At 46.3% G+C, this 57671-nt stretch carries 55 protein-coding genes and 1 pseudogene; 17 read left to right on the forward strand and 39 right to left on the reverse strand.

Going from position 1 to position 57671, the window contains the following annotated elements:
* Positions 1-2: 2 nt before the first annotated feature.
* Together J4N43_RS23830 and J4N43_RS23835 are read left to right on the forward strand one after the other, a co-directional pair.
* Positions 3-776: a ParA family protein gene (locus J4N43_RS23830; RefSeq protein ID WP_054579117.1), complete on the forward strand. Its 774-nt coding sequence runs from the start codon at positions 3-5 to the stop codon at positions 774-776.
* Complete coding sequence (locus J4N43_RS23835; RefSeq protein WP_054579118.1) at positions 773-1690, forward strand: ParB/RepB/Spo0J family partition protein; 918 nt, start codon at positions 773-775, stop codon at positions 1688-1690. The genes J4N43_RS23830 and J4N43_RS23835 overlap by 4 nt, the downstream gene beginning before the upstream one ends.
* Before the next feature lie 23 nt (positions 1691-1713).
* On the opposite strand, the gene J4N43_RS23840 is transcribed toward J4N43_RS23835, so the two are convergent.
* The 19 genes from J4N43_RS23840 to J4N43_RS23925 all read right to left on the reverse strand — a co-directional run bounded on the left by J4N43_RS23840 (position 1714) and on the right by J4N43_RS23925 (position 24190).
* Complete coding sequence (locus J4N43_RS23840; RefSeq protein ID WP_079878982.1) at positions 1714-2046, reverse strand: hypothetical protein; 333 nt, start codon at positions 2044-2046, stop codon at positions 1714-1716.
* Positions 2047-2140: 94 nt separating this feature from the next.
* Positions 2141-3550 carry a hypothetical protein gene (locus tag J4N43_RS23845; RefSeq protein ID WP_054579120.1) on the reverse strand — a complete coding sequence of 470 codons (1410 nt, stop codon included), beginning with the start codon at positions 3548-3550 and terminating at the stop codon, positions 2141-2143.
* Between the two features lie 65 nt (positions 3551-3615).
* On the reverse strand, positions 3616-3738 hold the full coding sequence (locus tag J4N43_RS24575; protein WP_258457758.1) for a hypothetical protein: 123 nt from the start codon (positions 3736-3738) through the stop codon (positions 3616-3618).
* An 82-nt stretch (positions 3739-3820) separates the two neighbouring features.
* Positions 3821-4504 (reverse strand): hypothetical protein, encoded by a 684-nt coding sequence (locus J4N43_RS23850; RefSeq protein ID WP_054577307.1) that lies wholly within the window; start codon positions 4502-4504, stop codon positions 3821-3823.
* A 68-nt stretch (positions 4505-4572) separates the two neighbouring features.
* On the reverse strand, positions 4573-9366 hold the full coding sequence (locus tag J4N43_RS23855; RefSeq protein WP_252094221.1) for a defense against restriction DarA-related protein: 4794 nt from the start codon (positions 9364-9366) through the stop codon (positions 4573-4575).
* Complete coding sequence (locus J4N43_RS23860; protein WP_017634054.1) at positions 9363-9989, reverse strand: defense against restriction DarA-related protein; 627 nt, start codon at positions 9987-9989, stop codon at positions 9363-9365. Before J4N43_RS23860 ends, J4N43_RS23855 begins: the two co-directional genes overlap by 4 nt.
* Positions 9982-10395: a hypothetical protein gene (locus tag J4N43_RS23865; RefSeq protein ID WP_136976912.1), complete on the reverse strand. Its 414-nt coding sequence runs from the start codon at positions 10393-10395 to the stop codon at positions 9982-9984. The genes J4N43_RS23860 and J4N43_RS23865 overlap by 8 nt, the downstream gene beginning before the upstream one ends.
* Positions 10392-10715, reverse strand: coding sequence for a hypothetical protein (locus J4N43_RS23870; protein WP_017634052.1), 324 nt, complete (start codon positions 10713-10715; stop codon positions 10392-10394). Before J4N43_RS23870 ends, J4N43_RS23865 begins: the two co-directional genes overlap by 4 nt.
* Before the next feature lie 400 nt (positions 10716-11115).
* Positions 11116-13743: a hypothetical protein gene (locus tag J4N43_RS23875; RefSeq protein ID WP_193837889.1), complete on the reverse strand. Its 2628-nt coding sequence runs from the start codon at positions 13741-13743 to the stop codon at positions 11116-11118.
* A 94-nt stretch (positions 13744-13837) separates the two neighbouring features.
* Complete coding sequence (locus J4N43_RS23880; RefSeq protein WP_054579125.1) at positions 13838-14956, reverse strand: hypothetical protein; 1119 nt, start codon at positions 14954-14956, stop codon at positions 13838-13840.
* Between the two features lie 71 nt (positions 14957-15027).
* Positions 15028-16287 (reverse strand): hypothetical protein, encoded by a 1260-nt coding sequence (locus tag J4N43_RS23885; RefSeq protein WP_017634048.1) that lies wholly within the window; start codon positions 16285-16287, stop codon positions 15028-15030.
* Positions 16287-16748, reverse strand: coding sequence for a hypothetical protein (locus J4N43_RS23890; RefSeq protein ID WP_054579127.1), 462 nt, complete (start codon positions 16746-16748; stop codon positions 16287-16289). Before J4N43_RS23890 ends, J4N43_RS23885 begins: the two co-directional genes overlap by 1 nt.
* A gap of 56 nt (positions 16749-16804) precedes the next feature.
* On the reverse strand, positions 16805-17644 hold the full coding sequence (locus J4N43_RS23895; RefSeq protein WP_170894057.1) for a hypothetical protein: 840 nt from the start codon (positions 17642-17644) through the stop codon (positions 16805-16807).
* A 115-nt stretch (positions 17645-17759) separates the two neighbouring features.
* The gene (locus tag J4N43_RS23900) at positions 17760-19157 is read right to left on the reverse strand and encodes a baseplate J/gp47 family protein (protein ID WP_054579129.1); all 1398 of its coding nucleotides are present in this window, start codon (positions 19155-19157) and stop codon (positions 17760-17762) included.
* Positions 19154-19501, reverse strand: a complete 348-nt coding sequence (locus tag J4N43_RS23905; protein ID WP_033905435.1) for a hypothetical protein — start codon at positions 19499-19501, stop codon at positions 19154-19156. Before J4N43_RS23905 ends, J4N43_RS23900 begins: the two co-directional genes overlap by 4 nt.
* A gap of 3 nt (positions 19502-19504) precedes the next feature.
* Positions 19505-22162 (reverse strand): hypothetical protein, encoded by a 2658-nt coding sequence (locus J4N43_RS23910; protein WP_252094222.1) that lies wholly within the window; start codon positions 22160-22162, stop codon positions 19505-19507.
* Between the two features lie 128 nt (positions 22163-22290).
* Positions 22291-23103: a hypothetical protein gene (locus tag J4N43_RS23915; RefSeq protein ID WP_074190819.1), complete on the reverse strand. Its 813-nt coding sequence runs from the start codon at positions 23101-23103 to the stop codon at positions 22291-22293.
* Entirely contained in the window at positions 23103-23618 is a 516-nt protein-coding gene (locus J4N43_RS23920) for a hypothetical protein (RefSeq protein ID WP_252094223.1), read from the reverse strand. The genes J4N43_RS23915 and J4N43_RS23920 overlap by 1 nt, the downstream gene beginning before the upstream one ends.
* A gap of 11 nt (positions 23619-23629) precedes the next feature.
* Positions 23630-24190: a hypothetical protein gene (locus J4N43_RS23925; protein WP_252094224.1), complete on the reverse strand. Its 561-nt coding sequence runs from the start codon at positions 24188-24190 to the stop codon at positions 23630-23632.
* A gap of 224 nt (positions 24191-24414) precedes the next feature.
* Between J4N43_RS23925 and J4N43_RS23930 the strand changes: the two genes are divergently transcribed.
* The 3 genes from J4N43_RS23930 to J4N43_RS23940 all read left to right on the forward strand — a co-directional run bounded on the left by J4N43_RS23930 (position 24415) and on the right by J4N43_RS23940 (position 26621).
* Entirely contained in the window at positions 24415-24702 is a 288-nt protein-coding gene (locus J4N43_RS23930; protein WP_252094225.1) for a type II toxin-antitoxin system RelE/ParE family toxin, read from the forward strand.
* 98 nt (positions 24703-24800) lie between these two features.
* Positions 24801-25130: a HigA family addiction module antitoxin gene (locus J4N43_RS23935; RefSeq protein ID WP_252094226.1), complete on the forward strand. Its 330-nt coding sequence runs from the start codon at positions 24801-24803 to the stop codon at positions 25128-25130.
* A 153-nt stretch (positions 25131-25283) separates the two neighbouring features.
* Positions 25284-26621 (forward strand): Fic family protein, encoded by a 1338-nt coding sequence (locus J4N43_RS23940; protein ID WP_252094227.1) that lies wholly within the window; start codon positions 25284-25286, stop codon positions 26619-26621.
* A 65-nt stretch (positions 26622-26686) separates the two neighbouring features.
* Here the strand turns inward: J4N43_RS23940 and J4N43_RS23945 are convergent, their stop codons facing one another.
* From J4N43_RS23945 to J4N43_RS24015, 15 genes are all read right to left on the reverse strand, one after another.
* The gene (locus tag J4N43_RS23945) at positions 26687-27184 is read right to left on the reverse strand and encodes a hypothetical protein (RefSeq protein WP_042522736.1); all 498 of its coding nucleotides are present in this window, start codon (positions 27182-27184) and stop codon (positions 26687-26689) included.
* Positions 27185-27197: 13 nt separating this feature from the next.
* Positions 27198-27806 (reverse strand): hypothetical protein, encoded by a 609-nt coding sequence (locus J4N43_RS23950; protein WP_252094228.1) that lies wholly within the window; start codon positions 27804-27806, stop codon positions 27198-27200.
* A 9-nt stretch (positions 27807-27815) separates the two neighbouring features.
* Positions 27816-28484: a hypothetical protein gene (locus tag J4N43_RS23955; protein ID WP_171343314.1), complete on the reverse strand. Its 669-nt coding sequence runs from the start codon at positions 28482-28484 to the stop codon at positions 27816-27818.
* 22 nt (positions 28485-28506) lie between these two features.
* Complete coding sequence (locus J4N43_RS23960; RefSeq protein WP_252094229.1) at positions 28507-30081, reverse strand: hypothetical protein; 1575 nt, start codon at positions 30079-30081, stop codon at positions 28507-28509.
* Positions 30074-30505 carry a DNA-directed RNA polymerase subunit alpha C-terminal domain-containing protein gene (locus J4N43_RS23965; RefSeq protein ID WP_252094230.1) on the reverse strand — a complete coding sequence of 144 codons (432 nt, stop codon included), beginning with the start codon at positions 30503-30505 and terminating at the stop codon, positions 30074-30076. The genes J4N43_RS23960 and J4N43_RS23965 overlap by 8 nt, the downstream gene beginning before the upstream one ends.
* 46 nt (positions 30506-30551) lie before the next feature.
* Complete coding sequence (locus J4N43_RS23970) at positions 30552-32201, reverse strand: DUF8615 domain-containing protein (RefSeq protein ID WP_252094231.1); 1650 nt, start codon at positions 32199-32201, stop codon at positions 30552-30554.
* Positions 32202-32483: 282 nt separating this feature from the next.
* Entirely contained in the window at positions 32484-32834 is a 351-nt protein-coding gene (locus tag J4N43_RS23975; protein ID WP_053307364.1) for a hypothetical protein, read from the reverse strand.
* Positions 32834-33385, reverse strand: a complete 552-nt coding sequence (locus J4N43_RS23980) for an N-acetylmuramoyl-L-alanine amidase (RefSeq protein WP_104968928.1) — start codon at positions 33383-33385, stop codon at positions 32834-32836. The genes J4N43_RS23975 and J4N43_RS23980 overlap by 1 nt, the downstream gene beginning before the upstream one ends.
* A 237-nt stretch (positions 33386-33622) precedes the next feature.
* A complete protein-coding gene (locus J4N43_RS23985; protein WP_155484617.1) occupies positions 33623-33958 on the reverse strand; it encodes a hypothetical protein in 336 nt (111 codons plus the stop codon).
* Positions 33959-34008: 50 nt separating this feature from the next.
* Complete coding sequence (locus tag J4N43_RS23990; RefSeq protein WP_252094232.1) at positions 34009-34764, reverse strand: hypothetical protein; 756 nt, start codon at positions 34762-34764, stop codon at positions 34009-34011.
* Positions 34765-34773: 9 nt separating this feature from the next.
* Entirely contained in the window at positions 34774-35058 is a 285-nt protein-coding gene (locus J4N43_RS23995; RefSeq protein WP_252094233.1) for a PAAR domain-containing protein, read from the reverse strand.
* A 6-nt stretch (positions 35059-35064) separates the two neighbouring features.
* A complete protein-coding gene (locus J4N43_RS24000) occupies positions 35065-35835 on the reverse strand; it encodes a hypothetical protein (protein WP_252094234.1) in 771 nt (256 codons plus the stop codon).
* The gene (locus J4N43_RS24005; RefSeq protein ID WP_054579151.1) at positions 35832-36809 is read right to left on the reverse strand and encodes a hypothetical protein; all 978 of its coding nucleotides are present in this window, start codon (positions 36807-36809) and stop codon (positions 35832-35834) included. The genes J4N43_RS24000 and J4N43_RS24005 overlap by 4 nt, the downstream gene beginning before the upstream one ends.
* On the reverse strand, positions 36802-37563 hold the full coding sequence (locus J4N43_RS24010; RefSeq protein WP_171343305.1) for a hypothetical protein: 762 nt from the start codon (positions 37561-37563) through the stop codon (positions 36802-36804). The genes J4N43_RS24005 and J4N43_RS24010 overlap by 8 nt, the downstream gene beginning before the upstream one ends.
* Before the next feature lie 2 nt (positions 37564-37565).
* Positions 37566-38105, reverse strand: a complete 540-nt coding sequence (locus J4N43_RS24015) for a hypothetical protein (RefSeq protein ID WP_054579153.1) — start codon at positions 38103-38105, stop codon at positions 37566-37568.
* A gap of 483 nt (positions 38106-38588) precedes the next feature.
* Here J4N43_RS24015 and J4N43_RS24020 point away from each other — a divergent pair, with 483 nt between their 5' ends.
* Positions 38589-38852, forward strand: a complete 264-nt coding sequence (locus tag J4N43_RS24020; protein WP_250155004.1) for a cupin domain-containing protein — start codon at positions 38589-38591, stop codon at positions 38850-38852.
* An 80-nt stretch (positions 38853-38932) separates the two neighbouring features.
* Here J4N43_RS24020 and J4N43_RS24025 read toward each other — a convergent pair whose 3' ends face one another.
* On the reverse strand, positions 38933-39637 hold the full coding sequence (locus tag J4N43_RS24025) for a nickel/cobalt transporter (RefSeq protein WP_170897313.1): 705 nt from the start codon (positions 39635-39637) through the stop codon (positions 38933-38935).
* A 259-nt stretch (positions 39638-39896) separates the two neighbouring features.
* On the reverse strand, positions 39897-41990 hold the full coding sequence (locus J4N43_RS24030) for a TonB-dependent receptor (RefSeq protein WP_017634328.1): 2094 nt from the start codon (positions 41988-41990) through the stop codon (positions 39897-39899).
* Between the two features lie 186 nt (positions 41991-42176).
* On the opposite strand from J4N43_RS24030, the gene fes reads away from it, so the two are divergent.
* The 3 genes from fes (at position 42177) to J4N43_RS24045 (ending at position 44884) form a co-directional block, all read left to right on the forward strand.
* Positions 42177-43496, forward strand: a complete 1320-nt coding sequence (fes, locus tag J4N43_RS24035; protein WP_053306971.1) for an enterochelin esterase — start codon at positions 42177-42179, stop codon at positions 43494-43496.
* Positions 43497-43519: 23 nt separating this feature from the next.
* On the forward strand, positions 43520-43714 hold the full coding sequence (locus J4N43_RS24040) for an MbtH family protein (RefSeq protein WP_017634326.1): 195 nt from the start codon (positions 43520-43522) through the stop codon (positions 43712-43714).
* Positions 43715-43849: 135 nt separating this feature from the next.
* The gene (locus J4N43_RS24045) at positions 43850-44884 is read left to right on the forward strand and encodes an IS110 family RNA-guided transposase (RefSeq protein ID WP_140136440.1); all 1035 of its coding nucleotides are present in this window, start codon (positions 43850-43852) and stop codon (positions 44882-44884) included.
* A 557-nt stretch (positions 44885-45441) separates the two neighbouring features.
* On the opposite strand, the gene J4N43_RS24050 is transcribed toward J4N43_RS24045, so the two are convergent.
* A complete protein-coding gene (locus J4N43_RS24050; protein ID WP_064377512.1) occupies positions 45442-46476 on the reverse strand; it encodes an IS110 family RNA-guided transposase in 1035 nt (344 codons plus the stop codon).
* A 112-nt stretch (positions 46477-46588) separates the two neighbouring features.
* On the opposite strand from J4N43_RS24050, the gene J4N43_RS24055 reads away from it, so the two are divergent.
* Complete coding sequence (locus tag J4N43_RS24055) at positions 46589-47509, forward strand: IS5 family transposase (RefSeq protein WP_025594252.1); 921 nt, start codon at positions 46589-46591, stop codon at positions 47507-47509.
* Positions 47510-47809: 300 nt separating this feature from the next.
* Here the strand turns inward: J4N43_RS24055 and J4N43_RS24060 are convergent, their stop codons facing one another.
* Positions 47810-48844, reverse strand: a complete 1035-nt coding sequence (locus J4N43_RS24060) for an IS110 family RNA-guided transposase (protein ID WP_140136440.1) — start codon at positions 48842-48844, stop codon at positions 47810-47812.
* Between the two features lie 637 nt (positions 48845-49481).
* On the opposite strand from J4N43_RS24060, the gene glpA reads away from it, so the two are divergent.
* From glpA to glpC, 3 genes are read left to right on the forward strand one after another with little or no spacing between them, the layout of a single operon-like run.
* Positions 49482-51152, forward strand: coding sequence for an anaerobic glycerol-3-phosphate dehydrogenase subunit A (gene glpA, locus J4N43_RS24065; protein ID WP_025594253.1), 1671 nt, complete (start codon positions 49482-49484; stop codon positions 51150-51152).
* Positions 51149-52474, forward strand: coding sequence for a glycerol-3-phosphate dehydrogenase subunit GlpB (gene glpB / locus J4N43_RS24070; protein ID WP_014257458.1), 1326 nt, complete (start codon positions 51149-51151; stop codon positions 52472-52474). The genes glpA and glpB overlap by 4 nt, the downstream gene beginning before the upstream one ends.
* Entirely contained in the window at positions 52471-53697 is a 1227-nt protein-coding gene (glpC, locus tag J4N43_RS24075) for an anaerobic glycerol-3-phosphate dehydrogenase subunit GlpC (protein WP_004726856.1), read from the forward strand. Before glpB ends, glpC begins: the two co-directional genes overlap by 4 nt.
* A 146-nt stretch (positions 53698-53843) precedes the next feature.
* Here glpC and J4N43_RS24080 read toward each other — a convergent pair whose 3' ends face one another.
* Positions 53844-54317, reverse strand: coding sequence for a DUF4832 domain-containing protein (locus J4N43_RS24080; RefSeq protein ID WP_025594143.1), 474 nt, complete (start codon positions 54315-54317; stop codon positions 53844-53846).
* On the opposite strand from J4N43_RS24080, the gene J4N43_RS24085 reads away from it, so the two are divergent.
* The 4 genes and pseudogenes from J4N43_RS24085 (at position 54294) to cspE (ending at position 57403) form a co-directional block, all read left to right on the forward strand.
* Positions 54294-54707 carry a LysE/ArgO family amino acid transporter gene (locus J4N43_RS24085; protein WP_025589760.1) on the forward strand — a complete coding sequence of 138 codons (414 nt, stop codon included), beginning with the start codon at positions 54294-54296 and terminating at the stop codon, positions 54705-54707. The genes J4N43_RS24080 and J4N43_RS24085 overlap by 24 nt on opposite strands.
* 138 nt (positions 54708-54845) lie before the next feature.
* Positions 54846-55013: pseudogene (locus J4N43_RS24090) on the forward strand (IS481 family transposase); the annotation flags it as partial.
* Between the two features lie 124 nt (positions 55014-55137).
* The gene (locus tag J4N43_RS24095) at positions 55138-55809 is read left to right on the forward strand and encodes a hypothetical protein (RefSeq protein WP_033905380.1); all 672 of its coding nucleotides are present in this window, start codon (positions 55138-55140) and stop codon (positions 55807-55809) included.
* Positions 55810-57190: 1381 nt separating this feature from the next.
* Complete coding sequence (gene cspE, locus J4N43_RS24105; protein ID WP_053307303.1) at positions 57191-57403, forward strand: transcription antiterminator/RNA stability regulator CspE; 213 nt, start codon at positions 57191-57193, stop codon at positions 57401-57403.
* Positions 57404-57671: the final 268 nt, after the last annotated feature.

Genomic DNA, 57671 nt, shown 5'->3' on the forward strand with positions numbered 1-57671 from the left:
TAATGAGCATTATCATGGCGATTGCCAACCAAAAAGGCGGCGTTGGTAAAACAACTTGTACTTACAACTTTGGCATTAGCATCGCTAGCCAAGGCAACAAATGTCTATTCCTGGACTTTGACCCACAAAACAACTTAGGCGGTTCAATCGCACCGGAAATGGTCGAGAATCCAGAGTACACATCTGCGAGCTGCCTACACAACGCTTACAACCTTTTCGAAAATCCAGTAAAGGCTAAACCTTTCGAAGTCAGCGAAAACGTACACGTTATTGGCGGCGATAAGCGCATGGGCAACATTACTCAATCACAAATCTTAAACGTGGCTGAGTCTATCGACCTTATCAAAGACGACTACGACTATATCTTTATCGACTGTCCACCAGCGGCGAACGCGCTACAGCATGCAGCGCTACTTGTGGCCAGCAAGCTACTTATCATTAGCCAAGCACAAAAAATGTCGATCAAAGGCGTTAATGAGCTGGTTAAGACCTCGCGCCAAATCCGTCGAATGAACCCTGACTTGGAAGTGTTAGGCATTGTCCTAAACCTTATTGAAGCCAACATTACAAACGACCAGCGCGAACAGGAAGCGGAACTTCGTAAAGAGTACGGCAACCTAGTTTTTGAAAACAAACTGATTAAAACAACGCGCGTAAGTGAAGCTCTAAACCAAGGCAAAGCACTGATTGAAACCAACCCTAAAGCGGCTGATAAATTCGGCTTTACAGCGGTTTGTGATGAGCTTTGCAAGCGCATGGTAGAGGTGACAGCATGACCAAAAGCTTAAGAGATCGAATCAAGCTTAGCGATCTAGATAATCTCTTGGATGAATCAGCGGTAGAAATCCGCGATGCAGCGAAAGTGCTGGCTATCCCTAAAGACTCTTTGTATTCAGTTGAGCAAGTTCGTGAAGAATTTAACGATGAATCACTACTTGAGTTATGCGAAAGCCTAGAAGAAAACGGCCAAATTCAACCTGTCGTTGTTTACCCGTTCGATGGCAAGGGATACAAAATCCAAGAGGGTGAACGACGTTGGCGCGCCGCTATGTTGAGCGACAAGCTGACTCACGTTGAATGTATTGTCCGTGAAAAGGGCGATATTTTTGGCCAGCTTATTGAAAACATCCAACGTGAAGATTTAACGGCAATCGAGTTGGGTAAGGCGTTTGACCAAGCTAAGAAAAAGCACAATCTTGATAACCGTGGCTTAGCTAAGCGCCTTGGCAAATCAGACGGCTACATTTCGAAATACCTAAATGTGCTTAAAGCCCCTGACTTTGTTTTGGAAGCATTCAAAAAAGGGATTATTGGTGATGTTGAGTCCATCAACGAACTACGCAAAGCCAGCATCGATAACTCTGAGCGCGTTCGTGAAGCACTGGAAAGCGGCGAGAAGCTAACGCGCCAAGATTGTGTAAAACTGCGTACTGGCGAGCTAGATAGCGAGGTGGAAGTTACCCCTAAACCTAGCGAACTCGAGAAAGCAGAAAAGACCGATAAGACACCAGTAAGCAAAAAGCCTACAGCAAACCAAAAGCCTACCAGTATTTGTGTCATGGTTAATGGTCGTCATGGTTTGGTGTTCGCATCTGGTAAGCATAGCGACAAGCTAACGGTACTGTTTGATGATGGCGAACTTGAGCAAGTGCCAGTTGGGGAAGCTCAATTAGTCGGTTATCGCGTGTAAAGTTCTCGCATGCGAAAACTTTTTTAGAGCGGGTGGCTAATTAGCTGCCCGTTTTTCGTTAGAACGTAATACCCGCCGTCACGGTAGACACCAACCACATAGTGATCGAGTGGCACGTCTTGCCAGCCAAATAGCCCTAGTTCGTCATCGCAATAAGCGACGATATTCACCAGCTTTACCTTTTGGACATGCAGCAGATAGATATTATCTAGCGCCCCTTTAAATGGTCTGTAGATATACTCGCCATCTTTCCTTAAAGCGGGGATCTCATTCCCTGCGACTGAATGTCCATCGGCAACGCCGTCTTCGTTTATGTCGATTAGCCCGTAGTGATAACGATGCCTGATAGTAAACATCCCCTACCCCCAAATGCAAAAACGCCAGATTTGACAATTAAATCTGGCGTTTTTGTGTGTCTATAAAGGTTGTATAGGCAGTATATGCCAAGAACTATTTTATAGCATGCCTCGAAGCGTTTGCAAGTTCGTCCAGTTGCACACTGGACTCGAACATAAAGCCTGTTTGTACCCCCTCGTTTTCCAGCTCTTGATTTACACGCCCAAGAATATCAATAAGCGATGCACCACCACCGCCAAACATATCCCCGAGCGCTTGGCCTTGGTGAAGCAATTCACTATTGATTGCCTCGGCCATTGCCTTAAATGCCAGTGTCATGCGTTTTGCGCTTCGGTTGTTAGCAGCAATGAATCTCGCCAGCGCTTCGGCCTCGGGATCGTTGTCGCCAAACAAACCGGACTGAGCCAATAGCTCATCGATGTGCTGACCGGAATCTTTGGCCTGTCTTACTAACTCGGTTGCTTGCACCAGTGAGTCAAGTGCTGACTTAGCGAGGTCAGGTTGTGAGGCGTTAATTTCCACGGCTTCTGCCAGCGTTCCAGACGTGTTTTTATGCACCTCCCCGCTAAGGTATTGCATCTCAACAAACGCGCTTGCTGCGCCGTTTAGCGCGCTCAAAATGTTGCGAATTTCGGGATCGGCTTCCTCGGCTACCAGCTTCACCAACTTCTCGTTTTTGTACGCCTTGGCAAACACGGCATTTTGCATGCGCTCAATCAGTTGCTTGGTTGGTCGGCCATCTTCGGTAAGTAGTCCGGCGGTTGAGTTATCCCCAATTTCAGTTAAGAAACTGTTTATAAATCCTTGGTTAGACTTGGCCAAAAGGTTGCCTGTTTCGCTCGGTTGGAAAAGGGCAATCATGCGGTCATCGATGCGCTCTGCGTCAACCCAAGCCGTCTCGGCGGCGCTCATTTGTTGCAAGTCAGAGAGGTTGGAGTCTCGGGTAAACTTAGCACGGTTAACTTTGGTGACACGTTCTCGAACCAACACTGGCTCGCGCATGCTCTCAACTTTCTCTGGTGATAGGTCGAAGCGCTCCGCATTGTCGATTAGGAACTGGCGGTACTTATCAGCCTTGCCCTCTCGATACGCCTTGATGATAGCGATGGTTCGACCGTTCCCCGACTCCACCACATTGTCCGAGCCAACAATCGGTGCGCCGTGGCTAGATAGTCCAGAATCGGTCAATTGTTGTGGGCGCAAATCGTTGGCTATTTTTGAGATCTGCAATTTTGAGGACACGCGAGTACGGTCGCGCGGTTGCAGCTCTTGTGGGAAATTCGGATTGATTCTACCGTCCAAATCGTTCGATGGAATAAGGTCGCTGGCTTCCACGACTTTAAAGCCTGTTTCTACTTCGTCGCCTTTTGCTGTCACAACGTAGCTGGTTCGACCTAGCTTGGGTTTTGGATTGTCTGTTGCGTACAGTTGAACAATCTCGGCTAGGTCATTGATGTTTTTCGCCTCTTTGATTTCGACGTTAATTGATGTGAGTTGATTCAATTTGACCGCTCCGGTTGGGAGTGGCGAGTTCTCGCATGCGAAAACTTTTGGGACAGGGAAAAGGATTAATGGCTCTTAAGCAATGCGAAAAGCGCCTTGGAGTAGTTATGACGCTCACTGGCTGCCAGTGCAAGGTTTAGAGATTGCTTGTAGTAATAGTCTGCTCGGATTTTAGTGAAAACATTCATTTTTTTCTCAAGTTCTCTGAAAAGTTTTCGCATGCGAAAAGTATATAGAATGTCATGTTTTAAAGTTCTCGCATGCGAAAACTTAAGCGGCCAGTTTGTCAGGATTGTGCTCGAACCATTCAATCGCTTTTTGCTTGATGCTATCTAGCTCCAAGCCCTCTGAGTGAACGTCTCGCATTACATCAACAAACAACGATGGCTTGGCTGTATTAAACTCTCCTGCAAGGAATCTCGCAACCAGTTCGCTTTGTTCAACTGGACGTTCGCCATTGTCGCGCTCATTCTGCTCAATGTGCTTAGTGATGGTCTTGATAGCCTTGCTACGGTCAGCGCGCGACCAGCTACCAAAACCACCATTTTTCTTGGCTGAACCCGCATCGTTTTTCCAGTAGTCCAAACCTCGCGCAATATGCCCTTTGTAGCCAAACTGGAAGTTTTCGCCATCCTTGTACACAACGTAGTTATCGCCCTTTTCAACCATTTGGTAGTTAGGGAAAAACGCCATTTCGTATTCGTACCAGTTAGGCAGAAGTAGCACTTCATTGAGCTTTTCAATCTTATCGGAGCGGCCTAACTTGGAAAATTCTTCTACCGATATTGGCTCATCCGAACTTGATACCGGCTCCTGCTCAACCTTTTGGTTAGCGCCAGTCAGTTTATTAAGAATTTCCACCAGCTCACGGTTCTTTTTGATGCGTTCACCAATCGATAGCTGGCCACTCTTAAGCTCTTTCAACAAACCCGCAGCATCGCGGTTGAGCGTCATTTTTTCTCTTAAGCTTAACACTTGATTGTCTCCGGTTTAGGCCGCCGAAGTGGCGGCCTTGGTTGTGATTAAATTTGCGCTTGGATCATGCTTGTGATGTTGCTTAGAGCGGCATCCATCAACGCTTCGTTCTCTGCTATTTGGTCGTTAGCTTCGAAGTGGGCGTAAGCCTGTTCTAGTGCGGTTTGGAACTCATCAACCAATTCCGGCGTAGGTTCACCAGTGAAATCTCGGATTTCCTTTAGTTTCTCTACATGTTCCATTTCTTCGTTATTGCCCTCTGTTTCAGATTGAGGCGCTTCACTACTTAGATTGAACGCTTTCACTAATAGCGCTTCCATTTCCGCTGTATCGTCAAATTCACCGATCAAGTCGTTGCCTTGGTATAGCGCGAACTTGTACTCGCCATCTTTAGCGATCGGATAAATGTCAGCGTGGCTTTCATTTAACCATGAACGGGCGATTAGCGGAGCGTACACGTTCGCTGGCACTGAGCCATTTACTGAGTGGATACCTGCCGCAACACTTGGTTGTACCAATGTGCCTTTTTCGTTGTAGTAGGTATCCGAAGATTGCCAGTCCTTAATCGTCTCAAGTTGAGCTTTCGCTTTTTCGCTTAAGTCGGTCGCTAGAATGTCGAATAGAACGTCTAGGCTGTAAGTTAGTCCATCCTCATCTTTCGCATTAATCGACTTCACTCGGCCTGTTGGGAAAGTCACTTCCTGCTTACCAAGTTTTAGCTCTAGGTTGGTAAAGGCTTCTAGCTGCTCAAGCGCTTTCGCTTCTTCTTCATCTAGGCTTTCACGGAATGAGGTAACGTCTAATGCGTCATCCTCTGCCTGTTCGCCTTGCTGGTGCATTTCAGTTAGAGACGCGAGCTCTACCACTTTGCGCTCTTTACCAAAATCAAAGTCCACGGTTAGGTGGCCACCAAAGAAATTGCGATCGTGGTAATCGGTCATCGTGTCGCTGTTGTTGTAGTCGTATTGGCCTACATAAGCGTTAACGAACTCGATCAGCTGATCTACTGCTTCGGTATAACGGCTCATACCGTGTGGCGCTGGCGAGTTAGGGTTATCAATCTCGAACTGTAGGTAAGCTGGATTGCAGAGCATGACGTTTCTTGGCAAGTCAGTCAGCGTTAGGTCTAGTGTGCCGTAGCGAGGTTTGCGTACTGAGATTTTAACGTCATTACTGATCTTGCCAGCTTTCTTAAGCTGAGCGATAAAGGCGCGGGTTCGCTTAGCGATTTCACCCGTATCTCGAATGCCCTCGCTCTCATAGATTGAGCCAAATGAATATTGAGTTGGGTCTAGTGCGAGAAGTTGTTTTTCTTCCTCGGATGCACCCTTGCTCACTTCATCTGCTGTGTCAGATTCTACGGCGTTCTTAGCACCCAATAGCTCAAGCAGTTTGTTAGCACCGTCAACCGTTAGGTAGCTGCGAGAATTGGTGTTAGCGATAAAGCGTAGCTCTTTACCCTTGTTCGACTTCGCAGAGAAGAAACTGTAGCCAAATGTATTTTCCATTTGGTTCTCTTGTTCTTCGGTTAGCGCAATATCGTTAATCTTGCCGTCAGCGTCCACCTTAGCCAGTAGCTTGTCGGCGTTCTCGCGTAGTGTTGGGCGCGAGTGAAGCGAACCCGAGCCGTTAATGGCTAACGTTGAATACAATGATTCAAAGCCGTTGATTGTGGTGAACATGGCCGGACTGACAGGCTCTAGTGGTGCGCTGTATTCCGTCTCTGCAATTTGCTCAAGCGTTTTGCCGTCCTTAAGCATGTTAAAGATTGCAATAGTGCTTTCTTTCACTGCTTGGTCGTTTAGTTGAGTCGCTTTTTGCTGCGCTGCTGCGCCCTCTAGGCCAGTTTCTAGCACCTTGCCTGTGTACGTATCGATAACGCTAAAATCAGATTGGCCAATAGTGCCAACTGGTGCGTAGCGTTTCTCGCGTGTCGCCTTGAATTGACCTTTATGGTTCAAGTCAGGCAACGCAGCAAGGCTAGGGAAGCCACGGCTTTCGTATTCCGCTTCGATAGCTTTTGTGTACCACAATGGCATGACCGAGTTATGGATAGCGCGCGCCATCTGTTCATTGTCGATCTGCTCATCGTTATCCAAGTATCTAAAACCATGAATTGCCAGGATGTCTTGGTTGGTAACACTTGCCATTGCATAGTGCTGAGCAAAGAGCTCATCTGAACTTAGTTCGGATAGGTCAGGGTAGATACCGTCATCAATCGCCTTAATGAAGCGCTCAACTTTTTGGTAGTCCTCGCCTTGGTCTGCCATTGCTGGAATGACGGTTTCACCTTTTGCCTTGGTGTAAGCTACGTCTCCCTCATGGTAAACCGTAGTCGCGCTAAACGCTTTTTCTACGTCATCCAGTGCTAACGCTTCGCCGTTCTCAAACTTCTCGTATAGGTCGCCACGTAGCGCGCGTAGGTCGAACATTTTCGCCGTTGCACTAAAGAATCCGTCACGGTAGTTCAAGATAGCTTGCAGTAGGTCAGCGCGTTTCGCACGGCGGTTAAATGGAATGCGATGAGCCGTTAGGAAATCAGTGATCTCTTTGCGGTTCTTAAATTGCGCTTCCAGTGACGCTAGGGTTTCACCTTGTAGTGATTCCACTAGGTGCGCTTGTTCTGAAATACGCTTAGCTTGGTCATCCACTTTCTCGCCACGTTTTAGTGTTTTACCAGTACCTAGCGTTAGGTCAGCTAGCATAACAAGACGTTTGCGATCGCTTGGGTTTACTGACTGCATATCCTTAAGTTGGGATAGAGCTGCTTCTTGGAAGCGCATGCGGCCTTGCGTGTGTTCTGCTTGGCGCTGTAATTCAGCATCGCTTTGAACCAGCATTAGGTCTTCGGCAATCTCTTGAATCATGTCCGGCGTCACAAGGTCAATCGATGCGCTCCATAGCTTGTACGCGTTTGGATTTTCCTTGCGGTTCTTCATTTCTGGTTGCTGGCGTAGCTGCTTAGCGAACGCTGCTTTGAAGCCCACTTGTTTTAGGGTATCGAGCGTAGACTGAGGAATTTCATCAACGCCTTTGTCCTCAACCCATTGGCCTAGCGCTTCGGTTGCGATGCGCTCCGCTTCTTCTAGGTCGCCCTCAACCATGCCAAATAGCGGCTCTAGGTCAAAGTTGCTTACTAGTTCTGGTGGCAGTTTTTGGTCATAAGCGATCGCACCGTGGCGAATGCCATTACCAGCGTCAGCGAATTGCTCTTTAGCCGATTCTGGATCGAGGTACTTAGCCACTTGATGTTGTGGCGGCGTTGTACCCAAGCCATAAGGGCGTAGACGTAGGCCATACCAGAATAGGTTATCCGTGGTTTCGTCTTTGTCTTGATCGTTCGCGTTTGGCTCGTCGTTCTCAATTGGTTGTGGTTCTTCGTTGTTGTCATCGGTATCTTGAAGCAACTTAGATTCGCGATCGTAGTCAGCCAGAATAAGTGATTTAGCAGCTTCCCAACCTTGTAGATCGTCACCACCAGCAAGCGGTGAACCCTCGCCGTAAGTGACAGCCAAGGTTTGGTTATCGCGCGCGTGGATCATGTACTGGCCAAAGCTATCATCGTCGTTCGCGTCAGGCGATTCGAAGTAGACAAACGGCTCGCTATCTTCGCCTTTATCCATCTTCCAGCCCTTAGCAATGGTCTTGCGACCAATAAGAGCCAATAGCCATTCTTTGCGCTCGATATTCGCTTTTCGTTCCTGTTCTTCGTCTGACAACTGAGGAAAATCGTTTTCAATTGAATCACGAATGTATTCTTTAGCCTCGGCAAGCTCTGATACCGTCATAGCACCTTTATCGAGGTCATAAATCACATCATTGATATACGACTCTGAATAAGTGCTAGGAACGTTTTGATTTGCTGCACCTGCAAACTCTAATGAGTCTTGAAACTCTTGGCTTAGCTGCTTAACAAAGGCATCAAGATCGTCATTGAAAGCACGGTTAATGATGAAGTCGCGTTTCTCTTGCTTAGTCCATGAAGCGTCCCATTGCTCGATCACTTGAGATGAACTACCACCAGCGTTTACATTTTTCGTTGCTGTATTTGCTGCTGGCTTGATAGCAGCAAGCTGTTTGCGTAGTTCTTCTTGGATTTCGTTATGCGTAGCGATCTGAGTTTCCAAGCGCTTCTCTTTCTTGGCCAGCTCATCGAGCTTTTGTTCCAAGTCGGTAGCTTCTTCGCCTAGTTGCGCAGCTTGTTCATCAAGTTCTTGTGCCTTTTGTTGCGCTTCTTCCAATGCTTTCTTGTCAGCGTCTTTCTTGGCCTTAGCAGCGACAAATTTCTCGCTGTTGTTTTCAAGCAACTGCGCTAGCTTGTTGGTCACTTCCTTAAGGGATAAATCCATGTTGCCCTTTGGCGCGACTACGTGAGTAATATCGCGCGAGTTCATTAGAAAGCGGAACGCGATTAACGTGTCATCTGGATTGATTTTTAGCGGATCGTTATCCGGCGCATGGAACGCAATAGAAATGCTCTGGCCATCTGAAAACGGGATTTTCACCATTTGGACAGCAACCGCACCAGACTTGCGCGGTTTGCCTACTTCAACGGCCTCTACCGATAGAGTAGGGGTTTTACGTTCCAAGTGCTTACCGAATTGCTGAGCACGCAATTCAAGCCTTGAGGCTTTCGATTTGAACGCCTCTAACATCATTTGTGGCACAGGCTTGCACTGATACAAGTAGGTGTTCTCCAAATCCTCAAGTGACAATGCTTCTAGGATTTGATCGGCGTTTTTACCTTGCAGCACCGCTTCAATCTGCTCCGGCGTGAGTTTCTTGGCCAGATGGTCGATGCGATCCACAATCTTGATTTGATTTTGACTGGTAAACATCATGACTTTGCCGCCTCTAATTGTGCTTCAAGTTCTTTGGTTTCTTGCTTCTCTTGCTCTAATGCAGTTTCGAGATCTGCTATGCGGCGTTGTTCTTCTTCCAACTTAGTGCGAACGCTATCCCGAGCGGCTAGGGCATTGGTGTAATTGGACTGAGCGACTTGTTCAGCCGCTTTGGCTTCTTCAAGTCGCTTAGCAACAGAACGTGTAGCTGGTTGAATGTCTGAGGTGTCTTTAACGGCTTTAGCCGCTTTACGTGCAACTTGCTTGTCAAACTTGCTTTGGTTGCGCTTCATTAGGCGAACCATTTCACGCGCAAGCTCACGCTCGTTTTTCACGCTAGGGATAGGCTGTTTAGTGCTGTTGAGTGTCATTTGGAAAATATCACCCTCATCACCAATAAACAGCGTCATTGACTGGCCATTATCAAAGAATAACTTGGCGCGTTTAACTGTCTCGCCGTCTCGTCTCGTTCTCTTGTTCGAGGCTTCTACGTCTGTAACAGTCGCACCAGCTTGTTTTAACGCAGTGATCAGACTCTTAAGGCCGCGTTCGGTCACGTTGTCAAAATCGACCACCACATAGTTATGTGACTGGTCTAGTGCAAACTTACTGTTGTTACGCAATTTCAAATTCCTCTGAATATGTCGTACAGGTAGGAAAGATTTTGTATAGCGGATTGATTAGGGAACAGGAGCGCTCAATCTTAACGTCCAGAATCCACTCGCCATGCAGCTTTTCCCCCGCTTCGAGTTCGAGTAACTTGCGATCGAACGTCAGGTATTCGCTGTTATGTCCGGCGTGTGAAAAGTCGAGCTTACGTGTGCGAGTAATGACGGCTTTTGGTCGTTTTTTACTGCGCAACGAATAGGTTAAAGTCCCACTCGTTATGGCTCGCTGAGATTGATAACCAAGAACGAATCGAATCACATCGGGATCGTCCATCTGGTTTGCATGCAGTATTTTTACTGCGTTTCGTTTAAGCAAAAATCGGTCAGCAATGGCTAGGCCAATTACTGCAAATTCCATCATTTGCCTTGCCCTCCGGTATTAAAAAATCTCGCTAACATTTGGCTAGCCAGCTTGCGGATAAAGTTGATCGAGTCTGCTCCGTTGTTCGACGCAATGAGGACAAGCGCGCTGGTATAACCAGCCTCCACACCCTCGCTTTCACACAAGTAAGCGACTATCAAACCGACCACCAACGCCAGCGTTAGCTCGGTTAAAAAATCAAGGAATCCACCAGCTAGACGTTGCTCGCGTATGCCTTGGAGATATGACCCAACACCACTGAGGACAGATAGAGCCAGTACGCTAATCGCAAAGCTCTCACCAACAACTGACACTGGCATTAAATCCCCCTTTTGTATATCACCTAGCGAGTGTATTCGGAATGGTGGCTTTTGCTCAATAGACGGGCGTTACTTACTTTTGAATGGGTATTAAATAGGGCTGTTTTGCGGAAAAAAGTTAGATTTCAATAGCCTATATAAAAAAAGAAGCCTCTCACCCCAAAGGCTGGTGAGAGGCTAATCCAAGCGTTTTGTTGCGCGGCAACGCATACAAAACTTCCAACGAGGATAGTTGAGTCGAATCGATATTTGACGAGGAAGATTATATAAATATTGGTTTTCGCATCAATATGCGCCCATGTTTTCGCATGCGAAAACTTTAGGGGATGCCATGTTTTAAAGTTCTCGCATGCGAAAACTTTGCAAAAAAGGGACAGCATCGTGTCCCTTTGGTTGATGGTTATGGCTTGATGTAGCGGATCGAGAAATGCGAACCCTGAATAGGCGTGGATGCACCTCTGTCTAAGAATTGAATAAGCTCACCGTAGTATAATTTTCCTACCCATCGACAAGTCGTTGGCACGGCATCGAAGTCGTTAGAGTAACTTTGAGCCTCCGCTATAATTTTATTGCTTTTGGCGATGGCAGAGTACACCACCGATGAGTTTGAAGCATTACGGCGTCGTATCGCAGTCCATTCAATTTCGTAATAACCCTCAACACGAACATCAAAACCAGCAACCGGAGCGTTGTAGTTAATCAAATCAAACGGATCGAGGAAACATCCTATCCAATTCTTGAACTCCCATGTAATGCCATCTATCGTAAGGTTGCCCTCTCTTAGCCCCGCATTACAGCCCAAGGCAACCTCTCCAGCGCGTGATGAAACACCCGCTAACTTACTATCAACGTAGTCTTTACGTGCGAGAGAGTTACCAGCCGAGCTCTGAGGCGAACCTGCATATACATTGCCGTCCTTAATGTCTACATACTTACTGCGGCGGTTAGTGTAGAAGCGCATCCGACCCTCTGAGTTAGATAGGATCTGGATGCCAGAACGGATATTGGTGCCATCATAGTACGAGGCTAACGCCCAATGCGCACTTGAACTATCTTTACAGTTGATACTGAATCCAGCACGGCCATTCGTCGCCCATGATGAATCCATAAAACTATTATCCATACGAACGGCATCATTCGAACCACTCCAAGAACCCGCAGTAAACTCACCATCAGTACGAACCAGTGAGCTACCGAAATAGATACCAGAAGTAAACTTGGCTAAGTCATTGATGCGAAGCCAGTTGCCGTCTGTGTTACGAAATGCAGCTCGCCCACCTAATGAAATGCTCTGATTGAGCATTACATCCATCCCTTTAGCAAAGGTGAACGCGGAGTAAGAGTAAAAGCCGCTTGTGGCCTCAGTCTCCATGTGGCACCAAGATGAATTACGAGAACCAATCCAAGTTTTCTTTGCCGAGTAATCAAGCTCTAAACCCTTTCCATCAACAGAGTTAATTGCCCCTAAGTCTTTATTGTAAGACGTATAGCTAGTGACCATTCGCCCTTTGACAATACCCGCTGGCTGGCTTGCCCCCTTATTGCTAACGTATGGCGTAATGGTGTGACTACACATGTATCGAATAAGAATGTTCGTACTGTAGGCACTACGTGTTTTTACATAGATGGCGTAATTGTCACCGCTAGTATTTACCCAACCAAACTCACTAAATGGCAAGCCGCTAGGATGATCTGTAATAACCTGACCATTTAGACCTTTAGGGTTTCCGTTACTGGCTCTCAGAATCATTTGATGTCGTGACGCCTGATAGTGCAAGTCAGTGTTAAAGCCAGCACCACCAAAGAACTCAATAACCGCAGTAGAGCTTGATTGAGGCATCGTTACGTTAGCAACCAGACACCAAGAGTTGTCACTACCTAAAGAGGTGCGCACAACCTCAGTACGGTTAAACGCCTCTGTAACTACTTTATTCCCTTGCACTTCGATAGGGACACTGGAACTAAGCTTTGACCGAGTCAGGTCTAACTTGGCGTCCCCTCCATTATGAGCACCACCCACCGCGATTTGAACGTAAGCATCCGACGAATTAGAACCGTTCGTTAAGTAAACCGCCCGACGATTACCAATCAACCCGTACCCGTCCAGCTTAACTTGCTCGCTCGATGGAACGTTATTGCCAGCGCGAGTGCCTTGCACCTCAACACTACGATTCGAAGATACCGACTCTGTAGCGTTTAGGGAGCCGTATAGTGTTGATTCACCACCTTTGCGGATCTTTAATCGACTTGAAACGTCACTTTCTACAACCTCAAAGGTGCCATCGGTTTTCGTTTCTACATGGAATCGCTTACCTGCATGGCCTAAATGAAGTTGTGAGACGTTACTTGCGCCCTCATCGATGAGTAGGCCGCCAGTCAATGTACCGCCTGACAGTTTTAGGTAGCGGCCATCGGCTTGCGCTTGAGTCATCTTTGAGGCTGCAAGGTCATACGCTTTCTTAACGGCACCTGCCGCCGCAAATTTCACATCGCTAGCATCATTAACCGCTGCTGTGAATGCGTAGTTCGGCACGTTTGATAGACCAACTTGAGCTTTCGTAACCTTGTGTGGGTTCGAGTTGTCTGATTTGTGTTGAGCAATGTTGGTTGTAATGGCCGCTACCGCATCTTCTTGATCCATGAGCGCGTCACCAAGCTCTTTGATTGTATCGAGCGCTTCTGCTGGCGCACCACCAATCAAAGCACTAATGCGGTTGTCAGTGTGGGCATTTGCGTTCGTCTCTGCTTGTTCTGCGCGGTCATAAGCTGCGTTACCGCGATTTAAACCCTCGATGCCTTTGTCGTATGCCTGTTTAACAGCACCAGCGGTCGCAAGTTTGCTGTTGGACGCATCTGTTACCGAGCTGGTGGCCGGATAGTTTGGTACGTTACCTAAGCCTACTTGTGCCTTTGTGACTCCGTGCGGGTTCGTTTTATTGCTAGCGTGTTCATCCACTTTTGTTGTGATTTCTTCACGCAATTTTCGAGCTGGACTACCACCAACTTGAGTCAATTTTTTTAATGCCATTCAGAAATATGCCTTTCTCAATTCAATGACCAGCAACTCCGACAAAGTGCCGGAGCACATCGTTAATGGGGAAGTAGCAAAGGAAAGGTCATGTTTACTTGAAGCCGATAACCGTCACGATGTCGCCAGCTTGTAGCTGTTCACCGAACGTGATTGTGTTACCAGATAGACTCCATACACCTGCGTTCTGCATTACGCCGCACACGCTTAGAACAAGGATTGCTGACACTGTACCCGCTGGCAGAGCCACCGTAGTTGATGCAGATTCGACAGTAATATCCACCGTTCGGATCGCGTCTTTGATGGAAGCGCCTAGACTATCCTTGGTGGCATACTTACCGTCAGATTCCGCTTTGGTGTATGACGCGCCGCTAGCTGCTAGACCGCTACGCGCTTGTGAAATGATTTGCGATTTAGTGGTGTTCTCAAGCTTCGCTGCGTTAACGGCAGTTGCACCAGCGTCTAGTGCGCCCACGTCTTCTGCGGTTAGCTCGACGTTTGCGCTTAGCGCGTGACCGTTGATGGTGCGAGTCTTTGGCACTGCATTCACAACGCGAGAGTCGTTACCCTGCATCACTGTGTTAGCGGCAGTACCAAAGTCTTTGTTGAATGCTGTTTTTTTCTCAAACGCTGGTTCCGCACCAACGTCAGCCGCTTCAAGCACTACGTTACCGCGCTGACCATTAACCGACGAAACGGCGTCAGTCGGTGTTAATAGTTCTTGCCAGTTCGCTAGTGTGCTCGCTGGTTGGCGCATTAGAACGAATGATTTACGCAGATCCGAACGGATTGCCATATCACCCTCTTGCGCTGTAAGAGCAAGCATTTCCGCTTCTGACTTAACAGGGAACGTTTCTTTGATAGCGATAGCTGGCAATTGGCCTTGTGGGATCTTACCAGTGCTATCTAGCGTAGCCACACCCTCTGCAACGCCTTTCTTGTTGTTAGGGATGTAGTCGTGCGTGTGGCTTGCTGGCGCTGCGCCCACATCTGAGTGAGTCAGAGTAACATCGCCCGTTAGTGGTTTGTTATTGATAGTGCGAGAAGTTGGGACAAGATTCGAGCGCGCTTCACTGACAACTTGTGCCTTGGTTTTCCCCTCTAGTTTTGATGAGTCTGTTGCGCGAGCGCCCGCTGGTAATGCACCAACGTCTTGCGCTGAAAGATCAGACACAAGACGGTTGATGCGAGTTAATTTGTTTTGTGTAGCCATAAAAAATCCAATTTCGTTGTTAGTAAAAAGGGCATTTATGGGGAATAGGGCTAGGGGAATTTGAAAACTGATTAGCCGACCAAGGTGATCTCCGTTCCTGCTGCAATTTCGTCAACAAACTGGATAACATCACCGTCCGGTGAGATGGTGTAAGCAATATCTTTTGATTGCTGCACACCTTGTAGGAACACCAGCTTAATCGCGCGTTCTTCAAAGACTGGTGGAACAGTGAAAGTATTCGACGTACTAGCGAAGTGGCTATGGAATACTTCCATAGGCGCGCCAGCGATACCGCTGTTTATGATGGCTTCAAGGTTATCGATATGCTCTTGAAGCTCGGCAATGATAGAGCTTGAGCTTAGAGATGGGACACCTAGAGTAATCACCACTTCATCACCCGTTTCAAGTGGTTCGGCTACTTCAACCTCATTAGTGTCTTTCAAGAATTGCCAAGCACTGTCTTTGGTCTGCACGATACCTTGGATAGACAATGAATCTACTTCCGGCACTTCGTAAGGCAATGCGATTTTTGTTTCGCCACCAGACGCAATGTACGGCCAATGTTCAACCGACTTGTTGTATGCAGCAGCAGCTTTGTCGTGAACCAACTTGATGGCTCTCGCAGTGGCATAAAGCTGATCGTTATCTACGTTTATCTGACTGGTTGCGTCCCAGTTGTTTACCAAGCTAAGGCCAACTTGCGCTTTGGTTACATGGTGCGGGTTTTCACGGTCTGCGTAGTGCGCATTGGCTTCGGCGCGCATCGCATATTGCTTATGTGGATCGGGATGTGAAACGTGACCTTGTAGGTCATAACCGCCTTGTTCACGATCATCAAAGTTAAGGTGTTCACTTTTGAGTTGGGTAACGCCATCTGGCACGGTAGCGCGACACAATATCAAATGATGATCTTCAACCGCTTCCTGCGGAAGCACCTTAATTTCGGACGCTTCAATGTCTGACGCTAAATCGACTTGTTTTGTCTTTACGCCAAACTTATAGAACGCTTCGAGCACCACATAAGAAGTGGCACCAGCCGGAATCTCCACATCAACATCGTGTTGTTGTCGAACGGTTAACACATAGTCGTCGCGCTCAACCAACGCCACGCCAAATTGTTCACCACTGCTCACACGCAGTTTCATTCCACCAGCCGGAGCACATTCAAAACCACGGAAAATACCAGCGCGAACGATGCCGTAAAACTTACGGTTTAGGCTGTTACTGGCCAGTGGTTCTAGGTACTGCGTATCGGTGATAAGCGGTAGCGCTTGCCAGTCCGTTAGCAGTGGCGGGATGATGATCGTTTCTTCGAAGTTTGGGCGACTCATTAGGCACCTACCTGCGCCAATTGAGCGCTATCCGTGCGAGCCGTGTTAACCACGATTTCTATCGATAGACCACGGTCAGAGTAGATCCAAACTGGTTGAGTGACAGCCACTAGAATCAGACCGCCGCTCGCATCTTTCACGCCGACGCAAGAGAACTGGTATTGTTCATCTTCTGCTAGCGTACCCGCTGGCAAGTTTGCCGTGATTACGATATTGCCGTTCACATAGGCGTAGTTCGCCTTAGAACGGTAAAACACGTTTTCAACGGTTGTCTTATCCAGTGGGATAGGCATGCAGCTAGGCTTGCCCTCAATTTCTTGGATAAGGTCAAAACCCCATTCAAGATCGCCAAATTGGAAATAAGGCTCAGTACCATTGGTAGGCAACGACGACAAGGCGCGTTCGTCGTAATAACGGTTAAGCAGTTCACACTGCGATAGGACTACTTTTTGTGTAAGCACCTTTACGACCTCGTATAAGTCGTGGCGCTTTAATGGGATGGGGAATAGGAATAGGGTTAATAGTACCGTCTATCAATGGAGATCGCATCTAAGGGGATCGCATCCATTCTAGGTGTACCATACATAGGGCTAACAGGGCGTTCTTCCTGTGTCGTCGTTCCAGTTTGAACGAAATCCTGTTTATAGCTCGGTGTTGATTCTATATCGGTCGTGGTCTGTTTTCCAACCGTAACATGGTCAGAATAGTTAGGTATTTCCACCATATCCATGACTTCAAATTCAATAGAATACAATTGGCCATCTAAAACAATTCGTAATGGGATAAGAGGATGCACCACTCGCTTAATCTTCGCTTCGAATGCTCGAATGGCTTCCTCGGTAATGCCGTCCTCACCTGCAATGTCGTTCAAAGGGATGCGAATAGCACCGCGACTAGTCAGAAAAAAGTCGCTCGGGTTTAGTCCGTTTTGCAGCTCTAACTCTGACTCGGGAACTAAGAACGTGCCGTATGGAAATCGCTCTTGGTCTACTGGCGCGTAGATTCGTTCCCACTTAACACGTAACCCTTTAAATTCACGCGCGAGCGTTGAGATAAGTGGATAAATGGTCTTTTTGACGTGAATTTCGTCCTTACGCTGCATCACAACGTGTGGCAAGTCCTCATCGGCCACTTCGCCTAGTGGGAAGATTTTTCGCAGCTCTTTAATGTCTTCTAGCAGCGATTCTTTGTCCATTTCGTACAGTGAAGAACGCGCTTTAAGCTTTTCAATGTATGACTCTACGTGAGTTTCAATTGACTCTGCGATCGCGCTTGCTAAATCTACCCAAGCGGTTTCCTTTTGACGCGCCTTGGTTAGCTGGCCAGATAGCCATTTTCTGAAGTCTCCAAATGCCATGTTTTTCGCCTTATTGGTGTAATAGTTTTCGCATGCGAAAATTATATAGTATATTGTGTTTTAAAGTTCTCGCATGCGAAAACATCCGTGTCTTTCTTGCTCCGTGCGAAAACTTCTATGAGTAATCGAAGTTCAGTTGAATGGTTGACGCATTCACATCTAAATAGTGGTAAGTATCAATCGGGATGCGGTCAAGAATCCCAACGACTTCAACCTCAAACTCTTTAATACCCAAAGTCACGTTGAGCTCTTGGATGGCATCCCAAATTTGGTTTTTGGTAATGCGCTCATTGCGACTTGTCTGTTTGCCAAATTTCTCATCTAACGCATCGGCCAGTACCTTTGTCGCCCATTCTGGATTTGAACTTGGGTAAAGCTTACCTTTGACCGTCACGGTAAATGGCACGTCCTTACGCTCCACCAGCTTATAGCGCTCGTTATAGCCCTCTCGGCCAGCGAATAGAACTTGGATTTCCTGATTCAAAATCTCGTCGGTTTTATCGGCAGAGTAAGCACAAATAAAGATCGTATTGATGTTGCGAACGTCCGGCGTTCCTGTGAGTTTTTCCTGCTCCGCTTCACCCCAAATCGACAACCAAGTAACACCAGAAATATTGCGCTTAACAAAGGTCATGTAATCCGAGTCCCACGCTATCTGCTCGTCATAGATTGGCGAGTAAAGGGCGTTGTTTCGGATTGATTCAATGTCTTCCGGCTCTGCACCGCCGATAATGCTGGTGGAAGTTTTGATTGAGAGCTGGTCTTTATAGGCGCTTTGAATCCCCATATCGATAAGCTCTAAATACTGCGCATCGAGTAGGGTAGTCACACCATTAGTCAGCCATAGCTCAAACTCAATTACATCACCTGTCGCTGGCGCACGACCGTTATTGTTGTTACCAAAACGAACGCCTAGCTGGTCGGTTGGCTTGTAATACTCCATGTAGGCTTTGGATTTGCCGTCTGTATTACGAAACTTAAAGACGTGCGTCCATTCTTCTCCGTTCACACGCACGATGATGTTATGAATACGCTTAGTCAGCTCTTGAGGGAACGCCACGGCCAACCAGTTTTTTCCCTCATCGACCGTGTAGTTCATCTTGGACACTTCGAACTGTTGCACCTCTACTGCGGCGCTTTCTTGCGGCATAAGATCAATGGCTTCCATTAGCGTATAGCGCAATTGATTGTCAGCCACGCATTGGCTGTATTTCGGCAAGGTAACGCGCTTTGTTCCGGTATTGGTCACTAGCGCACAGCCTTTCGATGGCGCTGCTTTTCGCCCTACATAGCCCTCAGTTTCAGCACCCGCCAAAATGGAGGTGCGTTTAGTGGCTAGCGTCAGGTAGGATTCTTGCAATGCACGGCTACTGATTGCTGCCATGCGTTCAACAATCTTGGCCACAAATAAGCAAAGGTAGTCAACGAACTGCGAACCTATATGACGCGACCACCAGCTTGAACCAGCAATCGCCTCGTTAAAGGTCTTTTTGACTTCTTCTAACTTGCTCAAAACGTAATACCTCTCTCCAACGTTTGACCGTTCACAACGATCGTCAATTTGTAGGCATCGATACCGTTCACGCTTGGCTCTACGGCAATGCCTTGAACCACCGCGTCTTTCACGTCAATTGGGAGGGTTAATAGGATTGAGTTTTCGATAGCTGCTGCTGTGGTTTCGTTTATTGGTTCATGCTTGTATGCCCCTAATCTGTTGCCCCATTTTGGAGCGCCCCAAACTTGGCCTTGAGGTGTATCGAGCCATTCAGATACGCGCGCAACGATCGCGTGTTTCTCATCGGCTACTTTTACACCATCAATATCGACCCGTAGTAAGTAATCAATTTCTTGGCTCATTTATCACTCCATATCAGCGCTTTGACGCTGTAACGAACGGTCATCAAAGTTGAGAGGAATAGAGCCACTAGCCTTAGTGGATGAGGCTGGCTTGTCTTTGCTTGAGCTACTGCTAGGCGCTGCAAAGATAGTGGTTGGTTTGGTTGCATCGCTGCCGCTAACCGCGCGCCCAATGGCATCCAGTGAATGTTTGCTAAGTTCCACGGTTTGAGGCTTGCCGCTCTCTTTGAGGTCTTTCATTGCTGCCTGTGCTTGCAGCTCGCTAACTCGCTCATTGCGTTGGATGGATGATTGAGTCGCAACCGTCTTATTCGAGGTGTTTTCGGTGTCCACTTTCACCACGGATTGATCATCCGTTTTCTGGTTACTTAGCTCGGTATTGATGGATGATTCATGGCTGGCTGTGGTCACGCTGTTGGTTTGCGTGTTGTTTGCAGCCTTGGTTAGTGCGGCTACGGCCTCGGCCTCTTTACGGCGTTTGATCTCCGCATCGACGGCGGCCACTTGTTCAGCTTTCTTATCTGGCGAGTAAACTTGGCCAAGCTCGGGATGCTCGACCATACCGGACATATCCATGCCTGTTTCATTAGCCACTTGTACACGTTTGTCCTGGCTAATACGTTTTTCTCTTTCTACAGCTAAGTAAGCTTCTTTGTAGCTAATCCCTTGCTCGCTGGCCTTTTGCGATGCCTCTTGAGAGGTCACTTGAATTGAGTTTTTCGCATCAAGTTCGCGCATGGCTTGGCTATCATTGGATGTTTTAGCCGTGTGGTAGGCTTCGGCGTTCTTAAGGTGTTCTTCTTTCTCAGCCTTAGAATCCTTAGCCTCTTTGTCGTCCTCAATCTCACCGCCAAATAGCTTGTAAATGCCTTTGGCCATATCGCCAGAATCAAAGGTCAATGCTTCCTTAGCGCCATCAAAACCGAACGCCCCAAGCGCCGAACCAAGCAAACCAGCACCGCCACTGACTAGGCCACCCAAATCGAGCACGTTCGCCAATGCCATTGAGCTTTTCTGGCCAGTTGTCGCCTCTTGGCCATCTTTGAGGTTGAACGTCTCTTTCTGCTTGTCTTGGTCTGTAAATCCGCTAAACGCTTCGTAGGCCATTAAAGCCGGAGCAAGGAAAGGAATTGCCTTACCAGCAACGGAGCCGACTTTAGACATGCCCTTAAAAGCGGCACCCGCCATCGATGCGCCTTTGCTGGCCACGCTTGAGGCTTTACTGCCAATCCCCGACATTACCGATTTAACTCGGCCACGCTTACCGCCAGCTTTACGACCACTGCGGCGTTCAAACATATCGCCAGCCAAGTCAAATAAACCGCCTTGGCCATCGTTCCCCGCTGCTTTGGTTGCCGAAATCAGATCATCGAGCTTATCTAGTACATCATCGAATTGGCGTTCACGATCAGCACTCGATTCATGGAGCACTTCAAGCATGTTTGCTCGGTAGCTCTGTTCTTTGGTGTTTTTGATCTCACTAGCTGTGCTTATCCGGCTAGAATCACTCCCAACAAGATTGACAGGCACGTTACCCCTAGCACCATCACGGTTAGGTCGATCACTAGGCGTAATTTGCGTTGAATGGCTTGTCTCGAACGAATCTTTTGTCGCTGATAATTGTTCATGGCTAACTGTCTCTATGGCTGTGACGGCCTGACTGTCTGCCTCTGGCGCTTGCTTGCCTCGGGTAAAGAGTCGGCCTAGTTTCGATTCTTTTAGCTTGTCCTTGGTTGAGGTGGCTTTTTCGGTCACATCATCCAATGCTTCTTTAGCGTCTTGCCCTAAGTGATAAAGCTCTTTAGCGGAGTAGAAGAACGAACCACCAGCCGCAGCGCCAGCCGCATCGGTCGCGTCGTTTTCTTCCTGTAGGAACTCTTTCACGTTATTGATGGCCAGTTGCTTAAGGCTGGTGGCCACCTTGGCAAAAACGTTCTGGCTTTCCTTTTCCGTGTCGGTTTGCTTTTCAATTTGGCGCTCTAATGCGGTTTGCTGTGCGTTCTTGTAAGCCGATTGCTCTTGCTTACTCGCATAGCGACCATCGGAGCGTCGAAGTTTGCCGTTAGCGTCTTCCCAATAGCCCTCAAACTCTGCCAATGCGTCAGAGACAGCCTTTTCTAACTTCTCTGGCACATCATCAAGGGTTGAGGTATCCAAACGTTCAGAATTGAATTCTGGCGCTTCTACATTCACGACAACGGGCGCTTGTTTTTCTGGCTCGCGCGCGTCCTCGCTTTTCAGCGTGTCAGCAATCGACTTTACGCCACTTACAGAGCTGCTTTGCTCGATCGCTTTGGCGTCCGGCTTGGCTTGTGTTTCTGCTGGCTGACTAGGCGCAAATGACAGCTCAATTTCACCTGTACGCTTGGTCTTGGTTGCACTTGGTTTAGGTGTGCCGCTTGATTGTTGTTTTAATTCTTTTTGTGGATTAATGCTCGGAATGGTAGAGACGTTAAGAGAGGCATTGGAAACGCCCTTAGTTACCGCCTTTTCGATGCCCTTTGTATCCACTGCAAGGACGGCCTTTTGTTGGCTCGTTGGTAAAGTCTTGCCATCGAGTTTGCGACTAATCTCAGATAGCACGGTCAGCTCTTTGTCACTGGCTCGCTTCACTGCATCAACAACCAGTGAAAGATCAACCTCTTGTTGGTTTCTGTCCATTTTTCACCTTGTCTTGGAGCGCTTTATCTAGGCTTATGGCCATCGTTTGAGGTGTTTTGAATACCGCATCGATAGGCTGGCCACCGTAGATCGTTAAGTTCTCAATCAGTACGTTCCAACCAACGTAATCAAAACGTTGTAATGAAGTCGTTATTCCGAAAGGGTAAGAGCAACGTTCGAGTTGCTTCACCTCCTTGCTCGATAACTTTCTGGCACTGCGGAATGGTGGCGACTAGGTAGTAACGCCCCTCGTCGTACTTGGTGAGCAATCCGTGACGCGCATTGCGTAGGCACTTTTCAACCTTGGCAAAGGCAACACGAAATTCCGTGTTTAGGTACATCGATTTCAATAGGTCGATTTTCCACACTAGGGCATCGTCTTGGTCTTTGGGTTGATCTTCGAACGTTAGGCAGTAGGCCAGCTCAGTGAGCGCCATGTGATTCGCTTGTTGCTTCCATTCAGCGCTGTCCGGTTCGTACTGGTCGCGCTCATTGCGAATGTTCTCAAGTTGCTCAGCTTCGTAACCGGTTAGTGGTTTCACGTTCGCTAGGTATGACTTGCCTTTCACGCTTAAGGTGATCTCTTGTTTTGGCAATCCATTGAGCGCTTTGGCCGATTCCATTAGCTCGCCCATATTGAGGTCGAGATAGTGAGTTTCTTTGCAGTGCTCGCACTCATAGCTAAAGGGAATAGTGCCTAGCTCGCTGGTGGACATAAAAATCCACCACAATGCTGCGCGGCGATCTTCACCAGTCCATAGGCCGCTATCACTCATAGGGCGCTTGCTGGTGTCTTGCATATGGTTCAGATAGCGAGTTGTGTTGGCTTCCTCTTGGTACTCGTTGAGGTCGCAGAACAATAGAGCGTCTTCCACGGTTGGGACTCGAAACTCAATCACTTCTGAAATGTTACTTGGTAGTGGAAATGATGGAATGTGCATTACAGTACCTTGTTACCTACAGACATAAATTTTTGGAGAATGAGCGGGAATGACTGGATCTGGTTGCCGTTTTCGCGTGAAAACATCACGTTGCCAATCTTGGTAGGAAAGACTTGATAGCTCTTATAGAGTGACTTTTTGCCGTCCTCATTGAGCGTGAATATGTTGATTTTGAACACGTACTCTTTGGGGATGTTGAGTGTGCCGTCTTGGTTTCTGACTTTCTTTATTCGGCTTTCAAACCATTTAGAAACAGTCAGGTTTTGGTCATCACGAACCGTTAGGGTAATTTCACCTACGCTGCTGAACGTAGGCAGCGCAATCGAGCCCGAACCGACTTGGAATGAATCCGCATCGATAGAGCTAGCACCAAAATCAATATCCTTTACATAAATATCAAAGTCCGTTGGCGCGTCCGGCGAGTCGATTTCTACCGCCCATTGCCAGCCTTGTAGCCACGGTTTATTCATAAAGTTATTGGTCGCGCGTTTGGCGAGCTGCATGTATGGATTCATGGCCGCCTCGCTTAGAGCAACGATACTGGTGGAACAATGGCACGGTTCGCGCGCATTGAGTTTTCAATCTCGGCTTTACGTGCGGCTAGGTCAGGTTCGGCAGCAATATCGGTCACATCCAACTTGCCAGCGATGGCAATACGGCGTTGACGCTCTGCGTTCGGGATAGTGATCAGCAATTCCAGATAGTCGCCAAGTAAGCTAATGCACGGCGTTGGAAGCTGGAACGAATCAAACGGCTCATTGAGTACGTTTTGCATGTACATCAATGTCAGTGGGAATGTTTCTGCGCCCGTTAATTTCAGTTCAAGAACGTTGCCCCAAACCTCGCTACGCACATAACGGCCACGGTCATCTTTGACCACCAGCCTTGCAGCAAAGTCGGACGGTAATTCAAACTGATTGTTATCGGCTAAGTCGCTTTGGTGGATGCGGATTTTAGTGGTAAATCCGGCAATCTCTTGGTACTTGGCCAGCGCTTTACGCAATAGGCTTAACAGCGCCTTTTCGTCGTCGTGTAGCAAGATAGGGAATCTCGCTTTCACGTCATCGAGTAGTTCAATCGGTGTCATGGCCGCTCCGGTAGTGGCGGCGCATTTTGAGATAGGGGATAGGCTTGGTGAATATTAACTCAAACCAATAGGGTAAGCGACAGATAAAGATTCTGCACAATGATGTTGTGCAAAAAGTTCTTGCATGCACAATGACGTTGTGCAATTATTATTTGGCAACGATACAAGGAGTCAGACAATGAAAACTATAAAATTGATATCTTATATTATGGAGGATTCCTCATATGGAATTCAAAACTCAATATTTAGAAGATTTTTATGTAGATGATATTTCGCATAAAAAGATCCCTAGCAATTTAGAAGACGTACTGTACAGAAAGCTAGAAATGCTTGATGCAGCAACAGACTTTAGGGATTTGCTGGCACCACCAAATAACAGATTTGAACGACTAAGCGGCAAGCTTAGTGGATATTGCAGTATCAGAGTTAATAAACAGTATCGTCTCGTCTTTAAGTTTGACAATGGAGAGGTTACTGATACCTATTTAGACCCGCACACTTATCGAGCTTAATAGGTAGACTACTGCCAGCCTAAAGGCTGGCTTACTTGGATTAGATATTGACCTACAGGTCAGTAATCTATGACTATATTATGTATAGGAGACACCGCATGAGACGCACAAAGCGTAAGCCAGTAACAGTCGGCGAAATGCTAAAAGTTGAGTTTCTTGAGCCGCTGTCCATAACAAATTCTACATTAGCCGAAGCTATGGGCGTTCACCGTAACACCATTAGCAATATTATAAATGGCAAAACCACATTAACATCGGAATTAGCAACCAAATTAGCCGTAGCGCTTGGAAATACACCTGAGTTTTGGTTGAACATTCAACACGCAGTTGATGTGTGGGAAAGTAACAACAGCTTTGAAGATACCAAACTAAGTGTTAAGCCTTTGGTAAAGTTTGATAGCTCTATGTCAGATTTCGCAATGGCATGATGTGAGCTAGAACTTATATGTTAAAACCGCCAGTTACGGCGGTTTTTTTGTGCGCGCGAGTAATTAGGAATTTCTAGAATTAATTATAGATTGACTACTCGTTATCATGTGTAATACTGCTACTCATTAAACATTTTTAAAAAGTTTCACGACATGGTTAAGAAGATCGAGGGAATAAGTCTCCCACCCAAAAAACCAAATGACATGAGCGAGGTTTTTTCTATCTATCACCTTGTAAATCCACAGGTTCATGGGTTTGATAGTAAAGGAAACTACTTACACTGGCATGACTTCCAATTTCGTTCAAAAGAGTTTCAAGGTAGCGATAAGATTTTTGCTTGGCATGCTTTGAAACTTAAGCGCGCTCTTTCGTATATTCCTCTTGCTGACGAGAAAAACGTTCCATTTTGCATTAGCAGTACCTCTTTGGATGCAAAGCTATATAGAATTGGTAAAGAGGTTACATTTGAGCACTTACATCTTAGTGAGCGTGAACGTAAAGTGCATCTAGCTAAAGGTGTGATTATGGAAGAAGCCATTAGCAGCGCTCAATTGGAAGGAGCAGCAACAACACGTAAAGTTGCCAAGGAAATGCTCGAAACCCAACGTGAACCAAGAGATATGTCTGAAAGGATGATCGTTAACAATTGGCGATTAATTGAAATGGCAGATGACTTTAAAGATGCAGAATTAACGCCAGAAATGATCATGGAATTTAACCGAGTTGCTACAGATGGAGTGCTGGAAAACGACCATATAGCTGGCCAATTCAGAAATGATGATGTGTTGGTTAGAAATGTGGCTACGAACGAGATTATTCATGAAGCTCCAGCACCAACGAAAGTTATGATGCTCATAAATGAATTGTGTAACTTTGCCAATAAAGACCATAGCACTGGTGCGGAGTTTGTTAACCCGATTGTTAAGGCTTGCATTCTACATTTTATGATCGGATACATTCATCCATTTATGGATGGCAATGGGCGTACAGCAAGGGCGTTGTTCTACTGGTTTATGCTTAAACATGGCTATGAGAACTTTAAGTATATTTCTATCTCTGCACTGCTTAAGAATGCGCCTAAGAAGTATGTTAAGAGCTATATTTGTACCGAAACTGATGAAAATGATTTAACTCATTTTGTTGATTACCAGCTAACAGTAATTCTGTTAGCTATGGAACGATTTGGGCGATACATTACAGGTAAGCTGGACGAAACAAGAGAAGCATTAGAGTTATTAGATCGCTCCCCATTGAAAAAAGGATTACAACTACAGCACATTACGATTCTAAGAAAGGCATTGCAGAATCCGGGACGCACTTTTTGGGTTAAAGAGATTCAGTCTGACTTTAGTGTTTCCCACACATCGGCGCGTAAGTACCTCGATAAGCTGGTGGATATGGGCTTGTTAGTTAAGTACAAGGATGGCAAGGAGAATGGTTATATTGCGCCAGCTGATTTAAAAGACAAACTACGGATTAAAGACGTCTAACTGATTTAAAAAGGCCGCCAAACTGGCGGCCTTTTTGTAGGGAATAGAATAGGACTGGTTGGCGATTAGAAATCTACCCAGTTGTATTGCAGTGTGATAGCTGGCTTAACAAGTGCTGCTGAATCTTCTGTCGATAGGTCGATCACGTCTGAACGTACTTTTACGTGCTCCAAACGGAATCGATGCGAGGTTGCACCCTTACCCTTAGTTGATTCAGGCGTAGACTCGATAACGACAGTGACCATTTTCTTTTCACGAACGATCTCACGTAGCATTTCTAGCACTGTACCTGTGATCGTTTCTACGCACGTCACCGCGATTTCGCCTTTGTTCTCAAGCGCACCATTTTGGATGTAGCCCAAGCCCATTTGGCCAAAATCTTCTACGTCTGCACGACCCATTGCTGGAAACTGAGTAGAACGCACCAAAACGCTAAGATTAGGGTATTCTTCGATTTTCATCTCGAACTCTGTACCCATCATCTTTTCGCCAGCTTGGACGTTCTTAGTGAATTTCTGTTTTAAGAAATTCATATCGCCTTTTGCGTTAAATGCTCCGGCCATAATTACACCTATTCTATTGGAAATGGTTCGGAATCTGTGACTGATTAATCATTTGCTTAGGAGCGGCGGTAATAGTTACCGTGTTGTAAGCGAAATTCCCGTCTCGCGTCTTAGGTGCGTTAATGTCATAACTCACCTCGCTAATACGCATGGGTAGATTGAGCGCTTTGCCAATCTTGAATCGCGCATCATTTGGAACACGGCCACCAAGGCCATCGGAACTGACTGGAACAGTATTTTTCAGCTCGGGACTTATCATCTGAGCCAGGTATTTAATGGGATCATTAACCTCTGATTTGGCATTGGTGAACGCGACAAATTTCAGCGTTGCTGTGATTTCTGGCGGTTCGTTTCCTTGCCAAACTTGCTGACTGTTCCATAGTGTTTTACTCGTCTTATCCGACACGGTTTGCGCGACTGAGGACGTTTTATCTAGGGCATTGATGTTACCCACGGAATCGCCCTCAAACGGCGCTTCCCATATCGCTCTAAAGGCAAGCTGACACTCATCAGTCATGTAACCAATGACCGTAATTTCTTGACCACCTATGACTTGTGTAATGGCGCATTTATTGTGGATAGACACGCCATCATCATTAGGTACGCCGACAATTACAGCCATTGCTTACCCTTACTTGTCCATGCCGCGAGAATCGCGCATGCGGTTAGCCTTTTTGCGAGCTGCTTTAGCCGATGAGCTGTGAGCTTTCGCGCGCGCTTTCTTAAGTGCTGCTTTTTGTGCTGCACTCATACGGCGCTTACGGCGATTCGTTTTGATGTAAGTTACCTTGCCATCACGGATCACTTTCTTAAGGGCTTCAAGCATCATGGATTCACGAACGGCGAACTCTGCAATCGCTTCGTCTGAGTCCACGTTGCCTAGGCCATGCTCTAGGGATTCAAAGATGCGATCTGCTGCTTCTGGATCTTCCAGTGCTTCTTGCATGTCGCCCTCTTTTGGCTGGCCAACTTGAGCAATAAACTCACTAGCCGCTTCCTGTAGCGATTCGTATAGCGCTGCTTGGCCATCTGTTAGCTCGGTATCGTCATCGCCACCAGCCATGCCAAATAGCATTGCGTCTAGGTTGTCGATTGAGCTGTCACCACCGTTAACCCACTGAACACAAGCCGCTGCTGCGTCTTGGCGAGCCATGATGGTTGATGCGCGGTTGATTGACTCAAGAAGTTGATCTTCTGTTACAGACTCAAAAAATGCAGTTTCAGTTTGTTCCTGCTCGGCCACTTGTGGCATCACAAATGGGCGAGCAAGAACAGAACCCTCAGAAAACATTGATTTCATTCTATTCTTGCTCTTTTTTTGATTAACGGATTAGTACAGGTTCACCAAGGATTCGACGCGCAGAGCCAGTTGGACAGAACGACCAAGTGACTTTCCAGTAGTCGATTTCGACTTGCTTGATTTCCAGTGTCCAAGCGCTTTCGCCGTCTTGATCTGGATTACGAGGTGTCACTAGCGCACCAACGGCTTCATAGCCCTCTAGGATGCTTGCCATACCGTCAGTTAGACCCTCAAGCGTTGCACCGTCAGGTTGGTGTTTTAGGCGATTACCTAGTGCGTAGAAGTCGCGTGAGATAGCGTCAGCAATAGACACGACTTGCTCAAAACGTAGGTAGTTTTCAGCCGCAGATGACGTTAGAGAGTCATCAATGAACAGGTTGCCGTTTTCGTCTGTGCCTAGTTTGTTTAGACGTGCCTTGTACATTTCTTGGTAGTTAGGCTCGCCAGCACCTTGGATTGGTTTTAGGCCAGTACGCTGAATAACAGCACGTTCAACACCTGCTGGCGTGTAGTGCCAACCGCCGACCGGAGAGGTCTTAGCAACGCCAAGCGCTTTAGCTGCAAAGCCGATACCCGAGCCGCCCCATACCGCCATGTTGCCGTAGAAACGACACTTAGCTTGGTAAGGGATATGCACGAATGAAGCGCGATGGTTGTTGAAGTTCAGACCTTTTTTGAACTCCAATGCCGCTTCGTGCGTTAGGCGAGGATCAACATCGAAGTAGCCAGAAATGCGTTTGTCTTTACAGATTTGCGCAAGGTCAGTGATTACCGCAGTGTCGTAGCAGCCCAAACCACAAACGTAGTTAAAGCTGTAAACGGTAGTGCGTAGTGCTTTCACTGCTTTCTGGTAATCGTCAGCCGTAATGTCGCTAATATTGCCGTTGGTCGCGCCAGTGAATTTGGTTTTCGCAATTGCAGTAACTTCGCGTTTCGCTACTTCTGCATCGATGCGACAAGTTAGGTACTGCGAACGTTCTTCAAGAATAGTCTCGATAAACGCAGCGCTACCCATTTGGTCTACTGCTGTAGGCTCTAGGGATACAACCCATTCTTCTAGCACTACAGAGCCACCGGCAGCCTGTTCTTCCTCTAGGGTAAGAGTGAACATGCCAGTGCCATAAGTCGCTTCGTCTGCTTTCGCAAGCGTGATAGAGCGGTTATCGGATTGAGCACCGTCTTTAATAGCGATCGCTAAAAATTCGCCATCTTCAAGTGACAGGTCAGCCGAGTAGTTGATCGCTTCATTTGTGATCGTTACTTCGTCTGCTGGTTTAGTTAGCTTGATAGCTGGATAGGTTGCCGTTTTTGGTACGACACGAACCACGTAGCCATTACCGCCGCGCAATGCTTCATCAAGAACGCGCATGCCGTCAGCTAATTTGCCAAGGCTTGAGTGGTAAGGCTTGCCTAGTTTGTCTAGAAAGTTAGCCGCCGTTACCGGAATAACTTCGAACGGCTTACCCTTTTGAGACACAATCACACCGCCAAACACTAGCTGGTTAGAGCCAGTGCCTTGCTTAGTTGTCGAGTCAGCGTTAATTGGCGCAACCGCAACTTGTGAGACGTTATCCATTGAAAATTCAATCTTACTCATTCTCTGTCTCTTTCAGCGTTAGATTCTGTGCTGCAAGCTGGCTGACAATTTCTTGTAAACCCGCTTGAGCAATACCTTTCACCGCAATCACGTTTTCTTTCGTCATTTCGGTTAGTTGCTCAACCGTTGCTACACCGTGGTTAGTCAGTGCTTTTTCAACGCTCGCGCTTAGCTCAAGTGCTGATAGCGCTGTGCCTTTGTTGCTGGTGGCTGTGTCTGGTTGTTTTTGAACTTCTGGTAAAACCGTTGGCTCAAGACGAACCGAAACAAGGCCGTTTGGATAGGCCGCTTCCACTTCGTGTTTGAAGCGGTTCACGTTGAAAACTGAGAGAGGGAAATCTTTAGCCAGTGGTGGCATGACGCGACCCTGTACCGTAATTTCCTTTGGTGTGAGGTTGGTGACTAAAACGATCGTTTCTTTCATCGGATTCCCCAAGAGCGGCAGCCCGTAAGACTGCCGCTTACTTGCCTTACGCCGCTGCTGCTACAGGAGCTTCGTCGATAAGTTTCACACGGTAGAAGTAGTTCTCACCGTCGAATGGATGGATCTCGCCGTAGGCCAGTTCGTATAGCGTGTTAGACGCTACTAGACCTTTACCGATTGGATGCGTGTACATGGTTGCTGCGATTGCATCACCTGCTACGTAGCCCGCTTCTGAGTGAGAAGAACCGCGACCGTAACAGAGCATGTCGTTCGTACCGATCACTACCGGACACTCGAACACTTTCCACATGCCGAACAACTTACCTGCGTAGTGGATAGCGTTTTTTTGTTGGTAGTTAGCCGGAGCTACGAAATATGGAGCACCAAGAGACTTAAGGATTGTTGACGCGCCAGTACCAGCAAAGATACCTGTCATGCCAGTTGTGCGAGTCGCTTGTAGGATCTTCGTAGAAACGTTTAGAAGAACTTCGTTTAGACGTTCACGATGTAGACGCCAATCTTCACCAGCCGCTACGTAGATATTGAATGTTTCTTCGCGCGTACAAGCAAAGTCCATATCTACTAGGTGGCGAGTCGCTTTTTCCGATGCCAATGTGTTGCGCATGTGGCTCATCTGTAGAGATTTCAGATCTTGGCCAAACTCGCGTTGCATTGTGAACATCGCTTGAATAGTCGCGTCTGCTGCGATTGCGTTTTGACGTGGGCGCAGTATACGAGAGTCCATATCATGGTCGATCGTTGGGATAAGGTCAGGGCGTCTTTCAATGTCTACTTCGAACTCGATGTGCAGAACCGTTCCTGCTGGTAGGGCTGATGTTGGAGTGACGGTAACTTTGCCTTTTGCATGGTCTATCTGACAGTTAATAACCATACCATTGTGAGTACCTGTCATTATTTGACTACCGTTGCTGTCTAGGTCGCGAGCCACACGTTTATGGTTAATAAATAGGGAAACAGATGTCTTCGTGAATGGGATTTCAAACTTGGTGTGTTGTAGGTCAGTCTTAGAGTCAAAGACGTGAGTTGTCTTAGTGCCGTCTGGTTGCTGTTCAGAGACAAACTTGTAGCGCTGACGCATAGACGAGTATTGGCCAACCGTTGCTTGGTCGATTTCAGTACCCGCTGCGAAGTCACCAAAGTTTGAGCCAGTGCGGCGGTAAACTTTGAAGATCTCAACTTCGTTCGCACCCGCTGGGATCATGGTTACAGCGTCAAGTGTTGCTGTCTCAAGAAGAACAGGAAGCACTAGGCCAACCATCTTCGCACGAATTTCAACACCCTCAGATGTTGATAGAGATTGACCGATAGACTCAAGCATCATTGCGCCTGTTGAGCCATCACGCTTAGCACCCTCTAGCATCATCATGTTACGCATAGTTGCGTGAGCTGATGCCATTAGCTCATCGCTAGGTAGGTGGCCGTAAGTATTTTCGTATTCACGCACCGCAGACTGCATGCCTGATACGATGCTAACCGCTGTTTCTTGAGACACTGACTCGAACATAGGCTCATTCGCAATGGCTGACAAAATAGCCGCGCCACGAGAATTGTCGTCAGTTAGAAATATGCCTGTTTGTGAATCGAATTGGGATTCGACACACAGATTGTGCATTGCTTGAGCGCCTAAATGAATCGACTCAATGCGTTTGTTGAAGTTAGAACGTTTATCTGCCATGTAAATAAACCTTAGCTATTAGTTGAGTGTGTTCGGAATCGTTAAGCCGCAGAAAAGCGGTAAAAATTCGCTCAATTTCGGATAGTAATTAAGATTTATTGCGAAAAAAACAGGGGTAAAAGTTAGTTTAACTTATTGTTATGTAATGAATCTATTTCTTTTTGTGCGCTTTTGTGGGAATGGTAACGACAGGGGATTTCTATGTCGTTGATCGTGTGTTTTTGTTGAGAGACAAGGGGATAGGAAAGGGCATCTAAAAAAAATTTAAAAAATTTTCAGTTGTTATAGGGTTCCTGCCAAAAAGCTAAACACGTTGCTTAGTAGCTCTTGTGTGTCAGTCTCTAAGCTTGGAAGCTCAACACCATAGAAAACGGCCAAAAAGTCACGAACAATGAGTTGATAAACGACCACCAGCGCGATGCTCCACATCATAGCGGCGCGTCCAGTACGTACCAATGTGTTAGAGCTGGCCGCTTCAAGCTCTGCCAGTTTGTAGGCAAACTCTTTGCGTTCTTCGTCACTGGTAAACACACGATCACCAAACTCGGTCAGTTCGTGGATAATGCCACCTACTTTCTCGCTTGTGGCGCTCTTAAATAGACTACTTGTAAACACTTTTGCTAGTCCCATCATTAGTTGCTCTCTTTAATGTGTTCTGCGAACGCTTCTGCCAGCGCTACGGCTAGCTTTTCGCGCAGTTCCAATCCCTTTTGTAACGACTCGTCGTTAGACAAAAAGAACGGCTCCAAAATCACGGCTGGCATTTTGGTTTTCATCAAGAAACGCCAACCGCGAGTATCAGTACCAGTGTTCGAGATAGGCTTAAGGCCACGATCATGCTGTCCGATAAGTCCAGCCACCGCTTTTTGTAGGCGCTGAGCAAGTGCTTGACTCTTGTCCGACTTATGCCAATGCAATGTCTCTGAACCTTGAACTGACTTATTGGCCACGCTGTTACAATGTAACTCGATAGCATAGTCAGCACCCGATTCGTTCACATCACCGATCATCCGTGAGTAGGTGTCTCGATACATGATCACTGGAAGAATGTCTCGCTTATGTAGCTCGGCGGCCAATAAGCTGGCTAGGGGATGATTATAGCCATACTCATTCATTCCGAATGTTTCATTGTAAGCGCCGCCATCTTTACAACTATGGCCAACAACAATACAGACTTTTTTCATTTTATAAATCCCCAAACTTAGCTTGCTAATATGCACTTATGTATTGACTATATTCGGAATAGGAAATATATTTGCTTTACCAGATCGGCATCCCAATCGACTGGTGTCAACTAACGTTGAAACTTCATTTTTAACCTTTGTAATAGCTTCTTGCGCCGCGAACACTTACCTCGCGGCTTTTTTTGCCTGCAATTCAGAAAAAAACCAGCGCGAACGCTGGCTTTGCTTGGATTATGGTCAGTTTTGAACGGGGTCTATCTTGTTTGATTTGAAGTAATCAAGAACAGGATTAACTCGATAGGGTTCTACGTGGAAGCTGGCCATCACCTGATCTTTACGCATCAAGTAAAACTGATTTCCGCTGTATCGTACCGCATCAAATATCACGTTCATTCGGCATCCATCGTACATGTACTCGCCATCGACGCTAAGGCTTTTGCGTACCACAAAGGATAGGCGCGCCTTGGTCGCTTTAAGCTCGTTACGGACTTTAACTAAGTTAATCGTCAGTACGATAAGAAGCGACAATAATCCGCATAACTCGTATGCATTAAGGTTAATTGAATAGCTCATATTGTTAAATATTTAGTACGAATAGGAAATTTACAAAATACCAAAACATTTTACAGGATAAATGCCTCTACTGTCGCATCTTTGATGCTCGTTTTATTCGTCTGGTTGCTACAAATGGTAAATGAAATCGCCTTAGTGAAGTAGCCTAACGCTAAGGTGCGTTCCTCTTTCGACGCAATGATCATTGCGTCAATCACCGTGCTTGAGCTGGTCACGCCACCAGCAAGGGGAGCCATGATCTCGTTTAGCGCATTCGCTTGGCTTTCTAGTTCCGGCGGCAAGTCTGGTGGCGGTAAGGTTGCACCGTTATCTGACTCACTGCCGCTTGTTGGTGGTGTTAATGCAGTATTGATTTGCGCCATAAGAGATACGGCTGCATCCACATGGCCGGAAAGACCATTGATCACAGCCTCAAGAGCTTTCAGTTCTTCCTTGCTGGTAATTGGCAAGATACTCGGAGCGGGTACGTTGTCCTCGGTTCCATCTACCTTGTGTTTGATGTTCACACCAATAGACACTTGTTCGAGGTCGGTTGGGTCGGTGATCAACACTAGGTGCTCATTCCATTGCGTTAACGTGGCCACCGTTGCGCTCACTGAGCTATTCAAACCCTTAAGCGTTGCCACTAACTGCGATGCGCCTTGGTAGTCCTCAATATCCTCGCTCACACATCCTGATAGTTTTCCTGACAAGCTTTCACACTTCACCTTAAGGGATTTGCCTCGGGTAAGGTTCTCCGCTTCCTGAAGGCCGCCCACGTCTAAAAACTGGCGAAACTGTTCGATTTGTTCTTGTGTGTCTAACATCAAATTGCCTCAATCAATCGTCATCAAGTCGTTGCCGTTCACTAGCGTAGCGCCACACCCAAGGGCATCGCCTACCACAGCGACCGGAACGCCATTAACAGTAAGTTTTGAACTACCAGTAATAGCGCCTACGTGCGGCGGGTTATCTGGTTTTACGTGCATGACGGATATATCACCTGTACCTAATACATTGATTCCATTCACGGTTAATAGTGGTTGGCTAGTAAAAAAAACACCTGGGCTAAAGCCACCATGACCACTATCCACACTCCCTACAATTCCTACGGCTGGCATAGCGTATTACCCTAATGTAAATGGTGCTGCGGCAGCCTTAACAGCGAACTGGCCACCAGCATCGATATTGACGTTACCACTCGCTTTAATGGTTACTTCATTGCCCTCTAGGTTGGCTTTACCGGAGGCTTTCACGGTTGCATTACCACCCGCTTCGATGTTTGCATCGCCTTTCACTTTGATAGTTAGTGCGCCTCCGACTTGCTCCAATGTGTTCCCTGTTGAGCTGCGAAAAGCATTGCCCTCGACGTGAATAACACATTGGCCATTGGGCGTAATTTCAATGGCCGTACCGCTTTGGGTATGCGTTACTGAGTAGCTGCCTTGATGAGTGATGAGCTCGCGCAAGCCAAATCGCACAAAGAGCGCATCTTTGCGGTCATAGGCTGGTGGCTCGGGTTCTCCATCGGCTCGTTTAGGCTGATAGGCTTCGCCGTTCACCTCGCTTGGTAGGTACGACTCATAGTTAGGCGCGTAGTAAAGCGCTCCGGTAATTCGGGGATAGCGGGTATCGCCATTACGAGGAAAATCCACCCAAACCAGATCCCCTTTTTCCACCGGCACTGCATGGCCACCACTCGGTTTTGCGCCCAATGGCAGTAGAAACTCGGCAAAAGGTAAATCCTGATCGGGGATTGCATCCCAATAGCCAAGCAAGCGAACGGATACCATGTACAAGTCTTTCGGATGGACGGTATTTACTACTTCGGCCTGATAGCTACCAAACAAGCGGTTAGTGACGTTGGTGCGTGTTCTGTTCTCTGACGAATCGATCATAGGTTTCTGACTCCCAACTCGATACGACACTGATACCGGTTCCCACGTTGGCAATGGGCGACACGGTTCATGATTTGTTTCTCTGGCATGGACTCATCCAGCTCGGTAGCGGGTAGCCGTTTATGGAATAACACTGAGCACACTGAAAGAGGCGTAAAGGCGGTATTTCCGGTGAGCTCCACATCCAAAATAGGGATGATGGCCATGTGTTGATTATTCAGCGCCTTGGCTTGTGGAACGCTGACCATGACCATAGCGCCCGAACGTTGGCCACCTTGGAAGCCCTCGACGGTATCCCACGAGGCATAGTTACGGTTAAGAACGCGCTCAAACAGGGCTTCCTCTCCGATAATGGAGTAGTTCGCAATGCTGTGCTCTGCTTCCTCTGGATTCGACTGTTCCAGCTTGAATTGCTCGCTCATATCCATGTTCTTGAGCGACTTAAAGTGCATAACACCACGGCAGATAAACGCCACTGAGCCGTAATCTCTGGCCATTGTTCGAATTAAGCGAGACTTAGTACCACCAGCATTTAAATGGTACGTAGCGCCACGCTCAAAGCTGTCACATTCGATTTTTAGCTCGGGTAACAGCTCGGCCAGAATGTCTTTAGGCTGCATTTCAACAAAGAATCGAGGCGTTGTGACTGGCTCTTTAAGTAGGTGCGCATCCTTTTGGAATGCTTGAACGGTAAGCATACCGTCAGCGCTGGTGGACTTGGCCACAATGAATTTTTCAATCCAAACCTGATCGCCTCGCTCGTTCACATCGGCCATCGTGACCTCGATCTCTGAACCGCGCTTAATCCCGTAGTCATCCCGATAAACGGCAGCCTGATCCATGATTTCCATAACTAGCTTGTTGCCGTCCATCGAAGCACACTCAATGTAGGTAAACGAATGAATGTGCTCGATAGGGATGTCATTTTCGTTGGTGACAACTTTTTGGGCGAGAAAGTATTCTTTATTACTCAATGACTCGGCCTCCCATACCAATCGCGCCCTGACGGACAGTGATCGACTCGGCCTCATAAACCTCTGCAATCACTTCAAAAGAGATTGAGGAAGCAAACAGGCGAGTATTTTCATGGTCTACTTCGGCGGGTTCGGTCATCGCATCTTTACGGCCACGTATCTCGATGCTGATTTCCATTTCAGTACCCGCGAGCATGGTTTTCGCTCTGAATACATGCTTACGCTTGCCCTTGGTATGACGTAGCCAAACCATTAAACCTAGCGCTAGGCGGCTAAGGGTAGACTGGTTCCAAGCTAGGGCATTAATGCGGTAGGTAAGCGCGACAAAGGACTTATTAATCACGGCATAAGGCTGGCCTTGTTCATTGGCCAGTTCGCCATAGTCAGCAATATCGACGTACTCCGCGCCATCAACAAACCCAATCACCGGATCGCGCGTGATATAGCAAACAGGCAAAAGCTCATTACGGTTTGCTTTCACCTTGCCGCCTAATTTGGCTGTTAACTTAGATAGGAATGACACTGGATCGGTAAAGTTGCCATAATAAATCTTTCTCGACTTATCACGGCCAACAAAGCGAGAAAACTCACTGTTCTCTCGCCGTTTAGTGTCAGTCACAAGTAAAGAATCAAGCACGTTCTGGAAAAAGGCAGCCACCGCACGGTCAATGTCGGTTAACTCTGTGTGTTCCACCTTGCCATCGAATGTCACTACATCGCATGGGATTTCAAAGAACGTCTCATCCAGTTGCATGATTAGTCCTCCAAATCGTCCAGCTCGTAATACTTACGGCCTTTAACGATAGTGATGCACTTATCGCTTCGGTGTAAGGTCACATCGAACTTGTGGAAGTTGCTCGTTAGGATAGGTAGGTAAGCCGATACAGGCTCATTGCGTTGGTAGCCGTCTCGCGTTTTACGGCCTTTACCGGAACGGTTGCCCTCATAGATTTGGATGACCGCGCAATCAAAATCAATCTTGGCCATGTCTGCGATCGCTGCATCAAGATCTTTGTACATGTTAAGTACGTTCGCACACAACATGACGCAAAAACGGCGCTTTGAGCTGTCAATTTCGGCAATATTGTTCACTACGCCTTTGGTTTTTGAGTTCGGGTCAAAGTGAGTGACCGTCATGCTCTGCTTGTGGTAGTTAGTAAGGTATTCTTCTGTTAGGTCTGGAAACTTACCGCAACCAAAGTTAAGAATGTTGTTCGCGTATGACCAGTTAGGTGCAAGTTTTCTCAGGCGCTTTGCACTGACTGGAACTTGCTTTCGGCTAGTTTGTAATGTCATGCCCACTCCATGATTGGAGCGGCGCTTTAAGGATGGGGTGGAGTAGGGCTAATATTAACGTTAAAGCTCGATTACGTCACTGTCTTGTAACGTTTCTTTGGATTCTAGCTCAGGCGAACTTTATGGTAATGTTTATCTGTACAATTCAAGGTAATTAGGGGGCACAATTTGGTTAACTCATTACTGCCCCATTATAAGACAGAGTAAATACTCATTCATATCCTGTTAATTGGGTTTTGCCTTACTAAAAGTAATCCATTCTTCTAATGCTATTCGTTGTTAATCCTCGTGTTGTATTACGGGGGCTCTTAAGTTGTCAACATCGTACACAGAACCACCATGTTGTATTTATTCAACATGGTGCATTTAGAAAGAACGTCTTCCCCCCAACGGTATCCTTAAACCTTGCTCGAGGAGCTTTGCCACCCATCGTCCGTTTAAGGTTCGCAGGTATAAATTGACTTGAATCGGGAGTTTGCCAACTTGCTTCACCGTTTTTTCTGGCGTCCAATTGATGGTTGGTACGTTATCTTCGGTTTCGCCGAAGGTGAAGAAATGAGCGAACATACTGCAGCAGTGTCAGCGATTGCACAAATACTCGAAGGAGAATGTACGTTCACGTTAGAAGAAGAGGCGAAGGAACTAAAAGCTGGCGCTTGGTTGTTGATGGACGCGCATTTGCCTCACAGCATTATCGCGAAAACGCCATTGAAGCTGATGCTGTACCTGTTGCGCGAGCCTAAGTAACACGCAGTATTGAAATACAAATCAATGTAAATTCAGCCCCAACCAAGTGTTGGGGCTTTTGCGTTTATTGCTGGCGGTACTTATCTGACGAAGTTCTGCAATCCTGCCACGCTGGCAAAGTTATAGAGAATAAAGCCCGATGCCACCATGGTGACTGCTAACACGAGGTTAAGCGTATTGCTCAAGTTGGCATTGGGTTTGGCGCTGTGATTTTTCATTTGGCGTTGAATCGTTAAAGCGTTGAACACCAATATCGAGTTGGTCATTGCCGTTCCTAAAGCCATCACGAATGTCGCGACCATGCCCCACATTAAGCTGCCTAGCATGTTAGAGAGAAACAGAACTAACACCGCCCCAGTACAAGGGCGGAAGCCGATGAGTAGCAGTGCTTTCCATGAAATATTGTCATTAGAACCTGCGGAATCATCATCTTCTTGAGATCGTGTTTGCTTGATGCGGCGCTTGGCCACCGACGCAAACTCTTTCAGCGCCAATAAAACAATAAACACCGCACAACCTTGCGTCAGCAGACGAACATTATCGGAAAGGCTGAAAGCAAACTGCTCTGCAATCTTGGCAGTAATCACGAAAAGAATGCACGCGCTCGCGGCTTGTAGGGCGGCAATAATCGCCATTAACACAAGTGCTTGTCGGCGACGGTAGCCATGAATCAAGCTCATTGACGTCACTGCCGTTTTACCGTGTCCAGGGGCAACCGAATGCAGTAAACCATACAGAAAGCTGAAGCCCAACAAGTACAACAGTTGCCCTTGGCTGATGAGCATCAGGTATTCACTGATATACCGTAGTTAATCATTTTAGCTTTGTGAAGAAAAAAATGGATTCCTTTGGAATCCATTGAGTTGACTAATTGCGATTCTTTATTTTGTCTTTGGTAGGGAGTAATACTATTCTCTATACATGCCGTACACACAAGTCACGATGTACTTAATAAACGTTACGAAAAAAGCAGATTTATCTGCCTTAATAGACAATACATCCTTAAGTTACTATATAACAATAACATCGTAGCACTTTGTGTTGTTAGAATTGGTAATCAGCCACAAGACCGAATGTACGAGGTCCGCCCATTTCGATAAGATCATTCTTATGGCGAAGAACGTAATCTTCATCTGTTGCATTCTTAATGTAGGCCCGAATGGTGAGATCATTCATGGCATAACCTGCATTGAGATTCAATATGGTGTAGTCGCCTGCTGACGTACTTCGGGTGTTGGCGAGATCTGTAAAGTAATCCGTTACGTGATTAACACGAGCACCAAAGAAAATGCCCGAATCTAGCTGTTGGGTGAAGCCAAGACCAGCCGACACTTCAGGTGCATAACTGAACTCATTCCCATTTAAGTTTTCAACAGTACCGCTTGGTCCTTCGGTGATTTCTGTTTTTAACAAGCCTACAAATGCGAATACGTCCAGACCTGAGTCAAACCAGTAATTGGTTTCAACTTCAGTACCGTATGTTTTTCCTTTAGGGATGTTTGCTATGTAATTGTCGAAACGATTTCCACTGTCACCATACACGACCGTTTGATAGTTTTCATAGTCGTTGTAGAAGACATTTGCAGTCAAACCAAGTCTATTTTCAAGGAAAGTTGAACGGGAACTTAGCTCATAAGTCCAGACTTCTTCCTGCTCAAACACAAAGACCTGTTGTTGGTACTCGTTGTATCCAAGTCCGCCAGCGTTGTATCCTTTACGAGCAGTAAGTCCAAGCATTGAATTGTCTGATACATTTAAAGTTACACCGACTTTTGGTAGCAAAATACCGTTACTTTCATCAGCATTGAAATCGAGTGGGAACCTTGCGTGGTCAAAATCACGCTTCAGCTCATCTTTTTCGTAACGAGCGCCAAGTAGCAAGCCCCAACGGTTATTGAGCTGGACTTTTGAATCGAAGTAAATTGAGTTGGTCAGAACTTTATCTTTACGCTTCATCGAGTCTGTTTGCGTATCCTGATCTTTGTAAAAACTGCTTACCCCGACAATGGCATTGTATTTGTCATCTAACGAGTTATAAGATAGCTTCGCTTCTGCTGTGTAGTTTTTTTCATCAACATCACCCCACCAGTCCGTACGAGGATAAGCTTTGAATTTCGTATTATAGTCTCGGCGCGCAAGCAATACATCAAGGGTTAATTCATCATTGATTAAGTAATTTATGTCAAAATTTGCATTCCAGCTTTCGGTTGTTTGACGTCGAGTACCGTTTTCATCAATGTATTCAAACTTACCTTTTTCAGAAACCAGATTTGTATATTGACCTTCTTCATTACGGCTAGCCAATGTTAGTTTTAGCGTAAGCTTATCGTTAGACATCGGTTTGAATAACAGCTTACCTCTCACATTATAGGATTCAACTTCAGAAGGGTCCCATGGATATTGGTCATTATCGGGCAGCGAGTAATCAATTGGTGTATTACCCTTTGTGCCCTCGGCGGCTAATCGAAATGCGAGCTTTTCAGACACGATTGGGGCAGAAACAACACCAGCTAAGTGATATTTGTCATCTTCGTTTTCGTAGCCACCACGAACTTTACTTTCAAAGTGGAACGTTGGATCTTTGGTTTTGATGACCACCGCGCCGCCAATACTATTTCGGCCTTGGTTGGTTGATTGAGGGCCTTTATAAATCTCTACTTGTTCTGTATCCCACAATCCGGCTTTACCAAAGGCTTCACCAGTCCATGACTCTGACACGCCATCAACGGTTGTATTCACCCTTGGTGTCGCTCCTGTCATGAAGGAAAGGAAGCCTTCACCAGGCCCACGACCATCGACACCTCGAATATGTGGAATACCAGAAGGGGCATTCAGTACATTCGGGACGCGATCGAGTAGATCGTAGTATGTTTGATCTTCGCCATTGTCTGCTTCATCAGTAAAAACGGTGACTGAGCTTGTGTTCTCAGCAAGTGTACCACCGAGTTTTTCACCAAGTACCACAATGGTTTCTAGGGTTGTTAGGGTTTCTTGGCCTTTCTTAGTATTGCTGTTGTCCACTTGCTCTGCTGAAAGAGTGGTGCTGGCTCCAAGGCAAATTACACCAATGAGCATGGCAAGTTTAGTCTTGCCAGTATTAGTGATGGTTATGCCACTGTTTAAATCCATGGGCTTCATGACCTGAGTATTCCTTAATAAAAAAAGAAGAAAACATTTGATGTTGTAACAACATTTATGTAAAAAAGTGTTGCGGCAATAATACTAATGATAATTATTATTATTCACAACAATGATGATATAAGTTTGTGCCATCTCATTACTAGAAGATATGCATGAAGTATCGACGTACAAGTTGGATTTGTGATGGATATAAAGGCTTTTCGAATAATAGAAAATAAGAATATCAATAGTGTTTTAAGTGGTTTACTTGAAGATAATGAAGAAGTAGGAGCCCCATGTTGGTGGAACGAGGTGCAGACAAAAGGAACACCTTTTATCCTTTCCCAAGATAATACAAGCGTTGAGCTGCTATTTCTTTGGCGAAACACGGATGACAGTGTTAAGGAAATATACATTGATATCAATGGTATTACTGATCATCACAGCTTTGATATGGCAAGGCTTACTCATGTCAAAGGAACGGATGTTTGGTTTTATAAGGCAAGGGTAAACAGTACGTGGCGTGGGAGCTACACGTTTATTCCAGTGACACATGAACGCGTCCAACCAGCGTACCACGGAACATACCAAGAGAAACGCACCAAGCATCGGGAGTGGTTGAGAACCATTTTTCCTCTTAGTGTTCGCGATGATTTAAGTAAAAACAATTTGTCAGCCTGCGAATGGGGACGTTCGAAAACGCCGCTATCTATGCCAAAGGCAGTATCGCAAAGTGCTTGGTCAAGGTTCGATACAAAAAATGGCAATGTTCAGGCAGGAGCGGGCATGCAGCTGGCTTGGACTAGCCAGTGTTTAGGTAATGAGCGCTATGTTTGGTTGTATTCGACAGCCAGCGCTGACCAAATGGCTGAACTGCCATTGGTTTTAGTCTTAGATGGTCAATTTTGGTCTCAATCCATGCCTCTGTTCAGTGCGCTGACCGATGCGACGAGCAGCGGTCAGCTTCCACCTGCCTTGTATGTCTTCATTGATGAAATCAATGGAGCGCTGCGTAGTGAAGAATTCAGTTGCAACCCTTTGTTTTGGCAGGCTATCACTCAAGAACTGCTGCCGTTGGTTGGTCATTATTTCCCAATTACTAATGAGGCTAATCGTACGGCTGTTGTTGGGCAAAGCCTTGGTGGTTTGAGTGCGATGTATGCCGGATTGAACCATCCGGACCGTTTTGGTGCGGTTGTTTGTCAGTCGGGTTCATTCTGGTGGCCTGATTTTTCGTTAGTGAAGCCACCTAGTGAATATTCTCCTCTTCAAACAAGCGAACCTTTAACTCAAATGAGTCAATTGGTTCATTCTGGCCTTGGTTCTAACGTAAAGCTAAGTGTTTTTATGGAAGTTGGGTTAGGGGAAGACATCATGGTGGACTTGAGCCAAGACCTGTACCAGCAACTTAAGCAACAAAACCATCGGTTATCGTTTCGCACCTTTGATGGTGGACATGAACGCCTGTGTTGGCGCGGAGGCATCATTGATGGGTTGTCATATGTTTTTAATTTTGAATCCTGATTTTTCTATGATTGGAGTTAACTATGTCTGAGAAATACATTAATCCTTTTGACGAACCTGAAAACCAGTTCTTTGTGCTGATTAATCACAACAATCAATATAGTTTATGGCCTGAGTTCAAAGGGATCCCTCCTGGCTGGAAAAGCACATTTGGTCCGTCACTAAAGCAAGACTGCATTGATTATATCGAAGCGAATTGGCACGACATTCGTGTGTAAAAAACAAACAAATAGCCACGACGATAATAATTAAATTTCTAAGGAATAAACGGCTTTGATGTGATGGACGCACTTCCCTTCTAGCACCGTTGTACCAAACTAATGGTGCAACCAGTAAGAGCAGGAGTAATCATCATGTCTATTAAAGTTGTCGGTATCGATATAGCCAAAAACCTCTTTCAAGTATGCGTGTTGAGTTCTGATGGACAAATCTTGTCAAACCGAAAGGTAAAGCGTGACAAGCTTCTTGATACAGTCCGTCAATTACCAGAGAAAACGGCTATTGCGATGGAATCATGCGCAACTTCGCATCATTGGGGCAGAATATTTCAAGAGCTTGGACATAGCGTAGCTCTTATCCCAGCTCAGCACGTAAAGCCATTTGTTGGGCGACAAAAGAATGATGCTAATGATGCGAGAGCAATTTGCGAAGCATTTTCTAGGCCTGATATTCATTTTGTTCCTGTTAAGTCTGTTGAGCAACAAGACCTCAAAGCAATACGCAGTGTCCGTAAACGCTTGGTGGAGAACAGAACTGCCTTGTCGAACCAGATCAGAGGACTCGCCGCTGAATACGGAGTGGTTTTCCCTTTGTCTATTAAAGCTTTGCGAAGTCATTTACCGATAGCTCTTGAAGATGCAGAGAATGATCTTTCCCCAGTAATGAGGAACTTACTGCAAACTTTATACTGTGACTTTGTCAGCCTTAGCGAAGAGATAGATGAAATGACCCAAAGTGTCACCATGTTGAGTCAGCAAAATCCAAGGTATGAGGCTATTCGGAATATTCCTGGTTTTGGTCCGATTTTGACAGCGGCACTGATTAGTGAGGTAGGTACTGGACACCAATTCCAAAATGGTCGCCAGTTCTCAGCATGGTGTGGCCTGGTTCCAAAACAAAATAGTACAGGTGGAAAAAGTTGTCTCGGCTCTCTATCGAAGAATGGTAATCGCGAATTAAGAGCATTACTTATTCACGGCGCTCGCGCAGTGGTTCGGTGTGGAGCTAACAAAGTGGATTCTATGGGAGCATGGTTGAGAGGACTCATTGCACGCCGAGGCAAAGCAAAAGCGATTGTCGCTCTTGCAAACAAGCTCGGTCGGGTAGCATGGCACATCTTGATGAAAAATAGTGAATACGATATTAATCAGGCCTTTAAGCCTGTTTGATAAAAAATAGCAAGTTCTAAGGAGTTATCCTAGAGAAGCAACTGAGTTTGCAATAGCTGATGAATAAACGGTGAACCATCCTTACTACACTCTGATAACGCAACATGGTTATTGAAACCGAGGCTTTGAAAAGACAGTGAGGGGCGGATTACATCATGGCGCAGGTTTATTATCGACCTAGAAAGACGTCGGATATATGTTAGCGACCGTATCATTCAATTAGCCATTGCATCCTGAGGTGCGTCCATATATGTTGCTTAAATCGATGGAACTAAATCAAGAAGCTACGATCTGATCGTGTATGGACACTCCCTCTATTGCAAGTAAATTTTAATGAAAATGAAGGTATAACTGCCCACGTGTATTCGGTTTTATTAGTGATGCCTTAATTGCGCATCGAACCATAATGGCGTTATCCGCACATTAACTCCCAAACGGCTACACGAGCTATTAGCTCTTTGATCAGGTTGGGTTTTGATAATGTTGGTTTGACCTATTTTCCATCATTTCTTTACTATGCAATTCTTCATATAACTGTTTTCAAAAATCAATAACATTTAAGCCGCAGCGCGAGATGCGTCATACTCAACGTCTTTGGCAACAATAGCCCACGAGATCCTTGCCAACTTGTTCGCAAGCGCGATGATCGCTACGTTCGGATGCTTAGTGATACTTAGCTTTTTGATCCATAAACTTAAGGCGTCTGTTTTATCCTTAACATAGCGAAATGCAGCTCTGGCGCCATGAACCAATAACTTTCTCAGGTATCCATTGCCTCTTTTGCTTATACCTAATAACCTCTCTCGTCCCCCAGTACTGTATTGTCGAGGAACCAACCCTAATGATGCCGAAAAATCTCGACCTCTTTTAAAACTCATGCCATCACCAAGGTCAATAAGTAGTGCACTGCAAACGAGTGGGCCAATGCCGATGATTTTCATTAATCTTTGAGCAACAGGGTTGTCACTAAGACTCAATTTTATCTTATTAGTTACCTTATCAATGCGTTCATCTAGCGTGATTAAATCTTCGTACAATACTTGTAGCAACTCCCTAAATTGGAATGATAACGAGTTTTCTACGTCTTCTAACCAGTAGGGAATATGTTTTCTCAAATTACTGATACCAACAGGTGCAACGATTCCATATTCAGCGGTTAAGCCTCTAATCTGATTAGCCCTGGCAGTCCTCTGAGCAATTAGTTCTTCTCGGACACGGTGCATTGATTGAATATCTTGTTGCTCGCTCGTCTTTACAGACACAAAGCGCATATTCGGCCTGTTTATCGCTTCGCAAATGGCTTCAGCATCGACTTTGTCATTTTTATTCGTTTTGACATAAGGCTTTACAAATTGACCTGCAACAAGCTTCACTGTATACCCCGCTTTGATAAGTTCTCTTGCCCAGTAATGAGAGGAACCACATGCTTCCATTCCAATGATTGCTGTAAAAGGCACTCGTTTCATGATCGCTTTTAACCATGTGTTTCTTGCATATTTTCCCTGCCAGGTCGTTTTTTCATTTTCATCAACAGCATGAATATGGAACACATTTTTTGCCAAATCGACACCCACACGAATAATCGTTCCCATCTGAGCCTCCCATCCTACGAATAAACCATGTTTATATAATGTAGCTAATCCAGTGTGATAAGGGTGAGGGGTGTCCATACCATTGGCTACACCCATTAATCGTCGTAGCCTCATGCCTAAACCTCGTTACAAAACAACTAACTGGACGCAGTACAACAAAGCCTTAATAAACCGTGGCTCTCTGACCTTTTGGATTGATGAGGAAGCGATAGCCGAGTGGAAGCAAAACAAACAAGGCAAGCGCGGCAGACCTCGCCAATTCAGCGACTTAGCCATTACTACTGCACTGATGGTGAAACGCATATTCTCTATGCCGTTGAGAGCACTGCAAGGATTTCTAGACTCGGTATTTAAGCTGGCTAACATCCCGCTAGTTTGTCCCCACTACACCTGTATAAGCCGTCGAGCTAAGGAAGTTGAGGTTTCATTTAAAACTAAAACCAGAGGTGCGATACAACACCTAGCCATTGATGCCACTGGCCTCAAGGTTTATGGCGAAGGCGAATGGAAGGTCAAGAAGCATGGTACTGACGGGAAGCGTAGGGTTTGGAGTAAGCTGCATATCGCAGTAGATACTAGCACCCACGAAATAGTCGCAGCAGAGCTGAGCTTATCTAACGTAACCGATGCCGAAGTACTTCCCAACTTGCTTAAGCAGACACGCCGTAAAATCATTGAGATATCAGGCGATGGTGCTTATGACACAAGGAATTGCCATGATGCCATACGGCTCAAGCGAGCTGTTCCGCTCATTCCGCCACGAGAAGGGGCAGCCTTCTGGGAACGAGGACATCCTCGCAACTTAGCAGTGGGTTGCCAGAAGCTCTACGGCTCTAACAAGAAATGGAAAAAGCGGTATGGTTATCATAAGCGCTCGCTCTCAGAGACAGCAATGTATCGGGTAAAACAGTTGTTAGGTGGGAAATTAAGCCTGAGGGACTACAACGCTCAAGTTGGTGAGACTTACGCTATGATCAAAGCGCTGAACAAGCTTACAGGGCTGGGTATGCCTGAAACTCAGTATGTTGTTTAAGAACTGAACAACATGGGGCTACCATGTCTTCTCATCGAATTAAGCAACATATATGGACGCACCTCAGGATGCAATGGCTAATTGAATGATACGGTCGCTAACATATATCCGACGTCTTTCTAGGTCGATAATAAACCTGCGCCATGATGTAATCCGCCCCTCACTGTCTTTTCAAAGCCTCGGTTTCAATAACCATGTTGCGTTATCAGAGTGTAGTAAGGATGGTTCACCGTTTATTCATCAGCTATTGCAAACTCAGTTGCTTCTCTAGGATAACTCCTTAGAACTTGCTATTTTTTATCAAACAGGCTTAAAGGCCTGATTAATATCGTATTCACTATTTTTCATCAAGATGTGCCATGCTACCCGACCGAGCTTGTTTGCAAGAGCGACAATCGCTTTTGCTTTGCCTCGGCGTGCAATGAGTCCTCTCAACCATGCTCCCATAGAATCCACTTTGTTAGCTCCACACCGAACCACTGCGCGAGCGCCGTGAATAAGTAATGCTCTTAATTCGCGATTACCATTCTTCGATAGAGAGCCGAGACAACTTTTTCCACCTGTACTATTTTGTTTTGGAACCAGGCCACACCATGCTGAGAACTGGCGACCATTTTGGAATTGGTGTCCAGTACCTACCTCACTAATCAGTGCCGCTGTCAAAATCGGACCAAAACCAGGAATATTCCGAATAGCCTCATACCTTGGATTTTGCTGACTCAACATGGTGACACTTTGGGTCATTTCATCTATCTCTTCGCTAAGGCTGACAAAGTCACAGTATAAAGTTTGCAGTAAGTTCCTCATTACTGGGGAAAGATCATTCTCTGCATCTTCAAGAGCTATCGGTAAATGACTTCGCAAAGCTTTAATAGACAAAGGGAAAACCACTCCGTATTCAGCGGCGAGTCCTCTGATCTGGTTCGACAAGGCAGTTCTGTTCTCCACCAAGCGTTTACGGACACTGCGTATTGCTTTGAGGTCTTGTTGCTCAACAGACTTAACAGGAACAAAATGAATATCAGGCCTAGAAAATGCTTCGCAAATTGCTCTCGCATCATTAGCATCATTCTTTTGTCGCCCAACAAATGGCTTTACGTGCTGAGCTGGGATAAGAGCTACGCTATGTCCAAGCTCTTGAAATATTCTGCCCCAATGATGCGAAGTTGCGCATGATTCCATCGCAATAGCCGTTTTCTCTGGTAATTGACGGACTGTATCAAGAAGCTTGTCACGCTTTACCTTTCGGTTTGACAAGATTTGTCCATCAGAACTCAACACGCATACTTGAAAGAGGTTTTTGGCTATATCGATACCGACAACTTTAATAGACATGATGATTACTCCTGCTCTTACTGGTTGCACCATTAGTTTGGTACAACGGTGCTAGAAGGGAAGTGCGTCCATCACATCAAAGCCTGTTGTTTTGTTCGAGTCATAAGTAAGAGTCCTGTTTATAGTTATGTACACAAACTTTGTGTGGGCAAATCTGACACAGAAGAGCACTCTCGAAAATCGAACAAGGAAATTTATGAGCGTTCGAGCACAAGTTTGTTAATGTCAAACTCGTTTTTTGTTAATTGGCGCATCATTTTGATCATTTCATCAGTAGGGTTAGTTTTTATCGCGCCATTTTCTAATCAAGAAAACCCTAATAAACTGAGCAATTGCTTATTAAACAAGGCATCATACGTTTTCATTTACCAACAACGTTCTTGACTCCGCTTGCACATCAGACCAGCTCGTTAGCGAATTTATTCCTGTTTTCATCGATTTACATGTAACAAATATGTGCCTAACCCTGTTAAATACCAGCAACATTGTTGGTTAATTTCTCCACACCCACACGAAACAATCACCAAAACTATCAATTTAACGCTCGTTCGCGCTTTTGTGAGCAATATATCGAACGTAAATGATAAAAAAAAACATACTAGTTGTAAGTTTATTAAAGTTGCATAAGGTAAAGGTCATGACGGCTTATCAACGAATGGAAACCGACGTTGTCATCATTGGCGGCGGCGCGACCGGCACAGGCATCATGCGAGACTGCGCATTGCGAGGCATCGCGTGCATTCTGTTAGAGAAAGATGACATCGCCTCCGGCACCACGGGTCGTAACCACGGCTTGCTGCACTCTGGTGCGCGCTATGCCGTCACTGATGCAGAATCGGCCAAAGAATGCATTCAAGAAAACCAAACGCTCAAACGCATCGCTCGCCATTGTGTGGAAGCGACTGACGGCCTATTCATTACCCTGCCTGAAGACGAACTCAGCTTTCAAGACACCTTTATTCAGGCTTGCGGCAATGCCGGTATCGAAGCGACCCGTTTAACGCCAAAAGAAGCACTCGCGCTCGAACCGAACGTGAACCCGGCGCTGATCGGTGCGGTGAAAGTGCCCGACGGCACGCTGGATCCGTTCCGTTTATGTGCCTCGAACGTCCTTGATGCCAAAGAGCACGGCGCGCGCATGTTCAACCGCACCATCGTCACCAGTTTGATTCGCCAAGGCGATACCATACTCGGTGTACGCTGTTTGCAATTGGGCACCAACCAACAGTTTGAAATCTTTGCCAAAGAAGTGATCAACGCCGCGGGCATTTGGGGACAACATATCTGCGAATATGCCGACCTCAACATCAAGATGTTCCCTGCCAAAGGCTCGCTGTTGATCCTCGATTACCGCATCAATAACTTGGTGATCAACCGTTGCCGTAAACCTTCCGATGCCGACATTCTGGTGCCCGGCGACACCATTTCACTTATCGGCACCACGTCCGAACACATTGATTACGACCAGATCGACAACTTGCACGTCACCGAACGTGACGTGGATGTGCTGTTGGCAGAAGGCGCGAAACTTGCGCCGATCATGGCCAATACGCGCGTACTGCGTGCCTACGCGGGGGTACGTCCTTTGGTTTCGGTAGATGACGATGGCAGTGGCCGGAATATCAGCCGCGGCATCGTTTTGCTCGATCACCAAGAGCGCGACGGCCTCAAAGGCCTCACCACCATTACCGGCGGCAAACTGATGACCTACCGCTTAATGGCGGAATGGGCGACCGACTTAGTGGCGAAGAAACTGGGCAACACTCAGGCGTGCGAAACCCACACGCGCCCACTGCCGGGGTCAAACGAAACGCCAAAAGCCATCAAGAAAACCGCCAGCATCGCCAAACCGGTGTATGAATCCGCCATTTATCGCCATGGTGAACGCGCCACGCAATTCTTGTCTGACGATGCCAAGAGCCAAGCGATTATTTGTGAATGTGAAATGGTCACTGCGGGCGAAATTGAATACGCGATTAAACAGCTCGACGTCAACAACTTGGTCGATCTGCGCCGCCGCACTCGCTTAGGCATGGGCCCTTGTCAGGGCGAACTGTGCATCTACCGTGCGGCCAGCCTGTTTTCCGAATATGGTCAGGTCGATGGCTGTCAATCGAGTGAATTGTTGGTCGATTTTCTAGAAGAGCGCTGGAAAGGCATCAAACCCATTTTCTGGGGTGATGCGCTGCGCGAAGCGGAATTCAGCTATTGGATTTACGAAGGATTACTCGGTGCCAGCGACCTGCCCCAGCCCGCTCAATCAGAACACCCTCAAGCAGAACAACAAAAACAGGAGGCGGAATTATGATGCATTATGATGTGGCCGTGATCGGCGGGGGCATTGCGGGTTATACCGCTGCAATTCGCAGCCTGCAAGCTGGCAAAAAAACCGTGCTCATCAATCAGGGTCAAAGCGCGTTACATTTCTCTTCCGGCTCCATTGATGTGCTGGCGAAATTACCAGATGGCAGCGCGGTCACCCACCCGTTTGATGCCCTCGACGCATTACAGCAACAAGCGCCGTCCCATCCGTACAACACGGTGGGTCGTAGCACGCTGCAAAAAGGGCTGGAATGGTTTCGTCAAACGCTCGCCACCGCGAACGTGCCGCTATCGCATCAAGATGATTTGGCCAATCACGGGCGCATCACGCCGCTTGGCACACTCAAAGCGACTTGGCTATCGCAGCCATTTGTTTACCAACACCGCCAAGAAGTTTCGTTTGAGCGTATTGTGGTGGTTTCGATCGATGGCTATCGCGATTTTCAGCCACAAATGCTGAAAGATAACCTTCACCAGCATCCCGATTTTCAAGGTGTGCCGATTCACACGGTCACCCTGTCGATTCCGGGGTTTGACGGATACCGCCGCAACCCAAATGAGCTGCGCTCAATCGACATTGCACGTTTGCTAAAACACGATGCCGCGTGGACCGCGCTATGCGATGGTTTGATGCGTGCAGCCAATCGCAACGACTTGGTGATCATGCCCGCGATCATGGGCAACGGCGATGGCCTAACGCTGCTAACGAAGCTACGCGACACCACGCAACTGCAATTTCACGAAGTGCCGACCATGCCACCATCGCTGCTGGGTATTCGCATTGAAGAGGCGCTCAGTCGCACCTTCCTGCTGCTGGGTGGCATTCACCTCAAAGGCGACAAAGTGGTCAACGGCACGTTTGACGGCGAGCGTCTGGTTAGCCTGCAAACGCAAAACCTGCGCGACATGGCCATCAGCGCTGACAACTACATCATGGCAACCGGCAGCTATTTCAGCCAAGGGTTGCATGCCGAGCAACACGCCATCCAAGAACCGATCTTTGGCTTGCAAGTGACGCATAAACCAGCACGCGTTGATTGGCGCAATCCGGCCTTCTTTGCCGACCGTTCACACCCTTTTATGGCATTCGGTGTCGAAACCAACGCGCAATTGAACCCACAGCGCAGCGGCGTCACCATTAAAAACTTGTACTGCTGCGGCTCCATGTTGTCGGGATACGATCCCGTGTTTGAAGGGTGCGGTGGCGGCGTCGCGATTGGCACCGCCTACCACGCCATCATGCAATGCCTAGAACCTCAATTGTCAGCGTCTCACCCTAACCCATTCGATCAGGAGGTGCTCGCATGAACGCGCCATTTTCAAAAGCTGCTCCTCTGAATACCAGCTTTGACCAATGTATTAAATGCACCGTCTGCACGGTGTACTGCCCCGTGGCAAAAGCCAACCCAGATTACCCAGGCCCGAAACAGTGCGGGCCGGATGGCGAGCGCCTGCGCATTAAAAACCCGGAATATTACGACGAAGCGCTTAAATACTGCACCAACTGCAAACGCTGCGAAACCGCGTGTCCTTCTGGGGTGAAAATCGGCGACATCATCGCCGTCGCGCGGGGTAAACATGGCAAGAAACCGCTCAATCCGAAACTGATGCGTGACTACGTGCTGAGCCACACCGACCTGTTCGGCTCACTGGCCACGCCATTTGCACCAGTGGTGAACTTCGCCACATCGATGCCATTGGTGAAAAAAATCATGCACAAAACCATCGGCGTGCATGACCACAAAGCGTTGCCGAAATACTCGCACGGCACGTTCCGTCGCTGGTTTAAACAAAATTGCACCAGCCAGCCGCTGTATCAGCGCCAAGTCACCTACTTTCATGGCTGCTACGTCAACTACAACCACCCACAATTGGGCAAAGATCTGGTGAAGGTGTTGAATGCGATGAATATTGGCGTGCGCTTGCTGAACAACGAGAAATGCTGCGGCGTGCCTTTGATTGCCAACGGTTTTCATGACAAAGCGCGTAAAAACGCATTGCTGAACGTGAAGAACATGGAAACTGCGGTCAATGAATATCACACCAAAGTGATTTCAACCTCCTCAACTTGCTCGTTCACGCTGCAACAGGAATACCCGCATGTGCTCGGCGTCGACAACAGCCAAGTGTCCAACGACATTGAATACGTCACGCGCTTCCTGCTGAAAGAGTTTATGAATGGCAATGCGCCGAAAATGAAACCGGTCAACCTCAAAGTGGTTTATCACACGCCTTGTCACTTGGAACGCAGTGGCAACGTGATGTTTACCATTGAGTTACTGCGCATGATTCCGGGCCTAGAACTGATTGTCCTCGATAGCGAATGCTGCGGTTTGGCGGGCACCTATGGCTTTAAAGAAGAGAACTATGACGTGTCGATGAAAATCGGCTCGCACCTGTTTGACTCGATCAAAGCCTCCGATGCAGATTTTGCGATCACCGACTGCGAAACCTGTAAATGGCAAATCGAAGAGAACACCGCGCTGGAAACCATTCACCCGGTCAGCTTGCTGGCGCAAGCACTGGCTTAGTCTTCCAACCCCAAAAAGGCGTCTTCAAAGAAAGTCGTTTCAACGCTCAACGTACAAAAAAGCGGGCATTGCCCGCTTTTCTTCTGTCACTTTCGCTTTTCGTTTGCTGCTGTCTATCGCACCACAGCATGGCGAAGGCTGTCGACCTAACGAATGGTCACGTCAGATAAGCGATACCAGCCCGACGCCTGCAACCCTTCATTGGCCAGATTCACTTCTGCCTCAGCATGGCGATCGACCAAAGCCAACTCAAGGTAGTAATGGCCGGTGGGGATCGTTTCAGGCAAAGTGAAACTGCTGGAGGTCGCGTGTTCACCCGGCAGCCAACGCATGACATCTGCGGTTGAGACGTTGAAAAACGCGGTTTCTTCGTCCTCATTCACCAATCGATACGCCAGATAATGGTGCTGATACGGTGGCGCGTTCCCTTCGTTCACAAGCAAGGCCTGAACCGTCATGGTCGCGCCCGGCGTCAATTCAGCAGGGTGCACCAGTGTGTCTACACGCAGACGATAGCCAATTTGAGCCAACGCATCGTCCAACAAATCACGATACTGAGTCGGCACCACGTGCGATTTCAGGTTCAATGTCGAAGCGTGCTGCGCAATCGCCCAATCCAAGCTTTCTGGTATGGCTACCAATCTGCAAAATCAGCTTGGAAAGGTTCAAGTCACCTAGAGTTGGAAAATTCGGACATTGCCCAGAGTTGGTTAAAAGTCGTTTTAATGGCGATGGCTATCACTTTTTTAAATCCACATGTATATCTGGATACGGTGGTGATACTCGGGGGCGTGACTGCTCAAATGGAACCTGATGAAAAACTATTGTTTGTTATAGGGGCACTGATCGCATCAGGGGGCTGGTTTTATGGATTAGTGTATTTGGCTAACAAGTTGATCCCACTTTTTAGTAAGCCAAGAACATGGCGAATTTTAGATTCTGCGATTTCATGCATCATGTGTGGTATTGCATTGAAGCTGGCAGCACCTTTGTTAAGCCAATACATATAGAGCGTCGCGATGAAGCTGCATTTCTATTAACTAAATTGCTCCTGTTAGATTGGACACTGAGTTTCCATACCAGAAGTTATTCGTCCTTTGCTAATTTAAGTAAATACTCTAAACCATTTCTGTCCAAATAACGTTTAGAAAAAACTGTATGGTTCGATGGAGGAGTTACAAAAAGATCTGGACGAATGGATGGACTACAACAATCATCGTACTTATCAAGGAAAAATGTGCTGTGGCAGAATGCCAATAGAAACATTAGAGGATGGGAAATCAATCTGGGCTAAAAAGAATTTAGCCCAGACGTAATTTGACAGGTACTGAATCGAAAAGTGGGTAACTGTCAGATCATGTCTGAACTATTACAGTTTAGTTGATCACTACAGTGCTAGCTGTTACTTTCCTTCTATTATTCCTGATTATGGTTTTTTTGTTGAAAACAGTTCTGTCAATTATTGCCTTTGTCGCTTCCTTATTTTCATCCGAACTCTTGGCCGCTGAAGTCGCTATAGGCATACAAGCCACAATGAATAGTATCGATATTCAAGAGTCCAAGGATAACGAAAAAACAATTGCCCGCATGACCAGCGACATAAAGTATTATCCGACGGTATCACTCCTGTCGGACGAGTACTATTTTAGCAAAGATTCTAACGTTGGTGTTCAATTACAATTTGATTGGAGTATATTCAAAGTTGATAAGCAAGAAGTCGGCGGGAATGACACTGGCATTGATTTGGGAACATCCATATCGGGCTACGCCCTATCGGGTGTACCGGTCCTCTTTTACCACTTTAACCGGCACAACCGTAATGAATGGAATGTAAAGTTAGGAACAGGATTGGGACTTGGGTATTTAAAGCTCAAGGGGGATTATCAGATCACAGATGTGACACATCCCGATTACAGTAAGAAAAAACAAGTAAGCATGGATGAAGTAGGGCTTGCGGTCGGTGTCTACCTGGAAGCAAATAAAGGAAATCATGTTATCTCGGTTTACAACTTTAGTCCTGTTACCCAAAGTGGTACCTCACAATTGGAAGAATATAATTTTTTCTTATCTTATAAGTATCGCGTTAATATTGATGGCCTACTTTACCCCTGAACTGCTACAGTCAGACTGGGCACTTCATCAAGCGATATTTTGCTGTTCAGTGTCAACTGGGTTTAAGCACTCTGTCTTTTCGTCAGATTATAATCAACCGTAATGTACTCAAAGGCCGTTTACCTTGTCTCATATCTGAGCGGTTCGTATTGGATCGCTTCAACTTTGATCGAATGGAAGAAACTCTCAACATTAGCTGAACAGCTTGTTTTTTTCTGCTGAGATGTTGGAATTTGGAATTTGGAATAGTCTGAGTATGAAAGTTCTCTTTATGCTCATGGTTCGGAGAGCTTTAAGCAATTTAATGAAGAACTGGGGGAGAAGAGTTTTCGTGAATGATTGAAATGGTTTTTTGAATACTCGGTGCGAGAATCCAAAAGTTCACGATAGTTCCATCAACAATTGTTCAGGATTTTCACGGTACTAAAGTACGCTTCATTACACGCTCTCAAGTGAGTGAGTTTGTTGCGGAAACAACATGCTAACAAACTTGTTTAAGAGCGATTCGCAATGTGTAGCATTTTTCGTTTGCTTTGGCTGTAGTGTGTACGACACAGTATTTTAGGCTAGTGGTCTGCATTACTCACCACTTAATACGGCGTTATAAACCGAATGCTCCACGTTTAGTAGACACTTTACTAAGTTAGATCTAGGGTCTACTTGAGAGGTGATTTACGGCTAAACAAATCGCAGCGCTCTTCTTTTCAACAAATATACACAGGGGTAGGGGAACTCAACGTTTTCATTATTGATCCACATACAAACTGTCCAAATTCCTATTAACAGGTGTGATAATAGTAGAAACTTAACCAACTAAGAATGTATGGTCGTCCACTCATCGGTTGAACTGCTATAATTTCCTTTAAAATCAGACAAATAAAGTCTAGTTTAATACTCGATTATTGTGCTCATATGTTGGATAGACTATCGCTAAGTAGCGCATGATGGTACACCAATTACTAGCTCTATTGACTTCTGCAATTCATTCTTTGCCTTTAAGTCAATAAGGCTCGTGTTGATTCGTGTTGACTTGTTTATACCTCTTTCAAAGTTAAAAACAGGCTTTATTGTTGTATCGAATATCTGTTTGCAATAATTACTCTAATGATATCATACTGACGTACCATTTTTTACTATGATTTTTCTGTTAAGTGATTGATTTAATAGACAATGAAATTTTAATCAAGAAATGCATATCTATTATGTACACATAGTGTATAGTATCTGAAGCTCAAACAGTGAGCTATTGATAATACATTTAGTTCAAGATCTTCTCAGTTTTTATTCGATTAAGTTCGTCATATCTATCCTGCGATACCTTTTTCTTCATTCCTTATTTAGTAGCTTTCTTTTTTATTAATTCAATGTATCGAGATATATTATGTCAAATAAAACAACTGGATCAGTAAAATGGTTTAATGAAACTAAAGGTTTTGGATTCATCACTCCAGATAACGGTGGTGCTGACCTTTTTGTTCATTTCAGATCAATTTCTGACGAAGGTTTCAAAACATTATCTGAAGGCCAAAAGGTTTCTTTTAATGTTGAACAAGGTAACAAAGGCCCACAAGCTGACAACGTTACTTTAGTATAAGAGTTATTTAAAAGATCTCTTCGTTAGTCGAGGTCTTTTTTGTTTAATTTTAATAATCAGCCCGATGACTCTAAAAACTAATCTAAAATAATATTGGTATTTGCTTGGTCTGCTACCAGAAAATAGGTAAACAATGATGTACTAAAAATCCATGTTCTTACTAGGTTAAATACCAGCTTCTTTGACCTCTATTTTCATTTTTTGAACTTGAAAATCAAAGATTCATACGTGAGGTTTTGGAGGCATTTTCGTACTCATATCAAAGAAG

It is taken from the genome of Vibrio sp. SCSIO 43009 (genome assembly GCF_023716525.1).
Classification (GTDB): Bacteria; Pseudomonadota; Gammaproteobacteria; order Enterobacterales; family Vibrionaceae; genus Vibrio; species Vibrio alginolyticus.

Bases quoted from the DNA above. Each gene is read 5' to 3' on its own strand.
- J4N43_RS23970 (WP_252094231.1), bottom strand. From the start codon at position 32,201: ATGGCAGATAAACGTTCTAACTTCAACAAACGCATTGAGTCGATTCAT.
- J4N43_RS23935 (WP_252094226.1), top strand. From the start codon at position 24,801: ATGAGACGCACAAAGCGTAAGCCAGTAACAGTCGGCGAAATGCTAAAA.
- J4N43_RS24010 (WP_171343305.1), bottom strand. From the start codon at position 37,563: ATGCAACTGGATGAGACGTTCTTTGAAATCCCATGCGATGTAGTGACA.
- J4N43_RS23980 (WP_104968928.1), bottom strand. From the start codon at position 33,385: ATGAAAAAAGTCTGTATTGTTGTTGGCCATAGTTGTAAAGATGGCGGC.
- J4N43_RS24000 (WP_252094234.1), bottom strand. From the start codon at position 35,835: ATGATCGATTCGTCAGAGAACAGAACACGCACCAACGTCACTAACCGC.
- J4N43_RS24055 (WP_025594252.1), top strand. From the start codon at position 46,589: ATGCCTAAACCTCGTTACAAAACAACTAACTGGACGCAGTACAACAAA.
- J4N43_RS23960 (WP_252094229.1), bottom strand. From the start codon at position 30,081: ATGAGTAAGATTGAATTTTCAATGGATAACGTCTCACAAGTTGCGGTT.
- J4N43_RS23895 (WP_170894057.1), bottom strand. From the start codon at position 17,644: ATGGCATTTGGAGACTTCAGAAAATGGCTATCTGGCCAGCTAACCAAG.
- fes (WP_053306971.1), top strand. From the start codon at position 42,177: ATGGATATAAAGGCTTTTCGAATAATAGAAAATAAGAATATCAATAGT.
- J4N43_RS24050 (WP_064377512.1), bottom strand. From the start codon at position 46,476: ATGGGAACGATTATTCGTGTGGGTGTCGATTTGGCAAAAAATGTGTTC.
- cspE (WP_053307303.1), top strand. From the start codon at position 57,191: ATGTCAAATAAAACAACTGGATCAGTAAAATGGTTTAATGAAACTAAA.
- J4N43_RS24045 (WP_140136440.1), top strand. From the start codon at position 43,850: ATGTCTATTAAAGTTGTCGGTATCGATATAGCCAAAAACCTCTTTCAA.
- J4N43_RS23865 (WP_136976912.1), bottom strand. From the start codon at position 10,395: ATGATGGAATTTGCAGTAATTGGCCTAGCCATTGCTGACCGATTTTTG.
- J4N43_RS24015 (WP_054579153.1), bottom strand. From the start codon at position 38,105: ATGACATTACAAACTAGCCGAAAGCAAGTTCCAGTCAGTGCAAAGCGC.
- J4N43_RS23880 (WP_054579125.1), bottom strand. From the start codon at position 14,956: ATGGCTACACAAAACAAATTAACTCGCATCAACCGTCTTGTGTCTGAT.
- J4N43_RS23940 (WP_252094227.1), top strand. From the start codon at position 25,284: ATGGTTAAGAAGATCGAGGGAATAAGTCTCCCACCCAAAAAACCAAAT.
- glpA (WP_025594253.1), top strand. From the start codon at position 49,482: ATGACGGCTTATCAACGAATGGAAACCGACGTTGTCATCATTGGCGGC.
- J4N43_RS23995 (WP_252094233.1), bottom strand. From the start codon at position 35,058: ATGCCAGCCGTAGGAATTGTAGGGAGTGTGGATAGTGGTCATGGTGGC.
- J4N43_RS23930 (WP_252094225.1), top strand. From the start codon at position 24,415: ATGGAATTCAAAACTCAATATTTAGAAGATTTTTATGTAGATGATATT.
- J4N43_RS23855 (WP_252094221.1), bottom strand. From the start codon at position 9,366: ATGATGTTTACCAGTCAAAATCAAATCAAGATTGTGGATCGCATCGAC.
- J4N43_RS23850 (WP_054577307.1), bottom strand. From the start codon at position 4,504: ATGACGCTCAACCGCGATGCTGCGGGTTTGTTGAAAGAGCTTAAGAGT.
- J4N43_RS23875 (WP_193837889.1), bottom strand. From the start codon at position 13,743: ATGGCATTAAAAAAATTGACTCAAGTTGGTGGTAGTCCAGCTCGAAAA.
- J4N43_RS23870 (WP_017634052.1), bottom strand. From the start codon at position 10,715: ATGCCAGTGTCAGTTGTTGGTGAGAGCTTTGCGATTAGCGTACTGGCT.
- J4N43_RS23840 (WP_079878982.1), bottom strand. From the start codon at position 2,046: ATGTTTACTATCAGGCATCGTTATCACTACGGGCTAATCGACATAAAC.
- J4N43_RS23885 (WP_017634048.1), bottom strand. From the start codon at position 16,287: ATGAGTCGCCCAAACTTCGAAGAAACGATCATCATCCCGCCACTGCTA.
- J4N43_RS23915 (WP_074190819.1), bottom strand. From the start codon at position 23,103: ATGCACATTCCATCATTTCCACTACCAAGTAACATTTCAGAAGTGATT.
- J4N43_RS23965 (WP_252094230.1), bottom strand. From the start codon at position 30,505: ATGAAAGAAACGATCGTTTTAGTCACCAACCTCACACCAAAGGAAATT.
- J4N43_RS23830 (WP_054579117.1), top strand. From the start codon at position 3: ATGAGCATTATCATGGCGATTGCCAACCAAAAAGGCGGCGTTGGTAAA.
- glpC (WP_004726856.1), top strand. From the start codon at position 52,471: ATGAACGCGCCATTTTCAAAAGCTGCTCCTCTGAATACCAGCTTTGAC.
- J4N43_RS24040 (WP_017634326.1), top strand. From the start codon at position 43,520: ATGTCTGAGAAATACATTAATCCTTTTGACGAACCTGAAAACCAGTTC.
- J4N43_RS23955 (WP_171343314.1), bottom strand. From the start codon at position 28,484: ATGAAATCAATGTTTTCTGAGGGTTCTGTTCTTGCTCGCCCATTTGTG.
- J4N43_RS24060 (WP_140136440.1), bottom strand. From the start codon at position 48,844: ATGTCTATTAAAGTTGTCGGTATCGATATAGCCAAAAACCTCTTTCAA.
- J4N43_RS23985 (WP_155484617.1), bottom strand. From the start codon at position 33,958: ATGAGCTATTCAATTAACCTTAATGCATACGAGTTATGCGGATTATTG.
- J4N43_RS23990 (WP_252094232.1), bottom strand. From the start codon at position 34,764: ATGTTAGACACACAAGAACAAATCGAACAGTTTCGCCAGTTTTTAGAC.
- J4N43_RS24025 (WP_170897313.1), bottom strand. From the start codon at position 39,637: ATGCTCATCAGCCAAGGGCAACTGTTGTACTTGTTGGGCTTCAGCTTT.
- J4N43_RS23975 (WP_053307364.1), bottom strand. From the start codon at position 32,834: ATGATGGGACTAGCAAAAGTGTTTACAAGTAGTCTATTTAAGAGCGCC.
- J4N43_RS23945 (WP_042522736.1), bottom strand. From the start codon at position 27,184: ATGGCCGGAGCATTTAACGCAAAAGGCGATATGAATTTCTTAAAACAG.
- J4N43_RS23910 (WP_252094222.1), bottom strand. From the start codon at position 22,162: ATGGACAGAAACCAACAAGAGGTTGATCTTTCACTGGTTGTTGATGCA.
- J4N43_RS23835 (WP_054579118.1), top strand. From the start codon at position 773: ATGACCAAAAGCTTAAGAGATCGAATCAAGCTTAGCGATCTAGATAAT.
- J4N43_RS24030 (WP_017634328.1), bottom strand. From the start codon at position 41,990: ATGAAGCCCATGGATTTAAACAGTGGCATAACCATCACTAATACTGGC.
- J4N43_RS23905 (WP_033905435.1), bottom strand. From the start codon at position 19,501: ATGAGCCAAGAAATTGATTACTTACTACGGGTCGATATTGATGGTGTA.
- glpB (WP_014257458.1), top strand. From the start codon at position 51,149: ATGATGCATTATGATGTGGCCGTGATCGGCGGGGGCATTGCGGGTTAT.
- J4N43_RS23950 (WP_252094228.1), bottom strand. From the start codon at position 27,806: ATGGCTGTAATTGTCGGCGTACCTAATGATGATGGCGTGTCTATCCAC.
- J4N43_RS23920 (WP_252094223.1), bottom strand. From the start codon at position 23,618: ATGAATCCATACATGCAGCTCGCCAAACGCGCGACCAATAACTTTATG.
- J4N43_RS24575 (WP_258457758.1), bottom strand. From the start codon at position 3,738: ATGAATGTTTTCACTAAAATCCGAGCAGACTATTACTACAAGCAATCT.
- J4N43_RS23925 (WP_252094224.1), bottom strand. From the start codon at position 24,190: ATGACACCGATTGAACTACTCGATGACGTGAAAGCGAGATTCCCTATC.